48 protein-coding genes (2 of these 48 only partly in view) are annotated in these 57,343 nt (G+C 65.0%); 11 read left to right on the top strand and 37 right to left on the bottom strand.

From position 1 onward, the window contains the following. Both ACIOVF_RS26080 and ACIOVF_RS26075 read right to left on the bottom strand, forming a co-directional pair. Positions 1-1,157, bottom strand: partial view of a DUF1302 domain-containing protein gene (locus ACIOVF_RS26080; protein WP_401293619.1) — the 5' portion only. 799 nt of this gene lie to the left of the window's left edge; the window shows 1,157 of its 1,956 coding nt (coding positions 1-1,157); the start codon lies at positions 1,155-1,157; its stop codon lies beyond the left edge, outside the window. A gap of 74 nt (positions 1,158-1,231) precedes the next feature. Beyond that, positions 1,232-1,801: an RBBP9/YdeN family alpha/beta hydrolase gene (locus tag ACIOVF_RS26075; RefSeq protein ID WP_401293616.1), complete on the bottom strand. Its 570-nt coding sequence runs from the start codon at positions 1,799-1,801 to the stop codon at positions 1,232-1,234. A gap of 280 nt (positions 1,802-2,081) precedes the next feature. Here ACIOVF_RS26075 and ACIOVF_RS26070 point away from each other — a divergent pair, with 280 nt between their 5' ends. Continuing rightward, a complete protein-coding gene (locus tag ACIOVF_RS26070; RefSeq protein WP_258606694.1) occupies positions 2,082-3,098 on the top strand; it encodes an AraC family transcriptional regulator in 1,017 nt (338 codons plus the stop codon). 181 nt (positions 3,099-3,279) lie between these two features. Here the strand turns inward: ACIOVF_RS26070 and ACIOVF_RS26065 are convergent, their stop codons facing one another. The 7 genes from ACIOVF_RS26065 to ACIOVF_RS26035 all read right to left on the bottom strand — a co-directional run bounded on the left by ACIOVF_RS26065 (position 3,280) and on the right by ACIOVF_RS26035 (position 9,605). Further along, entirely contained in the window at positions 3,280-4,290 is a 1,011-nt protein-coding gene (locus tag ACIOVF_RS26065; RefSeq protein ID WP_401293613.1) for a YeiH family protein, read from the bottom strand. Continuing rightward, a complete protein-coding gene (locus ACIOVF_RS26060) occupies positions 4,287-4,613 on the bottom strand; it encodes a Rieske (2Fe-2S) protein (protein ID WP_401293610.1) in 327 nt (108 codons plus the stop codon). The genes ACIOVF_RS26065 and ACIOVF_RS26060 overlap by 4 nt, the downstream gene beginning before the upstream one ends. Then, positions 4,610-5,263 carry a DsbA family oxidoreductase gene (locus tag ACIOVF_RS26055; protein ID WP_258597737.1) on the bottom strand — a complete coding sequence of 218 codons (654 nt, stop codon included), beginning with the start codon at positions 5,261-5,263 and terminating at the stop codon, positions 4,610-4,612. Before ACIOVF_RS26055 ends, ACIOVF_RS26060 begins: the two co-directional genes overlap by 4 nt. Then, a complete protein-coding gene (locus ACIOVF_RS26050; protein ID WP_401293607.1) occupies positions 5,260-6,540 on the bottom strand; it encodes an MFS transporter in 1,281 nt (426 codons plus the stop codon). Before ACIOVF_RS26050 ends, ACIOVF_RS26055 begins: the two co-directional genes overlap by 4 nt. Before the next feature lie 124 nt (positions 6,541-6,664). Next, positions 6,665-7,717, bottom strand: coding sequence for a 3-keto-5-aminohexanoate cleavage protein (locus ACIOVF_RS26045; protein WP_045200889.1), 1,053 nt, complete (start codon positions 7,715-7,717; stop codon positions 6,665-6,667). Positions 7,718-7,762: 45 nt separating this feature from the next. Then, complete coding sequence (locus tag ACIOVF_RS26040; RefSeq protein WP_045200891.1) at positions 7,763-8,611, bottom strand: TauD/TfdA family dioxygenase; 849 nt, start codon at positions 8,609-8,611, stop codon at positions 7,763-7,765. 13 nt (positions 8,612-8,624) lie between these two features. Next, positions 8,625-9,605 (bottom strand): quinone oxidoreductase, encoded by a 981-nt coding sequence (locus tag ACIOVF_RS26035; RefSeq protein ID WP_045200893.1) that lies wholly within the window; start codon positions 9,603-9,605, stop codon positions 8,625-8,627. A gap of 188 nt (positions 9,606-9,793) precedes the next feature. On the opposite strand from ACIOVF_RS26035, the gene ACIOVF_RS26030 reads away from it, so the two are divergent. From ACIOVF_RS26030 to ACIOVF_RS26020, 3 genes are all read left to right on the top strand, one after another. Beyond that, positions 9,794-11,290, top strand: a complete 1,497-nt coding sequence (locus ACIOVF_RS26030) for a PLP-dependent aminotransferase family protein (protein ID WP_093382913.1) — start codon at positions 9,794-9,796, stop codon at positions 11,288-11,290. 104 nt (positions 11,291-11,394) lie between these two features. Beyond that, positions 11,395-12,459: a xylose isomerase gene (locus tag ACIOVF_RS26025; protein ID WP_401293603.1), complete on the top strand. Its 1,065-nt coding sequence runs from the start codon at positions 11,395-11,397 to the stop codon at positions 12,457-12,459. Between the two features lie 31 nt (positions 12,460-12,490). Next, a complete protein-coding gene (locus tag ACIOVF_RS26020) occupies positions 12,491-13,747 on the top strand; it encodes an MFS transporter (protein WP_258606700.1) in 1,257 nt (418 codons plus the stop codon). Positions 13,748-13,755: 8 nt separating this feature from the next. Here ACIOVF_RS26020 and ACIOVF_RS26015 read toward each other — a convergent pair whose 3' ends face one another. The 3 genes from ACIOVF_RS26015 to ACIOVF_RS26005 all read right to left on the bottom strand — a co-directional run bounded on the left by ACIOVF_RS26015 (position 13,756) and on the right by ACIOVF_RS26005 (position 17,488). Beyond that, the gene (locus ACIOVF_RS26015) at positions 13,756-15,657 is read right to left on the bottom strand and encodes a potassium transporter Kup (RefSeq protein ID WP_045200902.1); all 1,902 of its coding nucleotides are present in this window, start codon (positions 15,655-15,657) and stop codon (positions 13,756-13,758) included. Between the two features lie 182 nt (positions 15,658-15,839). After that, positions 15,840-16,721, bottom strand: coding sequence for a Dyp-type peroxidase (locus tag ACIOVF_RS26010; protein ID WP_401293599.1), 882 nt, complete (start codon positions 16,719-16,721; stop codon positions 15,840-15,842). A gap of 74 nt (positions 16,722-16,795) precedes the next feature. After that, positions 16,796-17,488 carry a hypothetical protein gene (locus ACIOVF_RS26005; RefSeq protein WP_401293596.1) on the bottom strand — a complete coding sequence of 231 codons (693 nt, stop codon included), beginning with the start codon at positions 17,486-17,488 and terminating at the stop codon, positions 16,796-16,798. A 156-nt stretch (positions 17,489-17,644) separates the two neighbouring features. Between ACIOVF_RS26005 and ACIOVF_RS26000 the strand changes: the two genes are divergently transcribed. Together ACIOVF_RS26000 and ACIOVF_RS25995 are read left to right on the top strand one after the other, a co-directional pair. Next, positions 17,645-18,553 (top strand): bile acid:sodium symporter family protein, encoded by a 909-nt coding sequence (locus ACIOVF_RS26000; RefSeq protein WP_401293594.1) that lies wholly within the window; start codon positions 17,645-17,647, stop codon positions 18,551-18,553. Between the two features lie 25 nt (positions 18,554-18,578). Then, the gene (locus tag ACIOVF_RS25995; protein WP_401293591.1) at positions 18,579-19,475 is read left to right on the top strand and encodes a TauD/TfdA dioxygenase family protein; all 897 of its coding nucleotides are present in this window, start codon (positions 18,579-18,581) and stop codon (positions 19,473-19,475) included. Positions 19,476-19,488: 13 nt separating this feature from the next. Here the strand turns inward: ACIOVF_RS25995 and ACIOVF_RS25990 are convergent, their stop codons facing one another. From ACIOVF_RS25990 to ACIOVF_RS25965, 6 genes are all read right to left on the bottom strand, one after another. After that, positions 19,489-20,289, bottom strand: a complete 801-nt coding sequence (locus ACIOVF_RS25990) for an AraC family ligand binding domain-containing protein (RefSeq protein WP_401293588.1) — start codon at positions 20,287-20,289, stop codon at positions 19,489-19,491. Next, positions 20,290-21,207, bottom strand: coding sequence for a pyridoxal-phosphate dependent enzyme (locus ACIOVF_RS25985; RefSeq protein ID WP_045200913.1), 918 nt, complete (start codon positions 21,205-21,207; stop codon positions 20,290-20,292). 79 nt (positions 21,208-21,286) lie between these two features. Further along, the gene (locus ACIOVF_RS25980) at positions 21,287-21,751 is read right to left on the bottom strand and encodes a sterol desaturase family protein (RefSeq protein WP_045200915.1); all 465 of its coding nucleotides are present in this window, start codon (positions 21,749-21,751) and stop codon (positions 21,287-21,289) included. A 54-nt stretch (positions 21,752-21,805) separates the two neighbouring features. Further along, positions 21,806-22,711 (bottom strand): HlyD family secretion protein, encoded by a 906-nt coding sequence (locus ACIOVF_RS25975; RefSeq protein ID WP_401293653.1) that lies wholly within the window; start codon positions 22,709-22,711, stop codon positions 21,806-21,808. Positions 22,712-22,750: 39 nt separating this feature from the next. After that, the gene (locus ACIOVF_RS25970; protein WP_401293584.1) at positions 22,751-22,951 is read right to left on the bottom strand and encodes a DUF1656 domain-containing protein; all 201 of its coding nucleotides are present in this window, start codon (positions 22,949-22,951) and stop codon (positions 22,751-22,753) included. Then, the gene (locus tag ACIOVF_RS25965; RefSeq protein WP_195884093.1) at positions 22,941-25,088 is read right to left on the bottom strand and encodes an FUSC family protein; all 2,148 of its coding nucleotides are present in this window, start codon (positions 25,086-25,088) and stop codon (positions 22,941-22,943) included. Before ACIOVF_RS25965 ends, ACIOVF_RS25970 begins: the two co-directional genes overlap by 11 nt. A gap of 459 nt (positions 25,089-25,547) precedes the next feature. Between ACIOVF_RS25965 and ACIOVF_RS25960 the strand changes: the two genes are divergently transcribed. Beyond that, positions 25,548-26,255, top strand: coding sequence for an MgtC/SapB family protein (locus ACIOVF_RS25960; protein ID WP_045200921.1), 708 nt, complete (start codon positions 25,548-25,550; stop codon positions 26,253-26,255). Here the strand turns inward: ACIOVF_RS25960 and ACIOVF_RS25955 are convergent. Further along, positions 26,252-26,464: a hypothetical protein gene (locus tag ACIOVF_RS25955; RefSeq protein ID WP_093382866.1), complete on the bottom strand. Its 213-nt coding sequence runs from the start codon at positions 26,462-26,464 to the stop codon at positions 26,252-26,254. The genes ACIOVF_RS25960 and ACIOVF_RS25955 overlap by 4 nt on opposite strands. Before the next feature lie 191 nt (positions 26,465-26,655). On the opposite strand from ACIOVF_RS25955, the gene ACIOVF_RS25950 reads away from it, so the two are divergent. After that, positions 26,656-27,567: a LysR substrate-binding domain-containing protein gene (locus ACIOVF_RS25950; RefSeq protein WP_045200925.1), complete on the top strand. Its 912-nt coding sequence runs from the start codon at positions 26,656-26,658 to the stop codon at positions 27,565-27,567. Positions 27,568-27,652: 85 nt separating this feature from the next. On the opposite strand, the gene ACIOVF_RS25945 is transcribed toward ACIOVF_RS25950, so the two are convergent. From ACIOVF_RS25945 to ACIOVF_RS25890, 12 genes are all read right to left on the bottom strand, one after another. Beyond that, the gene (locus ACIOVF_RS25945; RefSeq protein WP_401293580.1) at positions 27,653-28,693 is read right to left on the bottom strand and encodes an ABC transporter substrate-binding protein; all 1,041 of its coding nucleotides are present in this window, start codon (positions 28,691-28,693) and stop codon (positions 27,653-27,655) included. A gap of 54 nt (positions 28,694-28,747) precedes the next feature. Then, entirely contained in the window at positions 28,748-30,130 is a 1,383-nt protein-coding gene (locus tag ACIOVF_RS25940; RefSeq protein WP_093382857.1) for an aspartate aminotransferase family protein, read from the bottom strand. Further along, positions 30,127-31,566 (bottom strand): APC family permease, encoded by a 1,440-nt coding sequence (locus tag ACIOVF_RS25935; protein WP_195884096.1) that lies wholly within the window; start codon positions 31,564-31,566, stop codon positions 30,127-30,129. Before ACIOVF_RS25935 ends, ACIOVF_RS25940 begins: the two co-directional genes overlap by 4 nt. Positions 31,567-31,641: 75 nt before the next feature. After that, positions 31,642-33,135: an aldehyde dehydrogenase gene (locus tag ACIOVF_RS25930; protein WP_401293576.1), complete on the bottom strand. Its 1,494-nt coding sequence runs from the start codon at positions 33,133-33,135 to the stop codon at positions 31,642-31,644. Positions 33,136-33,151: 16 nt separating this feature from the next. Beyond that, complete coding sequence (gene argE / locus ACIOVF_RS25925; RefSeq protein ID WP_401293574.1) at positions 33,152-34,315, bottom strand: acetylornithine deacetylase; 1,164 nt, start codon at positions 34,313-34,315, stop codon at positions 33,152-33,154. Then, positions 34,308-34,982 (bottom strand): DUF1028 domain-containing protein, encoded by a 675-nt coding sequence (locus ACIOVF_RS25920; protein WP_401293571.1) that lies wholly within the window; start codon positions 34,980-34,982, stop codon positions 34,308-34,310. Before ACIOVF_RS25920 ends, argE begins: the two co-directional genes overlap by 8 nt. 10 nt (positions 34,983-34,992) lie before the next feature. Continuing rightward, positions 34,993-35,403 carry a RidA family protein gene (locus tag ACIOVF_RS25915; protein WP_003201555.1) on the bottom strand — a complete coding sequence of 137 codons (411 nt, stop codon included), beginning with the start codon at positions 35,401-35,403 and terminating at the stop codon, positions 34,993-34,995. Continuing rightward, a complete protein-coding gene (locus ACIOVF_RS25910) occupies positions 35,403-36,719 on the bottom strand; it encodes a flavin-containing monooxygenase (RefSeq protein ID WP_401293567.1) in 1,317 nt (438 codons plus the stop codon). The genes ACIOVF_RS25915 and ACIOVF_RS25910 overlap by 1 nt, the downstream gene beginning before the upstream one ends. Before the next feature lie 175 nt (positions 36,720-36,894). Continuing rightward, positions 36,895-38,082 carry an HlyD family efflux transporter periplasmic adaptor subunit gene (locus ACIOVF_RS25905; protein ID WP_195884100.1) on the bottom strand — a complete coding sequence of 396 codons (1,188 nt, stop codon included), beginning with the start codon at positions 38,080-38,082 and terminating at the stop codon, positions 36,895-36,897. Next, positions 38,072-40,243 (bottom strand): type I secretion system permease/ATPase, encoded by a 2,172-nt coding sequence (locus ACIOVF_RS25900; RefSeq protein WP_401293564.1) that lies wholly within the window; start codon positions 40,241-40,243, stop codon positions 38,072-38,074. Before ACIOVF_RS25900 ends, ACIOVF_RS25905 begins: the two co-directional genes overlap by 11 nt. Beyond that, positions 40,233-41,507, bottom strand: a complete 1,275-nt coding sequence (locus tag ACIOVF_RS25895; protein ID WP_258597767.1) for a TolC family protein — start codon at positions 41,505-41,507, stop codon at positions 40,233-40,235. Before ACIOVF_RS25895 ends, ACIOVF_RS25900 begins: the two co-directional genes overlap by 11 nt. Next, positions 41,507-50,416: an Ig-like domain-containing protein gene (locus ACIOVF_RS25890; protein ID WP_401293560.1), complete on the bottom strand. Its 8,910-nt coding sequence runs from the start codon at positions 50,414-50,416 to the stop codon at positions 41,507-41,509. The genes ACIOVF_RS25895 and ACIOVF_RS25890 overlap by 1 nt, the downstream gene beginning before the upstream one ends. Before the next feature lie 216 nt (positions 50,417-50,632). Between ACIOVF_RS25890 and ACIOVF_RS25885 the strand changes: the two genes are divergently transcribed. Next, entirely contained in the window at positions 50,633-51,154 is a 522-nt protein-coding gene (locus ACIOVF_RS25885) for a GNAT family N-acetyltransferase (RefSeq protein ID WP_093382802.1), read from the top strand. Here the strand turns inward: ACIOVF_RS25885 and ACIOVF_RS25880 are convergent. Beyond that, positions 51,139-52,110 carry a DNA-binding protein gene (locus ACIOVF_RS25880; protein WP_401293556.1) on the bottom strand — a complete coding sequence of 324 codons (972 nt, stop codon included), beginning with the start codon at positions 52,108-52,110 and terminating at the stop codon, positions 51,139-51,141. The genes ACIOVF_RS25885 and ACIOVF_RS25880 overlap by 16 nt on opposite strands. Before the next feature lie 178 nt (positions 52,111-52,288). Here ACIOVF_RS25880 and ACIOVF_RS25875 point away from each other — a divergent pair, with 178 nt between their 5' ends. Beyond that, positions 52,289-53,245, top strand: a complete 957-nt coding sequence (locus ACIOVF_RS25875) for a site-specific integrase (protein WP_045202008.1) — start codon at positions 52,289-52,291, stop codon at positions 53,243-53,245. On the opposite strand, the gene ACIOVF_RS25870 is transcribed toward ACIOVF_RS25875, so the two are convergent. Both ACIOVF_RS25870 and moaB read right to left on the bottom strand, forming a co-directional pair. Then, the gene (locus tag ACIOVF_RS25870; protein ID WP_401293553.1) at positions 53,236-53,709 is read right to left on the bottom strand and encodes a GNAT family N-acetyltransferase; all 474 of its coding nucleotides are present in this window, start codon (positions 53,707-53,709) and stop codon (positions 53,236-53,238) included. The genes ACIOVF_RS25875 and ACIOVF_RS25870 overlap by 10 nt on opposite strands. Positions 53,710-53,747: 38 nt before the next feature. After that, positions 53,748-54,287 carry a molybdenum cofactor biosynthesis protein B gene (moaB, locus tag ACIOVF_RS25865; RefSeq protein ID WP_093387543.1) on the bottom strand — a complete coding sequence of 180 codons (540 nt, stop codon included), beginning with the start codon at positions 54,285-54,287 and terminating at the stop codon, positions 53,748-53,750. Positions 54,288-54,499: 212 nt separating this feature from the next. On the opposite strand from moaB, the gene ACIOVF_RS25860 reads away from it, so the two are divergent. Further along, positions 54,500-55,399, top strand: coding sequence for a LysR family transcriptional regulator (locus ACIOVF_RS25860; protein WP_401293549.1), 900 nt, complete (start codon positions 54,500-54,502; stop codon positions 55,397-55,399). A 3-nt stretch (positions 55,400-55,402) separates the two neighbouring features. Here the strand turns inward: ACIOVF_RS25860 and ACIOVF_RS25855 are convergent, their stop codons facing one another. From ACIOVF_RS25855 to ACIOVF_RS25845, 3 genes are all read right to left on the bottom strand, one after another. Further along, positions 55,403-56,356 carry a Dyp-type peroxidase gene (locus tag ACIOVF_RS25855; protein WP_401293546.1) on the bottom strand — a complete coding sequence of 318 codons (954 nt, stop codon included), beginning with the start codon at positions 56,354-56,356 and terminating at the stop codon, positions 55,403-55,405. Positions 56,357-56,405: 49 nt separating this feature from the next. Next, positions 56,406-56,855: a hypothetical protein gene (locus tag ACIOVF_RS25850; protein ID WP_401293543.1), complete on the bottom strand. Its 450-nt coding sequence runs from the start codon at positions 56,853-56,855 to the stop codon at positions 56,406-56,408. 83 nt (positions 56,856-56,938) lie between these two features. Beyond that, positions 56,939-57,343: the 3' end of a putrescine utilization regulator PtrR gene (locus tag ACIOVF_RS25845; protein WP_093382780.1), read on the bottom strand. Its footprint extends 483 nt past the window's final position; 405 of the gene's 888 nt are visible here — the last part of the coding sequence; the start codon falls outside the window, past its right edge — the gene reads right to left on this strand; its stop codon occupies positions 56,939-56,941.

Below are 57,343 nucleotides of genomic sequence, written 5' to 3'. Positions count from 1 at the left end.
AACTGGTAGGTGGCGCTTTGCAGCGAGTTGTAGAGGTTGCCGACCGCGCCCTGGGCACTGCCCGGCGGGCTGCCGAACGGGCCGTTGGCGACGGTCAGGCCGCGGGCGTCGAGCCAGGCCTGGGGCAGGATCTCCGAAGTCTTGCGGTAATACACGCCCAGGGTGCCGCCCAGCCATTCGGGCGACCACTTGGCCATGACGCCCCAGTCGCCGCGTTTGTCCGGGGTCAGGTCGTGGCCGCGGCGGATGTTGGTCAGCGCGCCGCGCACCGGGATCAGCCCGGGCGTGCCGGTGTGGCCGAGCAGAAAGCTCTGTGCGCCCTCGCCCACCAGGTCCGAACCGCCGTAGTAGGTGCCGGCTTCCGGCAGCCGCGCGGCGTCCCAGTCGAGGAAGTACTGCGCGCCGATGGTCAGCTCGGGGTTGACCAGCAACGCCGCCGACAGCTGGTTGCGCGGCACGAACAGCTCCTTGGCTTCGGTGCCGGGTGAGGCGGCCAGCTTGGCCAGGTCCAGGCCAGACTGGCCGTAGCTCAGCGAATGCACCGGGTTGAGCAGGGTTTCGCCCCAGAACAAATTGTGCTGGCCGAGCTTGGCGCTGATCTGCGACGAATCGCCCACTTCGCGACGCATGAACACGAAGGCATCCAGTACCTCACCGGACGGGCCGCTGTAGTAGCGCTGGGCATAGTTGCTCAGGTGCGGGCTGCCCAGCGGCACGCCGGTGCCGGGCAAGCCGTTGAGGCTGGGGTTGATGCCCGACTGGCCGCCGTTGCCGTTGACGAACGGGTTGGCGTTGGAGCCGGTGTTGTCGTAGGCCTTGTCGTACCAGCTGGCGGCGCTGACGCGAAAGCCCATGTTGCCCTGGTAGATCACGTCCAGCTCGCTGAGCAGGTCGATACGGTTGGTGACCGTGGTCCTGGCCTTGCGGAAGTTGTAGTCGCCGTCGTTGTTGTTGGGGGTTGCCAGCAGGCGTTTGTCAGCGCTTTCGGTGCGTACGCCGTAGTTGTACTTGACCGTGTTATCCAGGCGCACGGCCCAGTCTTCACTGCCGGTATCGAGCTCGAACGCCTGGGCGCCAGGCAGCGCCAGCAAGCCGATGGCGCAGGCGAGCAGGCAGCGCTGTGGCTTCACAGCACGGTGAATGCGAGGGTTGGACATCGCGATGGCTCCACTTATTGTTATTGTTGTTATCGCCGCCCGTCGAATGCGGGCGTGGTTCAAGCGTCCGTGCGTTACTGCAGGTCCAGGGCCTGGACCAGTTGTTCGGCCCGTGGCCAGGGGCCAAAGCCTGCGGCCGGGTTGAGGTGGCCGACAGCGCCCAGTTCCAGCAACTGGCTGCCCCAGTTGCTGGCCATGGCCCTGACCGCGTCAAGACTGGCCAGGTGGTCGTCGCTGCTGGCGGCGACGATGCTCGGGAACGGCAACGGCGTCATCGGCAGCGGGCTCCAGCCATTGGCGCGCAGGGTTTGCGGGCTTGGGTAGTGCGCCGGCCAACTGGCCGCAAGGTCCGGTGGCGCCGCCAGCAGCGCGCCCTTGATCGGCCGCTGGTAACGCGCCGCCCAGTGGGCAACCATCAGCACCCCGGCGCTGTGCGCCACCAGCAACACCTCGCCTTCAATCTGTTCAAGCGCACGCTGGATGGCGTCGACCCGGGCGTTGCAGTCCAGGCCATCGACCTGCAGCGGCGCCAGCGTATGGACCTTGGCCAGGCGTTCGGCCAGCCGGGTCTGCCAATGCTCGGGCACATGCTCGCGCAGGCCGGGGACGATCAGGACAGTAGCGGTGGTATGCAGTTTTTCCACGTCGGCACCTAGGCTCAGGACAGTCCGCTCGAAGGTAATCCCGAGCGCTTGCACAGCCACAGTAATCAGCCCTCCCCGCTGGCGCTTTACATTGCGCGTCAGCGACTTTTCATTTGATGACAGGGTTTGTGGCGTATGTCCGAGTGGCCCGGGGGTGCAGGTCATCGGGCTTTTTTCAGCCGCCGAAAACGGCTTCTCATTTGGCGACACCCACGCTATAACGAATCGAACTACCCGCCATAGAAGCGGGGCGCCTGATGAATGCGTGGAAAACAATAAAATGACCGCCCTCGTACGTGCTGCAAGCCTGACCAACTACCTTGAGGTGTCCCGGCACCTGGGGCTCAACCCGCATGCCCTGCTGGCTCAGGTCGGCCTCAGCGCCAGCCTGCTCGACGACCCCAACCAGCGTATCGCGGTGTCCAGCGTGGTGACCCTGCTGGAGGAGTCGGCGCGGGTCAGTGGCTGCGAAACCTTCGGCCTGCGCATGGCCGAGCTGCGCCAGTTGTCGGATTTTGGCGAGATCAGCCTGCTGCTCAGCCACCAGCGCACCCTGCGCGACGCCCTGCAGGTGATCGTCCAGTACCGGCATTTGCTCAACGACGCCCTGGCCATTCATATCGAAGAAGCCGGCAAGACCGTGATCATTCGGGAAGAAGTGGTCACCGACCAGCCCCAGCGCGGGCGCCAGGCCACAGAGCTGGCGATTGGCGTGATGTTGCGCCTGTGCGCCGCCCTGCTTGGCGCCCACTGGCACCCGATCAGCGCCAACTTCACCCATGCGGCGCCGGCGGACCTGGCCATTCACCGGCGGATTTTTGGCTGCAAGCTGGTGTTTGGCAGCGAGTTCAACGGTATCGTCTGCCCGGCCGCCGACCTCGACACCGCCAACCCGCTGGCCAACCAGGCCATGGCGCGCCTGGCGCAGCGTTACCTGGACACCCTGCAGGCCAGTGGCAAGCTGTCGCTGGAACTGGAAATGCGCAAGACCATCTACCTGCTATTGCCCATGGGCCGGGCGACCATCGAGCAGGTGGCGCAAACCCAGGGCATGAACGTGCGCACCTTGCAGCGGCGCCTGGAGGAATGCGGGGTGACCTTCAGCGATTTGATCAACGGCGTGCGCCGCGACTTGGTGATCCGCTACCTGGAAAACCCCAGCTATACAATGGGGCGCATTGCCGACATGCTCGGCTACTCGATGCCCAGCTCCTTTACCCGCTGGTTCATCGCCCAGTTCGGCATGCCGCCGGCCAGTTGGCGGGCGCAGCATGAGCGCCGGCAAGAACAGCGCTGAATGGATTGCGACCGCTGCGCGCTCGATCGCGGGGCAAGGCGTACACAGATACATTGTGAGAGCTGGCTTGCCAGCGATGAGGCCAGTTCAACCGGCACATCAGGCGTTGCCTGGACTACCATCGCTGGCAAGCCAGCTCCCACAAGTTCGCGGAGCATGCACAACGGTTGGGGGCAACCGTCTACAACCCCCAGTGCATCAATGCCAATACCAGCAGCACCAGGAACACCGTCTCCCCGACCATCAACGCAATCGGCTTGAAGCCCACCGCCGCCAGCTCCTTTAACTGAGTCTTCATGCCCAGAGCGCTGATCGCCACCACCAGGCACCAGCGCGACAGGTCGTTGACCCCGCCCTGCACCGCCGCCGACACCCAGCCGGTGCTGCTGATGCACGCCAGCAGGACAAAACCCACCGCAAACCACGGCAGTAACGGTGGCCGCTGCCCACCGGCATCACCGCCGGCGCGGCGGGTGATCATCGCCGCGCAGACAATCACCGGCAGCAACATGGCCACGCGCATCAGCTTGACCACCGTGGCAATGTCGCCGGTCTCGGTGGACATGCTGTACCCCGCGCCCACCACCTGCGCCACATCATGAATGGTCGCGCCAAGAAACACCCCGGCCTGTTGCGGCGACAGCTGCAGCCAGCTAGCAATCATCGGGTAGAGGATCATCGCCAGGGTCGACAACGCCGACACGCCAATCACGGTAAACAGGGTGGCGCGCTCTTTTTGCGGGTGATGGGGCAAGGCCGCGGCCAGGGCCAGCGCCGCCGAGGCCCCGCAAATCGCCGTGGCACCACCGGTGAGCATGCCGAACAAGCGCTGAAAACCCAGGGCCCGCGCCGCCACCACCGAGACCAGGATGGTCACCACCACCAAAATCACCACCAGCGCTACCGGCTTCCAGCCAAGGCTCGCGATCTGGCCCAGGGTAATGCGCATGCCCAGCAGCGCCACGCCCAGGCGCAATACCGTGCGTGCGGTGAATTCGATCCCGGCTTTGCAACGGCCATCGCTGGCCAGAAAGTTCAGGGCCATGCCCAGCAACAAGGCAAACAACATCACCGGGGCATCGTAATGCTCACTGAGAAAACTCGCCGCCGCCGCGGCAATCAGGCTGACGATAAAGCCCGGCGCCAGTTCCCGGGCGCGGTGGTTGGCGGCGGCAATTGCGACCACGGTCATTGGCCCGCCTCCTTGTTCGCAAGCACGATGAACAGCTGCCCATCCCGTTGCTCGACCGGGTAGCTGGCAACCTTGAGCTGCGTCGAGTTGAGCAGATAACCGCTGGCCAGATCAAAGCGCAGGCCGTGGGCGCAGCACTGGATCACCCGTCCGTCCAGGCGCCCGCCGCACAACGAGGCGCCCTGGTGCGGGCAACTGTCGTCGATGGCGTAGAAGCTGTCGGCAACGTTGAACAGCGCCACGCTCCTGTCCGCCCATTCCAGCAACACCCGCCCGCCACGGGGCGGGACTTTGTCGGCCGGTACCGGATACACCCCGCTCATGCCGCCACCTCGTGTTCCAGGGCTTGGGCCATGGCCTGCAGCAACACCTCGACCGGCTGTGCCCCCGAGACCCGCAGGCGCTGGTTGAAGCGAAAGCACGGCACGCCGTCGGCAGCCTGGTCATTGGCGCCGATGAACGGGCTGGCATCGCCGCGCAGGCAATCGGCAACCCGCCCAGGCTCCAGGCCACAGGCGCTGGCGATATGCATCAAGGTCACCGGGTCACCCAAATCCTTGCCCTGCTGGAAGTAGCCGGCAAACAGCCTGGCCAGCAGCGCTTCGGCCTGCTGCGGCGAACCCAGCGCCCCCGCGCGCTGCAGCAGGCGATGGGCGTCGGCGGTGTTGGGCATGCGGCTGATGCGGCTGAAATCGATCTCCACCCCTGCGGCCTTGGCGGCGCTGCGCACCTGCGCCTGGCGCAGGCGTACCGCCTCATCGCTGCCCAGGCGCTTGCGGTAAAAGGCCTCGAACGGCTGGCCGGTCCTGGCCATCTGCGGCAGTAATTGCACGCCGCGCAAGAGCAGCTTGACCTCGACCTCCGGCCGCTCGCGGCGCAGTTGTTCCAGCGCCCGCTGCAGATGCGCCTGGCCAATCAGGCACCAGGGGCAGATAAAGTCGAAGAACACTTCGATCGACAAAACGTGCTTCACGGATTCAACTCCAGGCGGGCCATGTCACGGTGGTAATGACGCTTGGCAATAAAAAACACCGCCGCTGCCGCGATGCTGATCAGCGGCACCAGCTGGAAGGCGGCCTGCAGGCCGATCAGGTCGGAGACGCGGCCGGTAATCAACGGCCCGGTCGCAAGCCCGAGCAGGTTGTTGGCCAGGGTCAGGGTGGCGAAGGCAGTGCCGTGCACCGAGTAATGGGTCAGGTTGGCGACCATGGCACTGGACGGGCCGTTGGTGCCGGCGGCAACCATCATCCCCAGGCAGATCAGCACCAGTTGCGCGGTGCCCGAGGGCAGCGCGAAGGCCAGCGACAGCAACAGGCAACTGCCCAGGCAATAACCGATCGCCAGGCTGATCTTTCGGTCCGGGCGCTGCCGGCCGAGGCGATCGCAAAGCATGGCGCAGAGGATCATGCCGATGCCGCTGCACAGTACGATGATGGCCGCGACCACGCCGGCCTGGTCGGTGCCCATGGCGTAGTAGCGATTGAGGTAGCTGGGCATCCAGACAATCACCGTGCCGCCGACGAACAGCTGCAGGCCACTGCCCACGTAAGCGGCGATCACCGAGCGGCTGCCGTACAAGGTGTGCAGTGGCCGGGCGATCTTGCAGGCGGCGGCATTGACCCGCTGCGGAGCGATCTTCGCCTCCTTGACGATCAGCGGGTACAGCAATGCCAGCAACAGGCCGAACAGGGCCATCGCGGCGAACGCCCAGCGCCAGCCAAAGTGCTGGGCCATCAAGCCGCCCAGGGCCATGCCCAGCACCGAGCCGAACATGCCGCCGGCCATGAAGGCCCCGGCCAGGGTCGCGCGCATGTCACGGGGGAACACCGCGACCACCACGGCAATGCCGACGCTGCCATAGGCGGCCTCGCCGACACCGACCAGAAAACGCGCGGCAAACATCTGCGGGTAGTTGTCGGCCAGGGCGCAGCCGAGGGTGGCCAGGCTCCACAGCACGGCCATCAGCACCAGGCTGCGGATGCGCCCGAAGCGGTCGGCCAACAGTGACAAGGGGAAGGTCAGCAGCCCGACCATCAGCGCGACAATGCCGCTGAGCAGGCCCAACTGGCTGTCGCTCAGGGCCCATTCGGCCTTGAGCAACGGGAACACCGCATTGAGCACCTGCCGCGACATGTAGTCGGAAATCAGCAGGCCAAAGGTCAGGGCAAAGACAATCCAGGCATATCGCCGGGAAATGCCTCGTGAAGTGTCGGCGCCATCGTCTGTGGCGCTGGCGATATAGGCGGCCATGCTGCCTCCTTGGGGTTGTCTGGCATGAGTCTTACTTATTGTTTTTATTGAAAAGCTGAAAAGCCCGACGGTCAGCGCTGTGGATCGCCGGCCCGGCACGTAACCACGTGCCGGGCCTGGCCAATCAGGCGCGCTGCGGCACACCCTTCTGGCCCGGCTGGCGGTTAGGTGCCATGCCGTTGGCCTTGAGGGTCTGCTCGATGCTGCTGTACTGCTCACCGATGCGGTAAATGGCCCGCGCTTCCTTGCCGTTGGCGATCTCACGGCCCAGTTCATGGGCCACGCGTACGGTCTGCTGGATTTGCTGCACCGAACCGAAGCGCTTGCCGTGCTGGTCGATAATGGTGTCTTCGTTGCCGCAACGCGGGTGCAGCCCCATGGCCAGGGCCATGGTGTTGAACGGCAGCACGTTTTTCAGCAGCGATTCGGCAGTCAGCGTGCAGCCATTGGGCGCACGGTGAATGAAGTTGAAGAAGTTGAACGGGTTGGGGCCGTCGAAGCCGCCACCAATGCCGATCCAGGTCAGGTTCAGCGGGCCCATGTAGTCGCCCTTGCGCACGATGCGTTCGAGGGTTTCCAGGGCGTGCATGCCGGTCAACTGGAAGTGCGGCTGGATGTTGCTGGCCTGCAGGCGGCGCAGGTGTTCGCGCACCCAGGCCGGGCCGGCCGGCACGGTCATTTCGCTGTAAGCGGCGTGGATCGCCGGATGGGCCAGGGAGGTGCCCTCCAGGTACTCCGGGTACAGCAGCTCCATGATGTTCATCTGCGTGGTGTTGATCGCCACGGTGACCTGGTCGGGCTTGGGCGTAAGCTCGGCGAGCATGTGCCGGGTGTCATCGGACAACCACTTGGCCGCCTCGCCGTCGCTTTCCGGGGCGAACGAGATCGAGCCACCGACCTGGATGATCATCTCCGGTACCGCTTCGCGCACGCCGGCAATCAGTTCGTTGAACTTCGACAGGCGCTTGGAGCCCTTGCCGTCCAGCTCGCGCACGTGCAGGTGCAGCACGGTTGCGCCGGCCTCATAGCAGTCGACTGCCTTTTGCACCTGCTCGTCCATGGTCAGCGGGATGTCTTCGGGAAAGTCCTCGGGCATCCACTCCGGGCCATAGGGAGCCACGGTGATCACCACCTTTTCCATGTTTTCCGGGTGCAACGAATCGTCGAAGAATTGCATGCTGTAGTCCTCGGTCTTGTTATTGTCCTGGGGTGTTGCTGGCCTTCAGAAGGTGCGCTCGCCCTTGATGCCGGCGCGCTCCATCTTGCGGTGGCACGCTGGGTAGTCCATCACCGCGTAATGCTGGGTGCTGCGGTTGTCCCAGATCGCCACGCTGTTGGGTTTCCAGCGCCAGCGCACCTGGTACTCGGGCAGGTAGGCCTGGCTGATCAGGTAGCGCAGCAGGTCACTGGCACCGGGGTTGGCGTCCTGGCCGAAACGCACTCGCTGCGGGGTGTGGTAGTTGCTGAAGTGGGTGGTGAAGGCATTGACGAACAGCACCGGCTCGCCGGTGTCCGGGTGGGTGCGCACCACCGGGTGCTCGGCGTCGGGGAACTGCGCCTTGAGCGCCAGGCGTTTTTCCAGCGCCATCGCCGCGCCAAAACTGGCTTCGATGCTGTGCCGGGCGCGCAGGCCCTCGATCCGCGCCTTCACGTCATCCGGCAGGTTCTGGTAGGCCAGCGCCATGTTCGCCCACATGGTGTCGCCGCCCACCGGCGGGCACTCCACACAGCGCAGCACGCAACCCATGGGCGGCGCCTCGCGCCAGGTGGCGTCGGTGTGCCAGGCGTTCTCGTAGCGATCGGCCGGCTGGTCCGGGCGCTTGTAGATCTGCACCAGGCCCGGGTGTTCGGGGTCGCTGCCGGCCACCGGGTGGTCTTCCAGCTCGCCGAAGCGCTGGGCAAAGGCCACATGCTCGGCGCGGCTGAAGGTCTGATCGCGCAAGAACAGCACCCGGTGCTTGAGCAACTGCGCACGCAGCTGCTCGAACAGGTCGTCGTCATCAATTGCATCTGCCAGATTGACCCCGGTGATTTCGGCACCGATGGCGCAGGTCAGTTGTTCGATGTGCATGCTGTTGCCCTCTTCAGATGACGAAGATTGACGAGCCGGTGGTTTTGCGCGCTTCCAGGTCACGGTGAGCCTGAACCGCATCCTGCAAGGCGTAGTGCTGGTTGATCTCGATCTTGATCCGCCCGCTGCTGACATGCTCGAACAGCTCGCCGGCCAGGTCCGCCTTCTCCGCCGGGTCGGCGATGTAGTCGGCCAGGGCCGGGCGGGTCAGGTGCAGCGAGCCCTTGATCGCCAGGATCTGCGGGTCGAACGGCGGGATAGTGCCCGAGGCGGTGCCGACGCAGACCATCAGCCCGCGGCGCTTGAGCGAATCGAGCGAGGCCATGAAGGTGCTCTTGCCGACGCTGTCGAACACCACGTTGACGCCAACCCCGTCAGTCAGCTCGCGCACGCGCTTGGCGACGTCTTCATGGCTGTAGTTGATGGTGTGGCTGCAGCCATGGGCGCGGGCCACTTCGGCTTTGGCGTCGGTGGACACCGTGCCGATCACCGTCAGCCCGAGCAGGCGCGCCCACTGCGAGACAATCAGGCCGACACCGCCGGCGGCGGCGTGCAGCAGCACGCTGTCACCCGGCTTGAAGTCATACAGGCGGCGCATCAGGTAGGCCGAGGTCAGGCCGCGCATGGTCATTGCTGCGGCGGTTTCGAAGGCGATGGTTTCCGGTAGCTTGATCAAGGCTGCCGCCGGAATCAGCCGCTCGGTGCAATAGGCGCCCAGGGTGTTGAGAAAACCGGTGTAGGTCACCCGGTCGCCCACCGCCACCTGGGTCACGCCCTCGCCCACCGCCTGCACCACCCCCGAGGCCTCGACGCCCATGCCGCTTGGCAGCGGGATCGGGTAGGTGCCGTTGCGAAAGTAGGTGTCGGCGTAGTTCAGCCCCACCGCCACCTGGCGCAGGCGAACCTGGCCCGGGCCCGGCTCGCCGACCTCGGCGTCCTCGTAGCGCAGGACCTCGGGGCCACCGGTTTCATAGAAGCGTACGACTTTGGCCATGCATGTCACTCCAGTCATCCTGACGCCGTGCGTCAATTCTTGTTGACTGGACTCTATGCCCTACGCCAGGCAGGTGCTTCGCATCGGACGACAAGCTGTTTTCATTTGATGACAAGCGCCCTGGGCTGGCCGCCTGGCGGGCTTTCTCGTAGCATGTCCAGGCCCTTCCTAGTGTCTGCGAGAGCTCGATGAAGTCCCCCGCCGGTTTGCTGTTTGCAGGTATCGACCTCGATCGCGACAGCGCCACCCCGCTTTATCGCCAGCTGTACCTGCAGATCCGCAAGCAGATCCTCACCGGCCGTCTGCAAGGGGGCATTCGCCTACCGTCGACGCGCACCTTGAGCCAGGAATTGCAGGTTTCGCGCATCACCCTGCTCAATGCCTTCGACCAGCTGATTGCCGAGGGTTTCCTGGTCTCGCGCACCGGCGCTGGCACCTATGTCGGTGATGAGTGGCAGCGCAGTACCGATGCCGAGCCGTCAGCACCTGCGCCGCCCAAACTGTCGGACCTGACCCAGACGATGCTGTCGCTGCGCAGCGATCATTTTCGCGGGGTGTCCTACGCCCACTGCGGCGATCAGGCGCCGATCTCGTTCCTGCCCAGCCATGGCGCTTTCGAGGCCTTTCCCCAGGCATTGTGGAAGCGCCTGCTCAACCGCCACGGCCACAAGCCGAGCAAGGCCCTGCTCGGTTATGGCGAGTTGCAAGGCCTGCAGACGCTGCGCCAGGCCATTGCCGAGTACGTGTTCGACGCCCGCGGTATCGATTGCGACGCGCAGCAGGTGGTGATCGTCTCCGGCGCCCAGCAGGCCTTCAACCTGCTGGCGATGCTGCTGCTCAACCCCGACGAGCCGCTGTGGATGGAAGACCCGGGGCATATCGCCGCGCGCATCGCCTTTCAGGCCCACGGCTGCCGGGTGGTGCCGGTGCGCGTCGATGACCAGGGTATCGACGTGCAACAGGGTATTCGTGATTGCCCCGAAGCGCGCCTGGCCTTCACCACCCCGTCGCGCCAGCACCCGTTGGGCATGACCCTCAGCCACAACCGGCGCCTGGCGCTGATTGCCTGGGCGGCTGCCAGCGGCAGCTGGATCATTGAAGACGATTGCGACAGCGAGCTGCGCTACGCCGGTCGGCAGTTGCCGGCGCTGTATGCCATGGACCAGAGCGAACGGGTGATCTATGTCGGCACCTTCAGCAAGGTGCTGTTCCCCTCCTTGCGCCTGGGCTATGTGATTCTGCCCCAGGCCCTGGTCGAGCCGTTCTGCACCTTGCGCGCAGTGCTCGACCGCAGCCCGCCGACCCTGCTGCAGGCGGTGACCGCCGATTTCATGAGCGAAGGCCACTTCATTGGCCATATCCGCCGCATGCGGGCGCTGTACCAGGCCCGCCAGCAGTGCCTGCTCGAGGTGCTGCAGCGGCGCCTGGGCGGTTTTTTCCAGGTGGCCCCGGTCGAGGCCGGCATGCACCTGATCGCCTGGCTTGCGCCGCAGCTCGATGACCAGGCCCTGGCCCGGCAACTGGCCGAGCATGGCGTGCACACCTACGCCCTGAGCGACTACTGCCTGAACCGCTACTTGCCGCCGGCACTGTTGCTTGGCTTTGCCGGCACGCCACAGGACCAGGCCGAGGCCAAGGTCGAGGCGCTGGTCCAGGCGCTGCGGGCGATTGGCCACCGGGTCTGAAAGTGGCCTTATCAAATGATCCGTAATGGATCTATCGAGTGTTCCTTGCCGGCGCGATAAAGACGGCGCCGGTAGAACCGGTGCCCGCACCAGGAACGACTCGAATGAACACACTACAAGAACGCTTCGCTACGTTACTGAACCACAATGCGCAAGGTGCCCAGGCGCCGCTGCTGACCCGCGAGCTGGCCAGCCGCCTGCTTGAACGCCTCGACCAGGCGCGGCTGTTTGCCCACGCCTATCCGCTGCTGACCAACCTCACCCACGGCCGCGTCACGCCGTTTGACCTGCTCGACTTCGCCTATCGCCATGAACTGGCCGGGCTGAGCCTGCACATGCTCGATGGCGAGCACAACAGCCTGTCGCAGATGAACGCCGGGCAGTTGTGTGCCTTCGCCGAAAAAGCCCGCGCATTGCAACTGGACGTGCACCTGGAAATCAGCAGCACGCGCAAGGCCGACGTCGATGCGGTGGTGGCCGTGGCCAAGGTCATCGGCAGCCGCAATATTCGCGTGTACTCGCGTTATGAAGGCCTGCTCTCGCAGGTCATGGACCAGATCGGTGGCGACCTGCTGTACCTGGCCCGGCTGGCCGATGCCCACGACCTGCATTTTGATTTCGAGCAGCATGAAGAGCTCAAGAGCGACGAGATCGCCCAGTTGCTGCGCCAGGTCAATCATCCGCGGCTCAATGCCCTGTTCGATTTCGGCAACATGATCAATGCCTGCGAGCAACCGCTGCAGGCCCTGCACAACCTCGCCCCGCATATCCGCCAGAGCCACCTCAAGGGCGTGCGGGTGGTGGCCGAAGACCAGGGTTTTGGCCACTGCGGGGTACTGCAGGGCAGCGCCGAGGACGAGCTGCCCGGCGCGCGCATGCTGTTCGAGCTGCTGATGCTCGGTGAACAGCAGCCGCAAGTGATCGCCTTCATCCTCGAACAGGAAAACCACTACCTCGCCCCGGCCTTCCGCCAGCGCAACGAGCTGGCCGACCCGTTCATTGCCTACCGGGAAATGAGCGACACGCCGCTGCCCGCCGGCCTGACCCTCGAGCAGATGCTGGCCGGCGAACAGCGCTGGGCCAACAACCAGGTCAGCTACGTGAAAACCTTGCTGGCCGAGTTGCGCACCCTCGCCGAGTTGACCCTGGCCAGCCCTGCCAGCCTTTGAGCCCCTACCCCACTACGCCTGGAGAATAACAATGACTGCGCAAAACAAGGCCAAATGGTTCAAGTTCCTGATACTGATCCTCGGTGGCGGCACCGTCTACAAACTGGCCAACCTCAAGGATGCGTTCTACGTACCCATGCAGGAGTTCATGGGCCTCTCGCACACCCAGATCGGCTTGCTGCTCAGCGCCAACGCCATCATCGCCACTGGCCTGTTCGTGGTCGGCGGCATGCTCGCTGACCGTTTTGATACCCGCAAGCTGATCCCCCTGGGCCTGATCGGTACCGGCGCCCTGGGCCTGTACCTGGCCACCTTCCCGCCGTTCAGCAGCCTGATGCTGGTGTTCTGCCTGCTGGCGGTGTGCGCCGACTGCATCTACTGGCCGGCGCTGCTCAAGGCCATTCGCGGCCTGGGCAACGATCAGGAGCAAGGGCGCATGTTTGGCCTGCTCGAAGGCGGCCGCGGGGTGGTCGACACCCTGGTGGCGTTTAGTGCGCTGGGCGTGTTCGTTGCCCTGGGCAGCGGCGAACACGGCCTGAAAGCGGCGATCCTGTTCTACGCGCTGATCGACATCGCCGCCGGAGTGCTGACCTGGTTCTTGCTCAAAGGCAATCAGGCCCAGGCCCAGACCAGCGCCAAGAACCCGCTGGCCAACCTTATGGAGGCAATCAAGGTGCCGGCGATCTGGCTGGTCAGCTTCAACGTGTTCATGGTCTACATCGTCTACTGCGGCCTGACCTACTTCATCCCCTACCTGAAGGAAGTCTACGGCCTGCCGGTGGCACTGGTCGGCGCCTACGGCATCATCAACCAGTACATGCTGAAGATCCTCGGCGGGCCGGCCGGCGGTTTTATCGCCGACAAGCACTTCAAGAGCCCCAGCCGCTACCTGAAGTGGGCGTTCCTGGCGCTGCTGCCGATGATGGCGATCATCCTCCTGGTGCCCAAGAGCCCGGGCTTCATCTATGCCGGCATGGCCGCGACGCTGTCGTTCGCCTTCATCGTGTTTTCCATGCGCGGGGTGTTCTGGGCGCCGATGGGTGAAGTCGGGATCGCCCCGCACATCACCGGCTCTGCCTTTGGCATCGGCTGCCTGATCGGCTATGCGCCGGGGATGTTCGCCTACGTCGGCTACGGCGCGCTCCTTGACCACTTCCCCGGCCAGCAAGGCTACAACTATGTGTTCATCGCCATGATGCTGCTGGCGCTGATCGGCTTTGCCATCGCCAGCCGCCTGCAGCGCCTGGTGCGCAAGGCGGCGCCGCTGGCCGCAGCGGCCACCGCCTAGGCCCCGGGCTACATCTCGACCTGGGTGCCCAGCTCGATCACCCGGTTCAGCGGCAGGTTGAAGTACTTGAGGTTGCTGTTGGCGTTCTTCAGCAGGAACGCGAACAGCGCCTCGCGCCAACGCGCCATGCCGATGCGCCTGGTCGGGATCACCGTCTCGCGGCTGAGGAAGTAGGTGGTCACCATCGGGCTGAAATCCAGGTCCTTGAGGTGGCACAGTTGCAGCGCCGCCGGTACGTCGGGTTCTTCGATAAAACCGAAGTTGAGGTTGACCCGATAGAAGCCCTCGCCAAAGGCCTGTACTTCAAAACGCTGGGCCGCCGGCACCCGCGGCCGGTCCTGGGACACCACGGTGAGCAGCACCACCCGCTCGTGCAACACCTGGTTGTGCAGCAGATTATGCAGCAGCGCGTGGGGCACGGCGTCGGCGCGGGCGGTGAGGAACACCGCAGTGCCCTGCACCCGGTGCGGCGGTTGCGCAGCCAGGCTGCTGATGAACAGCGGCAGCGGCAAGGCCGATTCGTCGAGGCGCTCGACGATGATCTTGCGTCCGCGTTTCCAGGTGGTCATCAGAATGAACAAGGCGATACCGGCGATTACCGGGAAGGCGCCGCCCTGGAAGATCTTCGGCGCGTTGGCGGCAAAGTACAGGCTGTCGACCAGCAAGAAGCCCAACAGCAACGGCAGCGCCAGCCAGCGCGGAGCCTTCCACAGCAGCAGTACCACCGCCGAAGACAGCAAGGTGGTGATCAGCATGGTGCCAGTGACCGCCACGCCATAGGCTGCCGCCAGGGCGCCGGACGACTCGAAGCCGATCACCAGCAGCACCACGCCGACCATCAGCGCCCAGTTCACCGTGCCGATGTAGATCTGCCCCTGCTCCTGGCTTGAGGTGTGCTGGATGAACATGCGCGGCACGTAGCCCAGCTGAATCGCCTGGCGCGTCAGCGAGAAGGCGCCGGAAATCACCGCCTGGGAGGCAATGATGGTCGCCAGAGTGGCCAGGGCGATCATCGGCAGCAGCGCCCAGTCCGGGGCCAGCAGGTAGAACGGGTTGCGGACCGCCTCGGGGTTGCCGAGGATCAGCGCGCCCTGACCGAAATAGTTGAGTACCAGCCCCGGCAGCACCAGCAGGATCCAGGCGCGGGCAATCGGCTTGCGGCCGAAATGGCCCATGTCGGCATACAGCGCCTCGGCGCCGGTCAGGGCCAGCACCACCGCGCCAAGAATCGCCACGCCCATGCCCGGGTGGACGATAAAGAAGTTCACCGCCCAGGCCGGGTTCATCGCCAGCAGCACTTCCGGGCGCTGGACGATGCCATAGATGCCCAGCGCGCCAAGCACGCTGAACCACAGCACCATGACCGGGCCGAAAATGATCCCGATGCGTGCGGTGCCATGCTTCTGGATCAGAAACAGCGCCACCAGCACCACCACCGCCAAGGGCACGACCCAATGGTCGATGCCGTCAAAGGCCAGTTGCAGCCCCTCCACCGCCGACAGCACGGAAATCGCCGGAGTGATCATGCTGTCGCCGTAAAACAAGGCCGCGCCAAACAGCCCGAGCAGCACCAACACCCGGCTCAAGCGCGGGTACGGCGCCGCCGCCCGCCGCGCCAGGGCGGTCAGGGCCATGATCCCGCCTTCGCCCTGGTTGTCGGCACGCAGCACGAACAGCACGTACTTGATGGTCACCACCCAGATCAGCGACCAGAACACCAGCGAGAGGATGCCGAGCACACCGTCATGGTTGGCCTGCACGCCGTAATGGCCGGCGAAGACCTCCTTCAAGGTGTACAGCGGGCTGGTGCCGATATCGCCATAGACCACGCCGGCGGCGGCGATCAACAGGCTCAGTGACGAAGTTTTTACGGGGGAATGGGCGCTTGCGGAAGTTGCGGCTTGGCTCACGGTCAGACGTCTCGAAGAAATGCGCCGGCAGTATGGCTTTGTGCTTGACGCACCTTCGTAAAAAGTCCGTAAAATTTTCTTACACTTGTACGGGCCTCATCGCGGGTCAAGCCCGCTCCTACAGGTCTGCATCAATCCTGTGGGAGCGGCGGTGCGACGACTCGACTTGACCCGCGATTGATTCAGCGCCCGAGCACAGCGCTCAAATCCAACCCATGCTCGCCCAGCGGCGGGCACCAGTAATAGCCGCCGGTCAGCGGCCGGCTGAAGCGGTACAGGGCATCGACCACGCCATCTTCCAGGCCGCTCATGCGCCGCAGTTGCACTTCAAACGCATCAAACGAGTGACCGAAAGCCAGGAACGCCAGGCCGGCACCACGCTCATCCGCCCAGGGCATCGAGCGGCGGACGATAAAGGCTTCAGGGGCGAAGCTTTCCTGGGCGGTGCGCTTGACGTGGGCCGACTCCGGCGCGTCGTCGAGCTCTTCGTTGTCGGCCTTGCGCCGGCCGATGATGTCGTCCTGTTCGGCTTGCGGCAAAGCTTTGAAACAATTGAGGTCATGGCGCCACAGCTGGAACGCGGCAAAGCTCGAACCGTTCAAACCCGGCACGTCACTGGCAAGGATCGCCGCTTCAACGGCAGCGTCTTCCACCGGGTTCTCGGTGCCATCTTCGTAGCCGGTCAGGTCGTGGCCGCTCTTGTGGCGGAAGGCATCGGTGGCCTCGGCCAGTTTCAAGGCCGGGGCCAGCAGGTGCTCAAGCGCCTGGCTGTGCAGCCACAGCTCGCCACGGTCGTCACCGCGCAGCCACAGCCACAGGTCGTGCTGGGTGCAGGGGTTGTCGACCGCCGCGGTCAGCTGGGGAAACCCGCGCAGGCCGTCGATGCTGCCACCCAGGGCCTGCACCAGCGGCGCGCCGAAACCGGCCACCACACGGCTGCCATCAACCTGCTGCAGCAGCCCATCGAGCACGCCCGGCAATGCAGCGGGTGAGTGCAAGGTGAAGAACAGGTGGCGGGCCTGGGCGGGAACGGGGGCGGCGAGAATGCCTGGCTGAAACTGCATCGGGTATCGGGTCCTGGGGCAAAAGCGGCGATGCTACTGTCTGCCAGGCATAAACCGCAAGGTATGTAATGAGATCAACCCAGCCAGAAATAGATCAATGCAGGAACGCCTAGCACCGTTACCAGTAACAGGCCGCGACGCTTCCAGTGGGGCCATGGATCCCGCCAAACCCCCAGTGATTGCAGCTCAGCCTTAAATTTTTCAGCTTTTTTATGATCATTGCTCAGTTGAGGTGTCAGCAGCACAGCCCAGGAAAGCAACGTTGCCAGCATCGTGCCGTGGGTAATTCCCCAAGAGCCGGCCTTAAGCCATTCTCTGAGCAGTGTGCCCAAATCGCCCGACAAATCGGTGAGGATCATCGCTATTAACGCCAAGAAAATCAGAGCCAGGGTGACATTCAATGCCCATAGACGCGTGTTCATGCTCCTGACCCGCTCAGCGCTGGAAGGTAGATAGCTAAGCCCAGTCACGTGCAAGACGTCATTGCCTACAGAATGCGCGCTAGTAAAAAGCACGTCACCTTTCTCACATGTCCAGTATTGACCGATCAGGTGCTTGAAAAAAAACGGGAAGTTAAACGGATGGATTTCGAATTCATCAACTGCCGCACCCGTGAACACGATTGCGCTAACGGGTTTTCCTTCCCATGTGGTGAGTCCGCGATTAACGCCCACGGCATACAGGCGGTGCTGCGTATTGACCTCAAACAGCCTGTTGTTGAAAACGCTCAGTGGCTGGGACGAGTAATGGATAAGGGCGCGAGGCAAGAGACAACTCCTGTATTGTCCTGAATAATGGCAAACTGCCGCCATTCTAACGCAAATCCCAAGTGCACCGCCTGGGCTTGAGGTCGCGGTGCTGCCAACGCTGGACGCTATCCTCACCTACACTGCCGTTCATCCTTCTGGCGTGAGCTGACCGATATGACCGCTTCCCCACTACTCAGTGCCTTCCTGCCCATCGCCCTGGGTTTCATCATGCTCGGCCTGGGGCTGACCCTGACCCTGGCCGATTTTGCCCGGGTGGTGAAGTTCCCCCGGCCGGTGCTGATCGGCCTGGCCTGCCAGATCCTGCTGCTGCCGTTCATTTGCTTTCTGATCGCCAAGGGCTTTGGCCTGGCCCCTGCTTTGGCGGTAGGCCTGATGCTGCTGGCCGCATCCCCTGGCGGCACCACCGCCAACCTGTTCAGCCACCTGGCCCACGGTGACGTGGCCTTGAACGTGACCCTGACGGCGGTCAACTCGCTGATTGCGATCCTGACCATGCCGCTGTTGGTCAACCTGTCGCTGGCCTACTTCATGGCCGCCGACCAGGCCATCCCGCTGCAGTTTGCCAAGGTGCTGCAGGTGTTTGCCATTGTCCTGGTGCCGGTGGCCATCGGCATGCTGATCCGCCGCCTGGCGCCGGGCTTTGCCGCGCGCATGGAGCGGCCGATGAAGATCATCGCCGCGCTGTTTCTGGTATTCACGATTGTCCTGGCAATGGTCAAGGACTGGCAGACCGTCGTCGACTATGCCCCGGTGGTAGGCGGCGCGGCGCTGCTGTTCAACCTGCTGAGCCTGGGCGTCGGCTACTGGTTGCCACGGCTGCTGAAAATCCCCAAGCGCCAGGCGATTGCCATCGGCATGGAGATCGGCATCCACAACGGCACCCTGGCGATTGCCCTGGCGCTGGCCCCTAGCCTGCTGAACAACTCGACCATGGCCATACCGGCGGCGATCTACAGTTTGATCATGTTCTTCACGGCGGCAGGCTTTGGCTGGTGGGTGAGCCGTGGACATGACCCCGACCCGGTTGCAGCCGCGCTGCGCGATGAACTGCAATCCCGATGACAGCAGGCCCACACGAGTGTCCGTCATGAGCGAATTCATCTACTGCCATCCCGACCACAACCGCGCAGCCGATTACCGCCACTTGCGCGTCTTGCCCAGCACCGGCGCCCTCGGTGCCGACGTCGAGGGCCTCGACTTGAACCGCCTGGAGGACGCAGGCTGGGTCGAACTGCGCCAGGCGCTGCTGGCGCACAAGGTGCTGTTCATTCGCGAGCAGAACCTGCGCCTTGCCGACCTTGAACGGGTCACCCGACAGTTCGGCGAATTCGGCCGCGAGCCCTACGTGACCACCATGGCCGACCATCCGCACGTGGTGCACGTGGTCAAGGAGGCCGACGAGAAGGCACCCTTCGTGTTCGGTGGCGCCTGGCACAGCGACTGGACCTTCCAGCAGCGCCCGCCGGCCTACACCCTGCTCTACGGCCACGACATCCCGCCTTACGGTGGCGATACCTGCTACGCCAACCTGGCACTGGCCTATCAATGGCTGTCAGCGGGCATGCAGGCGCTGCTGGACACTCTCGATGCACTGCACAGCCCCGAGCGGGCCTACGGGGTCGGCGCCAACCACAACGCCCTGCTGGAAAACATGGCCATCCACTATGGCAGCGACACCTCGCAGGACATGCGCAGCCACCCGCTGGTGACCCGTCATCCGCAAACCGGCGAGAAGGTGCTGTTCATCAACCCTGCCTACACCCTTGGCATCCAGGGTTTGCGCAGCGAAGAAGCCAGGCCGCTGCTCGACTACCTGTTCAACCTGGCCAGCGCACCCGCTTTTACCTGCCGCATGCGCTGGCGTCAGGGAACCCTGGCGATCTGGGACAACCGCAGCACCTGGCACCTGCCGATCGCTGACTACCACGGCATGCGCCGCGAGATGTTCCGGACCACGGTTGCCGGTGATGTGCCCAGGCGCTGAGAATACGCCCGGGTTAGCGCTTAAGCACCTTCAGGCCCCGCGGTGGCGCGCCGTAGGTGCGGCGAAACAGGCGGCTGAAATGGGCCTGGTCGTAGAAGCCCAGGTCCAGGGCAATTTCACTCAAGGGCTGCCCGGCCAGCACCCGCGGCAAGGCCCGCTCCAGACGCAGGTGGGTCAACCATTGCTGGGGCGGCAAGCCGCAGTGATTGCGAAAGCGGCGCAATAGCTGCCACGGGCTCAAATCAACGAATGCAGCCATTTCTTCCAGGCTCGGCGGCTGATCCAGGCGCGACTCCAGCCATTCACGCAACTGCCGCCAACGCTGTGGATCAAAACCGTTGCTGTGCTCGTTCACGTTGAGGGTGGAACCCAGCCCGAGCAGCAGCGCCAGGGTTTCCCACAGGTGACTTGCAAACGCCAGCGGGTCGTGCGGCTGGTGCAAACCATTAAGCAGCTGCTGTAACTGCGGGTGGCGCAGTTGCAAGGCATTGAGGTTGGGCAGGCCCTGGCGGCCGTCGCTCAGGTCACGGCTGACCTCGGCCAGCCAGGCAGGATCAAGGGTCAGGATACGGATGCCGTAGCCCTGGTCATCGGCACTGGCGCCGTCGTGCACGTGCTCCGGGGCCATCAGCAGGATGTCCCCGGCCCCGGCCAGCTGGCGCGTGCCGCCAGCGGCGTAGCGCTGCTGGCCGGTGACGATCAGGCCGATGTGGTACTCCAGGTGAAAATGCCGGGGAAAGGCAAATTGCTGGTAACGGGCATCGATCAGGCGTACGCCTGGATGCCCGGGAGCCTGATGGACGACGCTATCCAACTAGCAGGCCGCGCGCCATTGGCGGATCTGGTCGAGGGTTGCGGTGACGCCGCCACACACGATCACCAGCACCTTCTGGTGCTGCTTGAGCTCGGCCGTGGGCGCGTACGCCAGGGCCAGGGCTGCACCGCAGGCGGGCTCGACCAGGATGCGCTGGTCGAGCAGGAACTGCTCGCAGGCGTCCAGCGCCGCCTGGTCACTGACCACATGGCTGACCACCGGCCGCTCCTGGCTCCACTCGAAGGCGCGCTGGCACACTTGCTTGGCCGCCAGCGAAGTGGCCACGGTGTTGACCCCGTCCAGCGCCACCAGCTGCTTTTGCGCCATGGCCGCGGCCAGTGACGCGGCGCCGCTGGTTTCTACGGCAAACACCGGCACCTGGCCCCAGCCGTTGCGCGCCAGGCCTTCACAGACCCCCGACAACAAACCACCGCCGCCGACCGCGACCACTACCGCATCGGGCTTGAAGCGGGTAGCGGCGACCTCGTCGATCATGCTCGCGTGGCCTTGCCATAGCAGCGGGTCGTCGAAGGGGTGGATATAGGCGTCATCCTCGCCCATCAGCGACAGCGCCAGGGCATTGGCCTCGTGCCAGGCCTTGCCATGCACGATCACCTCGGCCTGTTCCTGGCGAATCAGCTGCTTGGCCCGCTCGGTGGTGGTCTCCGGCACCACCACGGTCACCGCCAGGCCGAGAATGCGCCCGGCCACGGCCACGGCGATGCCGGCATTACCGCCCGAGGACGACACGAAGCGGCGCTTGCCCTGTTTGGCATAGGCTTCACAGGCAGCGCCGATGCCGCGCAGCTTGAACGAGCCGGAGGGCTGCAGCGCGTCGAGCTTCAGCCAGACCTCCAGGCCACTGGCCAGGCTCAACGGACGCGAGGCGATCAACGGGGTTTCGATGTGCAGGCTCATACGCTTCTCCATGTACAGAACACTACTACCTTACGCATGCGGCACCGGACAATCTTGTATGAAATTGCGCGCCTGCGGGTCAACCCCGGCGCCGCGCGCGCAATTGCTGCTTGATCTTGTGCATGGGCGGTGCATACAGGAACCCGAACGAGACATTGTTATCCCGCCCCTTCAGCGCATGGTGGAGAAGGTGCGCGCGGTACAAGCGCTTGAGGTAACGGTTGCGCGGCCGTGGCGCAAACGGCCAGTGGCGGTGGACGATGCCGTCATGGATGATCACGTAGATCACCCCGAACGCCGCCACGCCCGCCCCCACCCACTGCAACGGCGCATGCCCGGCGCGGCCGATGGCCACCAGGGCCAAGGCGATCAGGGCCAGGGCCAGCAGGTAGAGGTCGTTGGTTTCCAGCGCCCCCAGGTGCGGTTCATGGTGCGAGCGATGCAGGAACCAGCCCCAGCCGTGCATGATGTAGCGATGCGCCAGGTAGCCGATGCCCTCCATGGCCGTCAGGGTGCAGAGAAATACAGCGAGGTTGAGGATCATGCGTCGAGCTTCGCGTGGCTGGGCAGAAACGCCGCAAAGCCTACCACCTCGACCCTATTCGCGCACCGTCACCGTCGCCGTGGTACCGGCCCGCAGGTCGGCTTTGCCGGCAAAGCCTGGGTCGATGTCGATGCGCACCGGCACCCGCTGGGCCAGCTTCACCCAGGTGTAGCTGGGGTTGATGTTGGCCAGCAGGCGGTTGCCAGGGGCGTTTTCGCGGTCGGTGATGGCGTAGGCGATGCTCTGCACCGTGCCCTGGAAGCGTTCGCCGCTCATCAGGGCGATGTCGACCTTGCTGCCCGGGTGGATGCGCGGCAGCTTGGTTTCCTCGAAATAGCCGCTGATATGGAACGAGCCGCTGTCGACCAGGGCCAGTAAAGGTCCGCCGGCCGTGGCGTAGTCGCCCTGGCGGGTCAGCAGGTTGGTCACATAACCGCTGACCGGGGCAACAATCTGTGTGTGTTGCAGGTCAAGCTCGGCCTGGGTCAAGGCGGCAGTGGCCAGTTGCACGTTGGCGGTGGCCAGGCTCAGGTTGGCCTGGCCGCGCATCAGTTCGGCCTGGGCCACGGCCACGTCGGTGCTGGATTTCTCCCATTCTTCACCGGAGATGGCAAAGCCTTGCTTGAGGGTGCGGCGCCGTTGTTCTTCGCTCTGGCGCTGCTTGAGCAAGGCCTGGCTTGAGATGATCGCCGCCTGGGCCAGGCCTTCGCTGGCCCGCGCCACTTCGATGGCGCGGCGCGCATGTTCGACCGCCAGGGCATAGCGCTCGGGGTCGATTTGCAGCAGCAACTGGCCTTGGTCGACGTGCTGGTTATCCGCCACCTTGAGGCTGACGATGCGCCCGGCGACATCCGCCGACAGCGTCACCACGTCGGCGCGCACCCGCGCATCGCGGGTCCAGGGCGCGCGGGTGTAATGCTCCCAGGCAAACCAGCCGAGCAGCAGCGCCATTACCACCATAACCAGGGTCGAAACCTGGGCCACAAGTTTGTTCAAGGTTCAGTTCCCCATGTACAGGATGATCAAGGCGCACAGGCAGGCGTACAGCGCGCCTTCAAACAATGCCGGATGCCAGACCCGCTGCATCACCCCAAGCTTTTGCAGCAGCCAGAGCACGGCGATCAACAGCGGTATGGCCAGCAGCAGGGCCTGGGCGATCGGCGGCAGGTAGACGCCGCCAATCTCGAAATCAATGGGCAAGGGCCGGGGCTCCTTCGGCAGCGGGTTCAAGGTAGGGGCTGTAGTGACGCAAAAAGCCCGCGATCACCAGCAACGCCACACGAATGCGAAACAACGAGCGCAACTGCTCGGCCGGCGCCTGCAGTTGTTCGCCGTGCAGGTTGTCCAGGCGCTCGCCCAACGCCTGCAGGGTCTGCAGCAAGTCTGGCAGCACCAGCGCGGTGCGCCCCGCGATATAGCGGCCGGTGTTGCGCAATACCTGCTCAAGCTGCGCGCGCAGGGCCTCGGGCAGCAATGGGTTGGCCCTGCCCTGCTCCTGCAACTGGCGCAAGGCCACGCCCAGGGCCATGCACGCCAGGTTGACCTCGAACAGCCCCCGCGAGCGCTCATCACGGGTCGCTGGCAGCAGGCCGATAATCAGGGTCAGGCGGTCGAGCATGCGGCTCTCAAAAGCGAACTGGCGCGCGTCCGAGGCCGGGCCCTTGAGCAAGGCATACACCTGTTCGCGGGTTTCACGAAACAGCCGTTCGATGCGCAATTGCGGGTTGAACGGGAAAATCCACGCATACACCATCAGCGACAGCGCCGCGCCACACACATAGGCACCGGCGAATTCGAACCATTGCATCGCGGTGTTCTGCCAGGCGCCGATGTTCTGCGGGCCAAACAGCAAGAAGCTCGACAAGCCCAGGCCCATGCCGATGCCGGCGGTCATCGGCCCCGACAGCCCCACCGCCACTACATAGAGCAAGGGCAACAGCAGCAGCGCGAGCATTTCGAAATCGACCACCTGCGGGATCAGCCAGAACTGGTACAGCGCCGACACCAGCAGCGCCAGGCCCAGGCCGCGGGCGTAGTTCTGCGCCGCCATCAGCGGGCGCGGAAAGGTCGCCATCAACGAGCAGAGGATGCCCACCAGAATCATGCCGGCGCGGGCGCCGTCCCAGGCGGTTTCGATCCAGATCAGCCCGGCCGCGACCAGGGCAATAAAGGCGCGGCTGGCGTTCATCGCCGCCAGGCGCCAGTCCAGGTGCAAGGGATTGCTGCGGCCCTGGCGGTACAGGCAATCGCCGGCACGGCCTTCCTGGATGGCATCGCTGAGTTCGAGCATTTCGCCGAGCTGTTCGAGCAGGCGCGCCTGCTCCCAGCGCAAGGCCCAGGCCAATGAGCGAAGCGGCGTTGGCAGGTCGCTTTGCAGCTGCTCGGCCTGTAGCGCGGCCTGGTCGAAACGCCGCTGCAAGGCGCTGAAATGCTCGCGTGCCTCGGCTGGCAAGGCCCGGCCCTGCCGCGCCAGCTGGTCGAGAAAAGCCAGCTCGTCGGCCAGCAAGCGGCTGATGAACTCCGGGTAACTGCCCTGCCAGCGCTCGGCGATCATCAGCTTCTGGTTACGCAGCACCGTCAGCCGCGAGCTGAGCAGCACCAACTGGTTGCCGAGCAGTTGCACCAGGCCGTTGGCCCCGCGCAAATGCGGGGCGTCGAAATACAGGTGGCGGCGCAGTCCTTCCAGGGCGCTGATCTCGCCAAGGATCTGCATCTGCCGCTTGCTGAACTCGGCCGCGCTCTCTTCACCGCGAATCGCCGCCGCAGCGTGGCTGGCCATCAGTTTGATGAGGTTGTCGACCTTGGCAAAATAGCCCGTGGCCACTGCCTGCGGCCGTGCACTGAGCAGGCTCACCGCACACACGCAGGCCACCGCCAGCAGGGTTTCGGTGACCCGGGTAATGGCCAGCATCAGGGTGTTGTCCTGCTCGGGGATCGCCAGCATCGCCACCACCACGGCGGTAAAGCCGCTGAGCACGAAGGCATGCGAGCTGGTGTAGCGCAGCAAGGTGCCGCCGGCGGTACACAGGGCCAGCCACAGGGCCAGGGTGATAATGAACGGCAATGGCGCCTGCGCGAATACCGCCATGATCAACACCGCCACCGCCGCGCCGAGGGTGGTGCCGAGCACCTGGGCGAAGCTGCGTTGCAAGGTCATGCCGCCCAGCGGCTGGCTGACGATGAACACCGCCATCACCGACCACTTCGGTTGGTCGAGGTCGAAGATGAACGCCAGGTACAGGGTCAACAGGCAGGCAACGATGGTCCGCAAGGCAAAGCGCAGGGTATCCGCACCGGGATGCAGCACCAGCCGCCAGTAATTGATCAAAGGTTGCACACAGGTCTCTCGAAAGTCCTTTCAGGGAACAGTAGCTTTTGAAGCGCACCTGGGAAAGACAACACGATGACCCACAGCGTTGCATATCTGCAACGATCCGCTGCCAATGCAACAATTGTCATGTTTTTACCCTTGACCCTGCGCTGCCCGAGGGTTAGTTTCTCGCCCGCATTTTTGCATGCCTACACAGGAGTCCTGCATTGGACAGTAGCCCTAGTCGATTGCGACAGGTCCACACGGCGCGCTAGTTCAGCAGGTTCCCCCTGTCACTGGCACGCCGAACATGGCGGTCAGTGGCGATTCGCATCCCTTGTGGATGACAAATCCTCATTCTCCTTCCCGCACACCTTGCACCTTCACCGGTGTTCAAGGCCCGTGGCCCTGCGCATTCTCTTTGTTCACGTACATCGCCCACTGGCGATGACAACGCGGCGTATTGCCGTGGATTCGAGGTTTGCTATGGATTGGAAAGTATTTCTGCTGCGCGTCACCGTCGCGCTGGTACTCGGGGCGCTGATTGGCGCCGAACGTCAACTGCGTCAGCGCCTGACCGGCCTGCGCACCAATGCCCTGGTCAGCACCGGCGCCTGCCTGTTCGTGCTGATGACCCAGGCAGTGCCGGGCATGGCCGCCACCGACGCTTCACGGGTTGCCGCCTATGTGGTCTCGGGCATCGGCTTTCTGGGCGGTGGTGTGATCATGCGCGACGGCCTCAACGTACGCGGGCTGAACACCGCTGCGACGCTCTGGTGCACCGCCGCCATTGGCGTGCTGTGCAGCCTGGGGCTGTTGCTGGAGGCGGCGCTGGGCAGCTGCGTGGTGCTCTGCGCCAATATCCTGCTGCGCGACATCGCCCAGCGTCTGAATCATCAGGACGTGCTGCCGGCCAACGAGGCCGAGCAGCGCTTCGAGGTGCGCATCACCTGCCGCGCCGAGGATGAAATCCAGGTGCGCAGCCTGATGCTGCACAGCTTCGGCAACGGCGGCCTGCGCCTGCAGTCGCTGCACAGTGAAGACCTGGCCAACCCGGCCAAGTTGGAAGTACGCGCCGAGCTGATGGGCAGCCCCGATGCGCCCACCCAGCTGGAACGCCTGGTCAGCCGGGTGAGCCTGGAGAAAGGCGTCAGCTCGGTGCGCTGGCAAGTGCACGAGCTGAGCGCCGATTAGCGGCGTTCGTCCGACAGCGGGGTCGGCTGGTCGGGTTCGGGCAGGCGATCGTCCAGGGGCTGGTCGTCGGGCACCCGCTCGACGTCCTCGGGCTGGTCGCGCCGCTGCGGGTCAGAGACATTCGGGTCGCTGAGCGGATCGTGCTCGCGTTGCGGGTTGTTCAGCGGATCTTTCCACAGGGGTTCATCGTCGGGACGTGGCTGGCTCATGGCAGTTACCTCGCAAGAGCGGCGCAACAAATGCGCGCCGTACAGGTTCGAGGCTGTGCGCGGGTCCGCAGTGCCACCCAGGCGATCAACGGCAGGCCCGGGTAAATATGCTCAATGGCCAGCAAAATCCGCTGCAGCACCGGGCCGTCCTGGGGGTATCGTGTAGCAAAATAATCAGCCAGAGGTGCACTGTGGCGTCCTATACCTTGCGTCAACTGAAGTATTTCGTCACCACCGTTGAATGCGGCAGCGTCGCCGAGGCGTCGCGCAAGCTGTACATCGCCCAGCCGTCGATTTCCACGGCGGTCAAGGGCCTGGAAGACAGCTTCGGCGTGCAGCTGTTCATCCGCCATCACGCCCAGGGCGTGTCGCTGACCCCGGGTGGCGCACGCTTCTACCGCAAGGCCCAGGAACTGCTGCGCATGGCCCGCGAGTTCGAGCAGAACGCCCTGGCCGACAACGACGTGGTCTGTGGCCAGATCGACATCGGCTGCTTCGAGACCGTCGCCCCGCTCTACCTGCCGCGCTTGATCGCAGGCTTTCGCCAGCGTTTTCCGGGGGTGGAGATCCGCCTGCAGGACGGCGAGCAGCAGGAACTGGTGCAAGGCCTGACCGGCGGGCGCTTCGACCTGGCGATCTTCTACGAACATGACCTGGACAGCACCATTGAAACCGAAGCCCTGACCGCGCCCCAGCGCCCCTATGCGCTAGTGCCGGCGGGCCATCGCTTTGCCGGGCAGAAGCAGGTCTCGATCAGGGACCTGGCGCTGGAGCCGATGATCCTCCTCGACGTGCAGCCCAGCCGCACTTACTTCGTGAGTATTTTCGAAGAACTGCAGCTGAGCCCGAACATCGTCTTCAGCTCGCCGTCGATCGAGATGGTCCGCGGCATGGTCGGCCAGGGCTTTGGCTTTGCCCTGCTGGTGACCAAGCCCCATGGCCACAGCACCTATGATGGCCAGGAAGTGGTCTGTGTGGAGATTGCCGAGGATGTCACAGGCTCCGCGCTGGTGGCCGGCTGGCTCAAGCGTGCGCAGCTGACCAAGCCTGCGCAGTTGTTTGTCGATTACTGCAAGGAGCAGTTTGCTGCCTGGCTGGCTTAGGGTTCTACAGCATCGCGGGTCAAGTCGAGGCGTCGCACCGCCGCTCCCACATTATCTGTGGGAGCGGGCTTGACCCGCGATGAATTCAGCGCGCCGCCCAGGCGTTGAAGCGCTGCTCCAGCTCCTCGCCATGGTCCACCCAGAACCCGGCATCCACCGCCCGCGCCCCGGCCAGGTTGGCCTCGGCGGTCGGCAACTGTTGCTGGACATTCGCCGGCAGCAGCTTCAGCGCCTCGCGGTGCACCGGCCCGTAGGGTATCTCCTCGGAAAACACCTTCTGGGTTTGTGGCTGGCTGGCAAAGGCAATGAAGTCCTCGGCCAGGGCCTTGTTCGGCGTGCCCTTGACCACCGCCCAGTATTCCGGGTCGTACAGGCTTTGCGGCCAGACGATACTGAGCTTCATGCCCTCTTTCTGCGCCGAGGCGATCCGGCCGTTGTAGGCCGCGCTCATGACCACGTCACCGGCAATCAGCCACTGCGCCGGTTGCGCGCCGGCTTCCCACCACTGGATATTGCCCTTGATCTGGTCCAGTTTGGCAAAGGCGCGGCTCACCCCTTGCGGCGTACCGAGCACTTCATACAGCTGCTCGGGCTTGACCCCGTCGGCGAGCAAGGCGATCTCCAGGGTGTACTTGGCACCCTTGCGCAAGCCGCGCTTGCCGGGGAAGTCGGCAACGTTCCAGAAGTCGGCCCAGGAACTCGGCGCCTTGGCCAGCTTGCCGTTGTCATAGGCCATGACCATCGACCAGACGTAGGTGGCCACCCCGCATTCGCTCAGGGTACCCGGGACGAACTGCGCCGGGTCGCCGAAGCGCGCCGGATCGAGACGCTCGAACAGGCCTTCGTCACAGCCGCGCAACAGCTCCGGGCTCTCGACCTCGACCACGTCCCAGCTGGTATGGCCGACATCGACCATGGCCTTGATTTTCGACAGCTCACCGTTGTACTCACCGGCAACCACGCGTCCTGCGCCGCTGGCGTTGAAAGGTTGGAAGTAGGCCTTGTCCTGGGCCTGCTTGGTGGCGCCGCCAAAGGAGATGACGGTGAGGTTCTGCGGCGTAGCCGACACCGCGCTGCACAGCACAACCAGGGCAAAGGGAACACAGCAACGCAAGGATCTGGACATGAAGCGGTTCCTCTAATAGGCCGGCACGCCCGCGCGCGCCGGCCACTTTTGGGTTTACAGGCGACCGAATTCGCGGGCGGTACGGTCTACAGCGGTACGGGTCTTGTCGACCAGTTCATCGATGTCGGCGTGGCTGGCCACCAGGGCCGGGGCCATGATCATCCGGCCTAGGGTCGAGCGAATGATCAGGCCCTCTTCAAAGCCGAGGGTGCGGCAACGCCAGGCCATGTCGTTTTCGTTGGCAAAGCGCTTGCGGCTGGCCTTGTCTTCGGCGAACTGCAAGGCCGCAACCAGGCCTGCGCCCTGCACCTCGCCAATCAGCGGGTGGTTGCCGAACACTTCGCGCAGGCAACGCTGCAGGTAGGGGCCGGTCTCGTGCTTGACGCGGCTGACGATGCCTTCGTCGCGCAGCGCCTTGAGGTTGGCAATTGCTACCGCTGCCGCCACCGGGTGACCGGAATAGGTCAGGCCGTGGGCGAATACCCCGCCCTGCTCCACCAGCACCTCGGCCATGCGCTTGGACAGAATCAGGCCGCCCATGGGGATGTAGCCGCTGGTCAGGCCCTTGGCGATCGACAGGGTGTCGGGCTCGAAACCAAAATGCTGGTGGGCGAACCACTCGCCGGTGCGGCCAAAGCCGCCGATGACTTCATCGGCGCACAGCAGCACGTCGTACTGCCGGCAGATGCGCTGAATTTCTGGCCAGTAGCTTTCTGGCGGGAAGATCATGCCGCCAGCGCCCTGGAAGGGTTCGGCAACAAACGCAGCGACGTTGTCGGCGCCAAGTTCGAGGATCTTCTCTTCCAGTTGGCGCGCCGCGCGCAGGCCGAACTCGGCCGGGGTCAGGTCGCCTTCGTGGGCAAACCAGTACGGCTCGTCAATGTGCGCAACATCGGGGATCACCCCGCCCATGTCATGCATGAACTTCATCCCGCCCAGCGCTGTGGCGCCCAGGGTCGAGCCGTGGTAGCCGTTCCAGCGGCCGATCATGATCTTCTTCTGCGCCTTGCCGAGGATCTGCCAGTAGCGGCGCACGGTACGGATCAGCACCTCGTTGGCCTCGGAGCCGGAGTTGGTGTAGATCGCGTGGCTGTAGTGCGCCGGCAGCAGGCTGAACAGCAGCTCCGAGAGCTCGACCACCGCCGGGTGGGTGGTGTGGAAGAACATGTTGTAGTACGGCAGTTGCTCCAGCTGCTGGCTGGCGGCTGCGGCCAGGTCCTTGCGGCCATAGCCGAGGTTGGTACACCACAGCCCCGACATGCCGTCCAGGTAGCGCTTGCCGTCGTTGTCCCACAATGCCAGGCCTTCGCCACGGACGATCACCCGCGGGCCTTCGGCGTTCAGTGCTTTCTGGTCGAGAAAGGCATGAATGTGGTGCGCGGCATCCGCTGCCTGGTAATCGCCGGTGCTACGGGCAGGTTTGACGTGAGCGGTCATTGCGAATCTCCTTGCGGGTCTTTATCGGTTTGAGTGCCCAGCACGCTTGCCAGCGGCTCGGGCTTGAACAGTGGCTTGCCCATCACGCCCTTGATCCACAGCACGGCGATGATCGAGACGATCAGCAGCACCAGGCCTGCGTAGGCAAAAATCGAAAAGGTCATGTCCGGGCTGGGCGAGACGTTCCAGATCGCAAACAGCATGCCGGCGATGCCGAACAGCTGCGGCAGCGGGTAGAACGGCGTGCGGAACGGCCGCGCCACCTGCGGGTAGCGCCGGCGCAGGGCAATGACGTTGACGTGGGTGATGATGTAGGCCAGCAGCCAGGCCAGGGCGGCCGACAACAGCAGCTGGTTGATGGCATCGGCATGGTCGTGCATCAGCAGCAATGGCAGGCCGGTGACTGCGGCAATGAACAGCACCGCCACCCAGGGCGCGCCGGTGCGCTTGCCCTGGCGCTTGAACACGCCGAAGGCCTGGCCGTTGCGGGCCATGCCATAGAGCATGCGCGGGATCGCCGCCAGCGAACTGTTGAGGGTGCTGCAGGTGGCGGTGATCGCGGCGGTAACCAAAAACACTTTGCCGGCCTCCCCGAACACCGTGGTGGCGAACAGGTAATGCGGCAGGCCGTTGCTGGCCAGCTCCGCCTGCGGCACGGTGAGCAAGGCGCCCAGGCCGTACAGGCAGATGATCACGAAGATGATGGTCAGGCCGAGCATCATCGAGCCCGGGATGTTGCGCTCCGGGCGGCGGGTTTCTTCTACCAGCGGGCAGACGAACTCGGCGCCGACAAAGCCCCACACCGCCATCGCGGTCAGGGCGATCACCCCCAGGCCCAACGGGTTCCAGTGGGCGCTGTCGAACAGCGCCGGGTTGGGCGCGACGATGTCGCTGTTCATCGCGCTCAGGCCCATCACCAGCAGCACCACGGTCATCACCACCGCCAGCACGGTTTGCAGGCGGGCGAAGATATCGATGTTGAACAGGTTGAGCACAGTGAACAGCGCCAGTACACCCAGGGCCACGGTAAGCGGTGGCATCGAGTGTGGGTAGACCTTGTCGATGATGAACTCCATCAGCAACAGCTCGGCCGACAGCGCGAACATCGCCACCACGATATAGCCGGAAAAGGTCGCAAGGATCGCCGGGAACTGGCCGATGGCGACTTCGGTGTAGCTGCTCAGGCTGCCGGCGCGGGGGATCATCAGCGCCAGTTCCGAGAACGAACAGGCGTAACTCAGGGCCAGCAGGTAAGCCAGGCCCAGCGGCACGATAAAGCCCAGGCCGGCGATGCCGACGCCTTGCAGCATCAGCACCATGACGCCCTGGGACACCACCAGGCCGATGGCCACCGCCAACAGCGCGGTAAGGCCGAGTTTCTTGCGACTTGCAGGCGGCGCCAGGGCGCCGGTTTGCACGCTTGCATTGCTGTTCATCGGGTGCTCCGAATTGTTGTTATTAGGTATTGCCTGTGCTGGCCTCATCGCTGGCAAGCCAGCTCCCACAGGCCTTTAGCCACGCAGCTGGATCCAGGTGGTTTTAAGCTGCGTGTACTTGTCGAACGAATGCAGCGACAGGTCGCGGCCAAAGCCCGACTGCTTGCCGCCGCCAAAGGGCACGCAGACGTCCAGGGCATCGACGGTATTGACCGACACCGTGCCGGCATTCAGCCGCCGGGCGACGCGGTGGGCGCGGTTGAGGTCGTCGGTCCACAGCGACGCCGCCAGGCCATAGATGTGATCGTTGGCCATGGCCACCGCCTGGTCTTCGTCATCGAACACGCTGACCGCCAGCACCGGGCCGAACACTTCTTCGCGGGCCAGGGTCATGTCGGCGGTGACGCCGGTGAAAATCGTCGGCTCGATGAAGTTGCTCGAACCGTCGAAACTCAGCTGTCGACCACCACACACCAGTTGCGCGCCTTCAGCCTGGGCCTGCTCGATGTAGTGCATGATTCGCTGCGCCTGGCGGCTGTCGACGATGGCCCCGGCGCGGCTTGCCGGGTTCAGCGGGTTGCCCGGCAGCCACTGGCGCGCCTTGACGATCAGCCGCTCGATGAACGCTTCGGCGATCGAGCGTTGCAGCAGCAGGCGCGAGTTGGCCGAGCAGACTTCGCCCTGGTTGAAGAAGATGCCGAACGCGGCTTTCTCGGCCGCCAGGTCCAGGTCCTGGCAATCGGCGAACACCAGGTTCGGGCTCTTGCCGCCGCATTCCAGCCACACCTGCTTGAGGTTCGACTGCGCGGCGTATTGCATGAAGTACTTGCCGACTTCGGTGGAGCCAGTAAACACCAGGGCATCGACGTCCATGTGCAGGCCCAGGGCGCGACCGGCCTCCTCGCCCAGCCCCGGCACCACGTTGAGTACGCCCTTGGGCAGGCCCGCTTCAATCGCAAGTTCTGCCAGGCGCAGCGCCGAAAACGGCGATTGCTCGGCGGGCTTGAGCACCACGCTGTTACCGGCGGCCAACGCCGGGGCGAGTTTCCAGGCGGCCATGTCCAGCGGGAAATTCCACGGCACCACCGCCCCGATCACCCCCAGTGGCACGCGGGTGATGGTCGCCAGGGCATTGCTGGCGGTCGGCGCCACCTGGTCGTAGAGCTTGTCGAGGCTTTCGCCGTACCAGGCAAAGACATGGGCCGCGCCCGGCACGTCGATGTTCCAGGCATCCATCACCGGCTTGCCCATGCTCAGCGAGTCGAGCAAGGCCAGTTCGGCGCGGTGCTCGAGCATCAACTGCGCCAGGCGCAACAGCACGGCCTTACGCTCGCCGGGCGCCATCTTTGCCCAGGGACCTTGTTCGAAGGCCTGGCGGGCGCTGCGCACGGCCAGGTCAACCTCGGCCTGGCCGCAAGCGGCGACCTGGGCCAGCAATGTGCCGGTGGCCGGGTTGATCACCTCGAATCGTGCGCCGCTTTCGGCCTGACAGGCCTCGCCTTGAATAAATGCGCTGTCGATCAGGCGCTGCTGTTGCGCCAGGCTGGTCCACTGGTTGAAATCGTTCACTGCAGACTCCTTGTTGTTATCCGTTGTTGGAGAGGTATTCGGCCAGGCGATCCATCAGGCGGTCACAGGCCGCCATCTGCTCGACGCTGACAAATTCATCCGGCTTGTGACCCTGCTCCATGCTGCCCGGCCCGCACACCACCGCCGGGATTCCGGCCTCATCGAACAGGCCGCCTTCGGTGCCAAAGGCCACGGTGCTGAAGGCATCGCTGCCACACAGCTGCGCGACCAGTTGCGCTGCGCCGCTCTCAGGTGCGGTGGCCAGGCCCGGGTAGGCCGAGAGTGCTTCGAAGCGGATCGCCGTGTCAGCCTTGATCGCCTGCATGGCCGGCAGCAGGGTGTGCTGCGCGTAGGTGTGCAGCTCGTCCACCACCGCCTGCGGTTCGAACGCCGGCAAGGCACGCACCTCAAAGTCGAAGCGGCAATCGGCCGGGACGATGTTCAGCGCCGTACCGCCCTGGATCACCCCGACCTGCACGGTGGAAAACGCCGGGTCAAAGCGTTGGTCGTGATGCTGCGGCGCGGCCAGGCGCTGGCCGATCTCGCCCAGGCGAGCGATCAGCCGCGCCGCCTGCTCGATGGCGTTGACGCCATAAGGCGCATAGGCCGAATGGCACGGCGCGCCGTGTACATGGCAACGCATGGCCAGCTTGCCCTTGTGGCCAAGCACTGGTTTGAGCTGGGTCGGCTCGCCAATCAGGCACAAGGCCGGTTGCGCGATGCGCTGGGGCAGTACCTCGAGCAGGCTGCGTACGCCCAGGCAGCCGACCTCCTCGTCATACGAGAACGCCAGGTGCACCGGCCGGCGCAGCGGGCTTTTAAGAAACACCGGCACCGCTGCCAGTACCGAAGCCAGGTAGCCTTTCATGTCGGCGGCGCCGCGGCCGTACAGCTTGCCGTCACGCTCGGTGAGGCTGAACGGCTCGACTGTCCACGCCTGGCCGTCCACCGGCACCACATCGGTATGGCCCGACAGCACCACACCGCCCGCCACTGCCGGGCCAATGCTGGCCAGCAGGTTGGCCTTGGTCCGCTGCGGGTTGTAGATCAGCTCGCAGCTCACGCCCAGGCCGTGCAGATAGTCGCGGACGAACTCGATCAAGGCCAGGTTCGAATCGCGGCTGACCGTGGCAAAGCCGATCAGGCTGGCCAACAATGCACGGCTGCGCAGCTCACTCATCGCCCGGCACTCCGTAGCTTGGCGCCAGGGTCGGGTTGAGGGCGCGGGTCAGGTAGTCCTGCAACTGCGGCTCATAGGCGTTCCAGAGCTTGCCCAATTCGCCGATGGGGTTGTCCTCAGCCCAGTCGACGCGCAGGTCAACGATCGGCCAGACCAGCTCGCCGACCACCGACAGCGCCGCCGAATGCACCGCCCCGGCTTCGCCGCCGGCGTCCTGGCCGGCCTCAAGGGCGGTCAGCAAACGCGCGGCCAGGCAGCCTTCGCTGCGCTCGAAGGCCTCGACCATGCGCTCGATCACCGCGCTGTTGGCCAGCAGGTTGCCGGCGGCCACGCATTGTTCGCCGGCCACGGCATGGTTGATGCCCAGCGCATGATTGCCGCTGAACACCGCGGTGCGGCCCTGGGCATCGACCACTGCCACCTGGCGGTACTGGCTGTAGCCGTTGCGGGTCAAGGCGCGGTCCAGGGCCTGGTGCGGCGCCAGGCCTTCGTCCAGGCCATCGAGGATCTGCGGGCCGAGGGCCGGCAAGGTGATGTTCTGGCTCGACACCGCACCGACGCCTGAGCGCAGCCACGGGCAGCGAGCACCAACGGCGATGCTTGAAGAGCTGATGGCAATGCCCAGCTGGCCGGTTTCGGCGCAGCGGCCAACGATGGAGAAGGTCATGGCACGCTCCTTATTCGGGGATGACCGCGATCACGTCGATTTCCATCAGCCACTGCGGCTGGCCGAGGGCGCTGACCACCAGGCCGGTGGAGATCGGGAACACGCCCTTGAGCCATTTACCGACTTCCTGGTACACCGGCTCGCGGTAGCGCGGGTCGATCAGGTAGGTGGTGGTCTTGACGATATGGCTGAGGTCGCTGCCGGCCTCCTCCAGCAGTTGCTTGACGTTGCGCATGGCCTGCTCGGCTTGCGCCCGCGGGTCACCCAGGCCGACCAGTTGGCCATTGAAGTCGGTACCCACCTGGCCGCGCACATACACGGTGTTGCCGGCACGCACGGCCTGGCACAGGTCGTTGTCCAGGGTCTGGTTGGGGTAGGTGTCTTTGGTGTTGAACATGCGAATACGGGTATGAGTAGGCATCAACGGGCTCCCATGAGGCTGGCTGGTTGGCTGGACGCTTGCTGTTCGGCCTGGCGTTGCGAAGCGTCGCGGTAATTGAGGTAGGTGCGCTGTTTGGCGATGTGATCGGCGATGTGCTTGGCGTCGTGCCACACCCCCCAGATAAACGCCGAGCCGCGCCGCGACAGCCAAGGCAGGCCGACGAAGTACACCCCCGGCTCGCTGGACACGCCGCGCTGGTGCCGGGGCTTGCCGTTGTCCTTGAAGGCGTCGACCTGCAGCCAGCTGTAGTCCACCGAATAGCCGGTGGCCCAGATGATGGTGCCGACCTCGGCCTTGGCCAGGTCGAGTTCCAGCAACGGCTGGGTCAGGCATTGCGGATCAGGGAGAATTTCCCGCGCTTGCGGCTCTTGCGGCAGGTCCAGGCCATTGCGGGCAATGTAGGCGTCGGCGGCATCGAGCAGCGCCAGGTAGTTCTCGTCGCCGCGGGCGATGTTATCGGCCAGGTTGGCTTCAAAGCTGACCACGCCGTTATCAAAGCCCTTGGTCAGGCCGACCAGGGTCATGCCTTGTTGGGCCAGGCGGCGAAAATCCACGGTGTGGCCGCCGCGGGCACCGCTGACGGCGATAGTCACGTGCTCCTTGCCCGGCTGCATGGTCTCGGCATCCCACTCGCCGAGCACCCCCAGCCACCAGCAGAAGTCACGGTTGCGGTAGGCCCGTGGCGGCCGGTCGTGGGCGCCGACCGAGAGGTACACCTGCTTGCCGGCGCGCTGCAGTTCATCGGCGATCTGCACCCCCGATGAGCCGGCGCCAACCACCAGCACCGCGCCTTCAGGCAACTGCTGCGGGTTGCGGTAGGCGGCCGAGTGCATCTGCAATACGTTCGACTGCTTCGGCGCAATCGGCGGGATCACCGGGCGCTGGAACGGGCCGGTGGCAACTACCACCTGCTGGGCCTCGATCAGGCCATCGCTGGTGTGCACGGTGAACCCCGGACGATCGCTGTTGCGCAGCACCTGGGTAACTTCGACGCCAGTGCGGATCGGTGCGTTGAATTTGCGCGCGTAGGCTTCGAAGTAATCGGCCACCTGGTCTTTACCAGCGAAGGCGTCCGGGTCGAGGCCGTCGAACTCCAGGCCCGGGAAGCGGTCGTGCCAGGCCGGCCCATTGGCCACCAGCGAATCCCAGCGACCGGTGCGCCAGGCTTCGGCGATACGGTTGCGCTCCAGCACCAGGTGCGGCACGCCCAGGCGGCTCAGGTGTTCACTCATGGCCACGCCGGCTTGCCCGGCGCCCACTACGAGCGTATCGATCTTGGTTTTATTGATTGTCATGTCTGCGCCCTACTGAGTTGTCCCACGCGGGTGGCCGTGGGAGGGTGTAGGTCGCATTCTGGGAGAGCGCGAAGAAAGGCGAAATTATGATTTTTGTGGTTGTTGGAGAGTAAAAAACTAAGGGCTGCGTTGCAGCCCTTCGCCGGCAAGGCCGGCTCCCACAGGAACCAGCTAGCTAGTAAAGGCGCGCTTTGACCAGCGGCCTGATCAGATAATTGAGCACTGTGCGCTTGCCGCTGAGGATATCCACCTCGGCAACCATGCCGGGAATGATCGGCAGCACCTCATCGCCCTTCTTCAGCTGGCTGCCGTCGGTTTTGATCAGCACCTGGTAGTACGACTCTTTGCCGCGCGGGGTGTCTTCCTCGATGGTGTCGGCGCTGATCTGCTCCAGGGTGCCCTTGAGGTCGCCATAGATGGAGAAGTCGTAGGCGGTGATCTTGACCTTGGCCGGCATGCCCGGCACCAGGAAGGCCACGTCCCGCGGCTTGATTCGCGCCTCGACCAGCAGGCGCTCCTCTACCGGGATCACCTCCATGATCGCCTCGCCCGGCTGGATCACCCCGCCGCGGGTGTTGATCAGCACAGTGTTGACCCGCCCGCGCACCGGCGACAGGATCTCGGTGCGGCGCAACTGGTCCTGGCGCTGCTGGATGATCGGCTCCAGGGCGCTGAGGTCGGCCTTGCGCTGCGAGCGTTCGGTGTAGGCGTCCTGGAAGTAGGTGTTCTTCAGCTCGGTGAGCTTGCCGTTGAGGGTGGCGATGTCCTGGCTGAGTTTCAGTGCCTCCATCTGGCTGACCGCGCGCTTGGCCACCAGCGGGCGCACAAGGTCGAGCTGGCTCTGGGCCAGGCGGATCTGCGCCTGGATCGAGCGGGTGTTTTCCAGCAACTTGCCGCGCCGCGACTTGAACAGCTCGCGCTCGGAGCGCGCCAACGGGCTGTCGGGGTCGACCCCGGGGCCGAACTCGATGCGTTCCTTGCCCAGCACCTCGGCATCCAGGCGGGCAATCGCCGCGCGCAGGCCGTCGGCCTGGTTGGTCGACTCCTGGACGTTGGTCAGAAAGCGCGTTTCATCCAGGCGCACCAGCGGCTGGCCAACCTCCACCAGCTCGCCCTCCTTGACCAGCAGGCGGTCGAGGATGCCGCCTTCCAGGCTCTGGATCTTCTGGATGCGGCTGTACGGCACCACCCGACCATCGCCACGGGTGACCTCGTCGAGCTCGGCCCAGGCCGCCCAGGCGATAGCGATGAGGATGCAGGCCAGCAACAGCCACAACAGCGGCCGGTACACCGGGTGGGTCACCGCCAGCAGCGGGTCGGCCAGCTCGCGGCGCAGTTTCGCCGCCTTGCGCTCAGAGTCCATGTGCACCTCCTGCGGCCTGTGGGGCCTGTACCTGACTGCCCTGCACCACCTGGTCCAGCGGGCCATCCATGATCACCCGGCCCTGGCGCAGCACCACCGCGCGCTCGACCAGGGCAAGCATGCTTTTTTTGTGCGTGGTGATGATCAGGGTACGTTTGCCCAGCCATTGCTGCAGGTAGTCGATCACCTGTTTTTCGCTGCTCTGGTCGAAGGCTGCAGTGGGTTCGTCGAGCAGCAGTATTGGCGGGTCTTGCAGCAGTACCCGGGCCAGGCCCACGGCCTGGCGCTGGCCGCCAGACAAACTGGCGTTGCCCTGCAGCGGCATGTCCAGGCCCAGCGAATGGCTGCGCACGAAAGCGCCGAGGCCGACGCCGTCGAGGGTTTCCAGCAGTTCGTCATCGCTCAGGGCGGCGCTTTCGAGGTTGAGGTTGTCGCGCAGGCTGCCCTGGAACAACGCCACCTCCTGGGGCAGGTAGCCAATACCGCGCTGGCGGTCGGCCGGGTCGATCTGGCTGAGGGCGACGTCATCGAGCAGCAGGCGCCCGGCCTGGGCATCGAGCAAGCCGCTGAGCAGGCGCAGCAGGGTCGACTTGCCGGCGCCGTTGCCGCCCAGCAGCGCTACCCGCTCGCCGGCCTGGATGGTCAGTGCCTGAATGTCCACCACCGGCGGGCTGTCACCGTGGCTCAGGCGCACGCCTTCAAGGCGAAAGTGCCCGTGCAGGTGCGGCTTGTGCACGAAGCGCTTGCCCTGGGGCCGCTCCTGCTCGGCGGCCATCAACTGGTCGAGGCCTTCCATGGCCACCTTGGTGTGCTGCCAGCGCCCGAGAATGCCAGCCGCCTGGGACAGCGGCGCGATGGCTCGCGAGGCGAGGATCGAACAGGCCACCAGGGCACCGACGGTCATCGCCCCTTCGCTGATGCGGTAGACACCGAACACCACCACGCCGACATAGCACAATTGCTGGACGATGCTCGAGGCGTAGCTCAGGCTCGAGGCCAGGGCGTGGGTTTTCATTGCCGTGCTTGAAAGCTCGCCGGTCAGGGTTTCCCACTGCTGCAGGCAACGGCCTTCGGCGCGGGTGGCCTTGACCGTTTCCAGGTGCTCGAAGGCTTCTAGCAGCACGCCGTTTTTCATCGCCCCTTCGCGCAGGTTCTGCCGCGACAGATTACCCAGCAGGCGCTGGGTCAGCAGCCCCGGCAGTACCATCAGCACACAGGCGACGATCGGAACCCAGACCACCTGGCCGCCGATCAGGGCAATGATCAACAAAAAGATCAGTACGAACGGCAAGTCGCTGATCAGCGCGGCGCTGGATGAGGTGAAGAACTCGCGCACCGACTCGAACTCGCGCACCTGGGTGCTGAAGGCGCCCATGGACGCTGGCTTGGCGGCGATCCGCGTGCTCAGCACCCGCGAGAACAACAAGCTGGAGAGCTGCAGGTCGAGGCGCTTGCCCAGCACGTTGAGCAAATGCCCGCGCATGATCCGCAGCACGCCGTCGAGGACAATCGCCAGGGCCACGCCGCTGGCCAGAATCCACAGGGTGTCGAAGGCGGCGTTGGGCACCACGCGGTCATACACCTGCATGGCGAACAGCGCCGAGGCAATCGCCAGGACGTTGGCCACCAGGGCGGCGGCGGCCACTTCGGCGTAAGAACGCCAGAGCTTTTTCAGCGGGCCGAAAAACCAGTGCTCGGGCACCGCCCTGGCGTAATCCCCTACCCGCTCGTCGGCGCGAAACCGGCACTTGGCGAACACCGCCGTGCCGCTGTACAGCGCCGCCAGTTCAGCCAGGGGCAAACGCTCGCCGCCGCCATCGCTCTGCGGTACCAGCACCTGAGCGTGCTCAGCGTCGAGCTTGACCAGCACCAGGCTGCGCCCGTCGTTAAGCAGCAGCAGCGCGGGCAGCAGGTAGTTGTCCATCTGCGCCAGCGGCAGTTGATCGACCCGCGCGGTGATATCGGCGCGGCGCAACGCCCGGGCGACCATGCGCAGCGGCAGGCGGCCGTGCTCCAACGGCAAGCCGTCGACCAGCTCGGCATCGCCCAGCGGCCGCCCCAATTGCCGGCACAGCAACAGCAAGCCCTCGCGCAGCGGATCGTTGAGAGGGTCGTGGTTGAGCACCACGACGTTGTCGGCAATCCTGTTGTCAGCTTCCATTCAAGCGATTCTCCACCAGTGGGCCCAACAAGCCGACCTGTGCGGCCGCCCGGTACTCGATGCGTTTGCGTTCGATGTGCAGGTTGATCAGTTGCCGCTCGGCCTCGAAGCGTTCACGCTGGACGTTGAGCAGGTCGATCACATCGCGCCGGCCCACCTCGAACTGCTCGCGGTACAGCTCGCTGACCTGCGCCGACTCGGTGACCTGCTGCTGCAGCGACTTCTCCCGCCAACCCAGGGTTTCGCTGTTGTCGAACAAGGTCTGCAATTGGCGGCGGATGTCGCGCTGCATGGCATCGGCGGTAAAGCGCGCCGACTCCAGGCGTTGCTGCGCGGCGGTCGGGCGGCGGAAGTTGGACAGGCCCTGGAAGGTGTCCATGCGCAAGCGCAGGGCCACCACCGAGTCGCTTTCCGGATGCCCGCCGACTTCCCGGCGCAAGGCTGTGGCTTCGATATTCAGTTGCGGCAGCAACGACGCCTTGGCCTCGCGAACCTGGGCTTCGGCAACGTTGGCGTCTTCCAGCGCCTTGCGTTGCAAGGGCGCGTCGTGGATCACCCGGGTCAGGTCGCTTGAGGCCAGGTAGCGCTTGAGCGACAGCGGCTCGGGGTCGCTGAGGGCATCGGGTTCCTGGCCAACCAGGAGGGCGTACTGGTTGCGGGCATCCTGCAGGTTGCCCTTCTCCAGCGCCAGTTGCTCCTGGGCCCGTGCCAGTTCAAGGTTGGCGCGGTCCAGCTCGCTGCGGTCGGCATAGCCATCGCCGCCACGGTCCTCGGTCATCTGGCGGATGCCGCCGAGGCGCTGCAGGTGCTCGCGCACCGCCTCGACCCGGCGTTCGGCCGCCAGTACATCCAGGTAGGTCTCGACGATATCCAGCGCGGCATCGTCGCGGGCCACCAGCAGTGCCTCTGACAGTTTGCGCTGGGTGGCGCTGGCGCTGTCGACCTTGCTGTTGACCCGGCCCCAGTCATAGAGCATCTGCGAGGCGGTCAGGTCGTAGACCACATCGCCAAAATCGAACTCCTGCGGCCCGCCAGACACCGACACCGACGGGTAGTAGCCGCCTTTGGCAATCTCCACTTCAGTTCCGGCGCGATCGGCTTCGGCCATCGCCGAGCGCACCTCGGGGTGAATCGCCAGCCCTGCCCGGACCGCCTGGTCCAGTGGCATGGCTGGCGCAACCATCGGCAGGCCCAGCGCCAGCAGCCACAGAGCCACTTGCGCTTGCCGCCGTCCCTTGCGCGCGTACTGCATGCGCGCTGCCATCACACGACAACCTGAACCGTATTGTCCTCGACCAGCAAGATGTTGGCGCCAAAGGTGTAGACGTCGTAGTTGACGCCGTTGATCGCCTGGCTGGTCCCGGTGTTCACCGCCCCGACCACGTTCAGGGTGTCGTTGCTTTCACCGGTGATCTGCAGGGTGTTGTTGGCATCGGTAATGGCGTTGACCTCCGCTGCGGTCAGGGTCAGCACGCTGCCCGAATCGCCCTTGCCCAGGTCGATACGCTCGATATTGCTCAGCGTGCCGACCCCCACCGAGTTGTAGTCCAGGTCGATGCCGTTGGCGAACAACAGGGTATCGAAGCCCGCCCCGCCGTCGATGCTGACAAAGTTGGTGGCGGTGATCTGGATGGTGTCGTTGCCGTCACCCGCCACCACATGATCGCCGGTGCCGACGTTGAAGATCAGGTCGCTGCCGGCCCCGCCATTGATATGCTCGGAGCTGCCGTTGGCCCCCGCCATCACGTCGTCGCCGGCGGTGCCATTGACGTCGATCTGGCCAATGTTCAGCGACAGGCCGTTGGGCACCAGGGTGATGCCATAGGCAGCGCTGTCGTTGCCCTGACCATCGGTTGAGACAACGTTGAAGGAGATCTGCGAGCCAAGGTTGAGGATGTCGGTAATGTTCAGCCCCAACTGAGTGAGGACGCTCTGGCTCAGCAGGTTCAAGGCAAAGTGCCCAGTGCCATCGGCGTTGATTGGCAGCAATTCGACGTTCAGCACCGGGGTGATGACGCGAATCACCAGGCTGGAACCAGCCTCGGTGGTACCGCTGAAGCCAAACCTGGGGTTCAGCGGGTTGAGGCTGACATCGACCCCGAAGCCGCCGATGGTCACCGGCTGCTCGATGCTAGCGCCAATGCCGATGCTGGCGACGTTGCTCGGGTTACCGGCCGGATCGCGGCCGACCACCGAGACCTGGGCACTGAGCAGTTGGTCCCAGCTGAAGTCGATGTCCAGGTCAGTGAGCAGGTTCAGCGACGCCAGCCCGCTGTTGTCGGCGGTTACCGTTGCCGTTGCTATCACCCCGCCGACGTTCAGGGTCACCGTCAGTTCGGTGCCAGGTTCGGCAGAGATGGTCAGCAGGTTGCCGACCAGCGACAGCACCGGGGTGGCCGGTGGCACGGTGTCGATGGTGAACGGCGCCGGCGTCGAGGCGGCGCCGCCGTTGATGTCGGCGGTGACGGTTGAGGCGCCCTGCGGGAACGGCCCCTGCCCGCCTGGCGGGGTCAGGGTCAAGATTACGCTGCCAGCGCTGATATCACCGGCGGTCAGGGTATGGCTGACCTCGGCCTCGTAGCCGTTCTGGCCGGCGAACTTGACGGTGACCACCTGGCCGGCCTGCATGGTCGGCCGCACCGTGACGTTGACCTGGATGCCATCGCTGATTTCGGCAGCGTTGATCCAGGTATCGGCGGCTTCCGGCACGCTGATGGTTGGCGGCGCCAGGTCCGGGGCAATGACGCTGCCCGGGCCGCTGACGTTGCCGGCCGCATCCACCGCCACCGCCGACAGCAGCTCGCCGGTAATCAGTGGTGGTGCGAACGGCAGGCTGAAGTTGCCGCTGCCATCGACGTTGACCGTGATCGGGTTGGCGCTGTCGCCGTTGACCACGATGCGCACCTGGCTGTTGGCCTCGGCGGTACCGGTGAGCAACGCGCCGTCGGCACTGATGCTCAGCACCGGCGCGCCCGGTGCCACGCTGTCGACCGTGGTGGTTGCCGGCCCGCTGTCATTGCCGGCGGCGTCCTCGGCCACGGCATTGACCACGGTGCCGTTGGCCAGCGGGCTGGCTGGAGTGAAGCTCCAGTTGCCGCTGCCATCGGCGGTGGTCTGGCCAATCGGGTTGCCGCTGCCATCGGTGAGCGTGACCTTGGCGCCGATTTCGGCAGTACCGCTGATGACCGCGCCGTTGCTAGGGTTGATCACCGGTGCGGCAGGCGCCACGGCATCCACTGTGGTGCTAGCCGGGCCGCTGTTGTTGCCGGCGGCGTCCTGGGCCACGGCATTGACCACCGTGCCGTTGGCAAGTGGCGCGCCGGGGGTGAAGCTCCAGTTGCCGCTGCCATCAGCAGTGGTTTGACCGATCGGGTTGCCGCTGCCGTCAGTAAGGATGACCTTGGCACCGATCTCGGCGGTACCGCTGATGATCGCGCCATTGCTCGGGTTGATCACCGGTGCGCCAGGCGCCACCGCGTCAATGGTAGTGCTGACCGGCCCGCTGCTGTTGCCAGCGGCATCCTGGGCCAGCGCATTGATCACGGTGCCGTTGGCAAGTGGCACGCCTGGGGTGAAGCTCCAGTTGCCGCTGCCATCAGCAGTGGTTTGACCGATCGGGTTGCCGCTGCCGTCGGTGAGAATGACCTTGGCGCCGGCTTCGGCGGTACCGACAATGATCGCGCCGTTGCTCGGCTCGATTACCGGTGCGGCCGGCGCCACGGCGTCAACCGTGGTACTGACCGGGCCGCTATTGTTGCCGGCAGCATCCTGGGCCACGGCATTGATTACCGTCCCATTGGCCAATGGCGAGCCCGGAACAAAGCTCCAGTTGCCGCTGCCATCAGCGGTGGTTTGACCAATCGGATTGCCGCTGCCATCGGTAAGAATGACCTTGGCGCCGATTTCCGCGGTGCCGGTGATCACCGCACCATTGCTCGGGTTGATCACAGGTGTTGCAGGCGCCACGGCATCCACCGTGGTACTGCCCGGGCCACTGCTGTTGCCGGCAGCGTCCTGGGCCACGGCATTGACCACGGTGCCATTGGGCAACGGGCTGTCCACGGTGAAGCTCCAGTTGCCACTGCCATCGGCAGTGGTTTGACCAATCGGGTTGCCGCTGCCGTCGGTAAGGATGACCTTGGCACCCGCCTCGGCGGTGCCGCTGATCGCTGTACCATTGCTCGGATTGACCACCGGCGCGCCGGGCGCCACGGCATCAACCACCGTACTGGCCGGGCCGCTGTTGTTGCCGGCGGCGTCCTGCGCCACGGCGTTGACCACCGTGCCATTGGCCAACGGCGGCAGCGGTGTGTAGCTCCAGTTGCCGCTGCCATCGGCGCTGGTCTGACCGATCGGGTTGCCGCTGCCATCGGTGAGGATCACCGTGGCATTGGCTTCGGCAGTACCGACAACAACTGCCCCGTTGCTGGCATTGATCACCGGTGTTGCCGGTGCCACGGCATCCACCGTGGTGCTGGCCGGGCCGCTGCTGTTGCCTGCGGCGTCCTCGGCCACGGCGTTGACCACGGTGCCATCGGGCAGCGGCGTGCCTGGCACGAAGCTCCAGTTACCGCTGCCATCGGCGGTGGTTTCACCAATCGGGTTGCCACTGCCATCGGTCAGAACGACCTTGGCGCCGATTTCGGCGCTGCCGCTGATGACCACGCCGTTACTGACGTTGACCACCGGCACCGCAGGCGCCACGGCATCCACCGTGGTACTGCCCGGGCCACTGCTGTTGCCGGCAGCATCCTGGGCCACGGCGTTGATCACCGTGCCGTTGGGCAACGGGCTGGCCGGGGTGAAGCTCCAGTTGCCACTGCCATCGGCTGTAACCTGGCCAATCGGGTTGCCGCCGCCGTCAGTCAGGATGACCGTGGCACCCGCCTCGGCGGTCCCGCTGATGACTGCACCATTGCTCGGGTTGACGACCGGTGCGCCGGGGGCCACGGCGTCGACCGTGGTGCTGCCTTGCAGGCTGGTGTTGCCGGCAGCGTCCTGGGCTACGGCATTGACCACCGTGCCGTTGGCAAGTGGCGAGCCCGGGGTGTAGCTCCAGTTGCCGCTGCCATCGGCCGTCACCTGACCAATCGGGTTGCCGCTGCCGTCGGTGAGGATAACCTTGGCACCGGCTTCAGCAGTGCCGACGATGACCGCGCCGTTACTCGGGTCGATCACCGGCGCAGCCGGGGCCACCGCGTCAATGGTAGTGCTGACCGGGCTGCTGGTGTTGCCGGCCGCGTCCTGGGCCACGGCATTGATTACCGTGCCATTGGGCAAGGGGCTGCCTGGGGTGAACGTCCAGTTGCCGCTGCCGTCGGCCGTGACCTGGCCAATCGGGTTGCCGCTGCCATCGGTAAGGATGACCTTGGCACCCATCTCGGCGGTACCGCTGATGACCGCGCCATTGCTCGGGTTGATCACCGGCGCGGCAGGCGCCACGGCATCCACCGTGGTGCTGCCCGGGCCACTGCTGTTGCCAGCAGCATCCTGGGCCACGGCGTTGATCACCGTGCCGTTGGGCAACGGGCTGGCCGGGGTGAAGCTCCAGTTGCCACTGCCATCGGCGCTGGTCTGGCCAATCGGGTTGCCGCCGCCATCGGTGAGCAGGATGGTCGCGCCGGCTTCGGCAGTACCGCTGATCTCGGCGCCGTTGCTCGGCTCGACCAGCGGCGCCGCGGGCGCAACGCCATCAATCGTGGCAACCGCCGCCGCACTGTCGACCCCGCTGGGGTTGCGCGCCACGACATTGATCACGGTGCCGTCCGGCAGCGGCACACCGGGGGTGAAGCTCCAGTTGCCGCTGCCGTCGGCCGTCACCTGGCCGATCGGGTTGCCGTTGCCGTCGGTGATGATGAGGGTGTTGCCGGCATCGGCGCTGCCGCTGATGACCGAACCGTTGCTGGGGTCGATCTGCGGGATCGACGGCAACGAGGTATCCACGATAGTGCTAGCGGGCGCGCCGGTGTTGCCGGCCGCGTCGGTGGCGGTGACATTGACCACGGTGCCGTTGGGCAGTTGCGCACCGGGGGTGAACGTCCAGTTGCCGCTGCCATCGGTGGTGGTCTGGCCGATCGGGTTGCCGCTGGCGTCGGTCAGGGTAACGGTGCTGTTGGCCTCGGCGGTGCCGTTGAGGGTATTACCGTTGCTTGGGTTGACCACCGGCGCTGGCGGCGGCACGGCATCCACCGTGGTGGTGCCCGGGCCGCTGGTATTGCCGGCCGGGTCCTGGGCCACGGCATTGATCACCACGCCGTTGACCAATGGCGCAGCAGGCGTGAACGTCCAGTTGCCGCTACCGTCGGCGGTGGTCTGGCCGATCGGATTGCCACCACCATCGGTGATGATGATCCTGGCCCCCGCTTCGGCAGTGCCGCTGATGGTGTTGCCATTGCTCGGATTGATGACCGGTGCGCCCGGGGCAACGCTGTCCACGGTGGTGGCGGCCTGCAGGCCCGTGTTGCCAGTCGGATCGGTGGCGGTGGCAATCACCACGGTACCGTTGGCCAGCGGGCTGCCCGGGGTGAAGCCCCAGTTGCCGCTGCCATCGGCGGTCACCTGGCCAATCGGGTTGCCGCTGCCATCCTTGAGGACAACCGTGGCACCGGCTTCGGCGGTGCCGCTGATGGTGGCGCCATTGCTCGGGTTGATGACCGGGGCCGCAGGCGCCGAGCTGTCGACGGTGACGCTGGCCGGTGCGCTGAGGTTGCCGGCAGCATCCTGGGCGACAACGTTGACCACGGTGCCATCGGCCAGCGCCGAACCCGGGGTGTAGGTCCAGTTGCCGCTGCCGTCGGCAAAGACTTCGGCGATCGGGTTGCCGCTGCCATCGGTGAGAATGACTTTGCTATTGGCTTCGGCGGTGCCGCTCAGGCTGTTGCCGTTGCTCAGGTTGACCGTCGGGGCCGGCGGCGCGACGGCATCCACTACGGCAGAAGCCGGTGCGCCGGTGTTACCGGCCGGGTCGGTGGCCACCGCATTGACCACGGTGCCGTTGGGCAGCGGGCTGCCCGGGGTAAAGCTCCAGTTGCCGCTGCCGTCGGCGGTCACCTGGCCAATCGGGTTGCCGCTGCCATCGGTCAGGGTGACGGTGGCGCCGGCTTCGGCGGTACCACTGATGACGCTGCCATTGCTCGGGTTGAGTAGCGGCGCGCCCGGAGCGACGCTGTCTACCGTGGTGGCCGCTGGAGCACCGGTGTTGCCGGTCGGGTCGGTGGCCGTGGCCACCACCACCGTGCCGTTGGGCAACGGGCTGCCCGGGGTGAAGCTCCAGTTGCCGCTGCCGTCGGCCGTCACCTGGCCGATCGGGTTGCCGCTGCCATCCTTGAGCAGCACCGTGGCGCCGGCTTCGGCGGTGCCGCTGATGACGCTGCCGTTGCTCGGGTTGATGACCGGGGCAGCAGGCGCGGAACTGTCGACGGTGACGCTTGCCGGCGGGCTACTGTTGCCTGCCGCATCCTGGGCGAGCACATTGATCACCGTGCCATCGGCAATCGGCGTGCCCGGGGTGTAACTCCAGTTACCGCTGCCATCGGCGGTCACCTCGGCAATCGGGTTGCCGTTGCCATCGCTGATGATCACCTTGCTGTTGGCTTCGGCGGTGCCACTGAGGCTGCTGCCATTGCTCGGATTGATGGTCGGCGCCAGTGGCGCGACGGCATCGACAGTGACGCTGGCCAGGCCGCTGCTGTTGCCGGCGGCGTCCTGGGCCACGGCATTGATCACGCTGCCATCGGGCAACGCGGCGCCCGGAGTAAAGCTCCAGTTGCCGCTGCCGTCAGCAGTGGTTTCACCAATGGGGTTACCACTGCCGTCGCTGAGAATGACCTTGGCACCGGCTTCGGCAGTACCGCTGATGACCGCGCCATTGCTCGGATTGACCTGCGGTGCGGCCGGTGCCTGGGCATCGACGACAGTACCGCCGGGGGCGCTGGTGTTGCCGCTGGCGTCGGTGGCGGTGACGTTGACCACGGTGCCGTCGGGTAACGGGCTACCCGGGGTGAAACTCCAGTTGCCGCTGCCATCGGCGCTGGTTTGACCAATCGGGTTACCACTGCCGTCGGTCAGGATGACGGTCGAACCGGGTTCGGCAGTACCGCTGATGACACCGCCATTGCTCGGGTTGACCACTGGCGCCGCGGGCGCTACAGCGTCGACGCTGACCGTTGCCGGCACGCTGGTGTTGCCCGCCGCATCCTGGCTGACCACACTGACCACGGTGCCATCGGCAATTGGCGTGCTGGGGGTGTAGCTCCAGTTGCCACTGCCATCGGCGCTGGTCTGGCCGATGGGATTGCCGTTACCGTCGCGGATGATCACCGTGCTGCCTGGCTCGGCGCTGCCGCTAAGCTCGCTGCCATTGCTCGGGTTGACCGTCGGTGCGCCAGGCGCTACGCCATCGACGGTGACGCTGGCCGGGCCACTGATGTTGCCGGCGGCATCCTGGGCCACGGCATTGACCACGGTGCCATCGGGCAACGGCGTGGCCGGGGTAAAACTCCAGTTGCCGTTGGCATCGGCAGTGGCCTGGCCGATCGGGTTGCCGCTGCCGTCGGTCAGGGTGATGGTCGCCCCGGCTTCGGCGCTACCGCTGATCTCGCTACCGTTGCTCGGGTTGATCTGCGGCGCTGCCGGCGCCACGCCGTCGACGGTGATCGACGCCGGCGGGCTGCTGTGGCCGCTGGCATCCTGGGCCACCACAGTGACCACGGTGCCATCGGCCAGCGCCGTGCCTGGCGTAAAGCTCCAGTTGCCATTGCCGTCGGCGACCGTCTGGCCGATCGGGTTGCCATTGCCATCGGTGATCACCAGGGTTACGCCGGGCTCGGCAGTACCCGACAGCTCGCTGCCATTGCTGGCATTGACCTGGGGTGCATCCGGGTAATCGGGGGCCTGGACGCTGACGCCCGGGCTGCTGTTGCCGGCAGGGTCAGTGACCACCACGGTGACGGTCTGGCCATCGGTCAGCGGTGGATCAAGCGGCACCTGGAAGCTGCCATCGCTGCCGATCACCGCCGTGACATCCGGCTGGCCATCGCCATTGGTGTCGACACCAACGCTGGCACCGGGCTCGCCATTGCCGCTGACGCTGCTACCGTCGGGCGCCACTTCGACATCCGTGGGCGCCGCCGGGGCGGTGGTGTCCGGTGCGCTGGCCTGGGCTGGCGGGCTGCTGTTGCCGGACGGGTCGGTGATCACCACGGTCACCGTCTGGCCATTGGTCAGCGGTGGGTTAAGCGGCACCTGGAAGCTGCCGTCAGGGCCGATAATCACCGTGATGTCGGGATGGCCGTCGCCATCGGTGTCGATGCCCGCCGTGGCTCCCGGCTCGCCCTTGCCACTGACCAGGGTACCATCGGGGGAGACTTGCAGATCGCTTGCCGGCGCCGGTGCGGTGGTGTCCGGTGCGGTGATCTGGGTCGGCGGGCTGCTGTTGCCGGACGGGTCGGTGACCACCACGGTCACCGTTTCACCGTTGGTCAGTGGCGGGTTCAACGGTACCTGGAAGCTGCCATCGGCGCCGACCACCACGGTTGCATCAGGCTTGCCGTCGCCGTTAGTGTCGATGCCGACGGTAGCGCCCGGCTCGGCCTTGCCGCTCACCGAACTGCCGTCGGTGGCCACCTGCAACCCCGACGCTGCACCCGGCGCGGTGGTATCCACCGGTGGGGTTTCACTGCCGCCGCCACCACCACCGCCGCCACCGCCACTGTTCGACACCGCAACGCCCGCACCAATCACCGCCGCGCCCGCCAGCAGCATCCCCCCTACCCCTAGGCCGCCTGCGGTCGCACCGGCACCGGCGCCCCCGGCAGCGGTCAGCGAGTCAAAGCCTGCAGCGCTTTCCTGGGCGACATAGGTGGCCGCCAGGATGCCCTCTGCGGCAACCGGCGGCAGGCTAACCGCCACCAGCTTGCCTTCATGGACCAGGAACAGCTCACTGGGTGGCTGGCCTTCGGCGTAGAAATTGGCAATACGGACGCTCTCGCCGTTCTTGAGCTGCACCACCAGGTCGGCATCGCTTTTCGAATAGCTGGCAACCGCCTCGGGATCGATGTCGAGGGCGATTTCGCTGCTTTCGGTCAGTTTCAGGATGCCGTTGGTAGGGATTTCAGTGACAGCGGCGGACGAGACATTTTGATTGAGGGGGGAAACCTGCGCCTGGATCGACATGCTAGACAGTCCTTTTGCCCATAGATGACCGAAGGGGTCACACTGCTGCCTGAAGAAATAGCAGTTCTGGGAAAAAAAACGATTCTGGCTTTAGGCTTAATACCTAAGCGCACTTAAACGTTTTTGGCGTTAGTCCAAAAGGCTTGCAGCGCCCTTGCAGTTGCGAAAAAAACGGCGATTGACGACACTGCAAAGCCACCTTCAATAGCCTTCGCCATGTCAGTTACCCTGCGCCTTGCCCGCGTCGAAGACGCGCAACTGCTACCCGCCGTCGAACGTTCTGCCGCCCGGGTTTTTGCCGATCAGCCAGGTCTTGAGTGGATTGCCACGGGGCCGGTGATGAGCAGCGACGAGCACCGCCAGTTCATCGACCAGGGCCATGAGTGGGTGCTGGCCGACGCCGACGACGTGCCGCAGGGGTTCCTCTGCGCGCAACCCGCAGGCCGCGACCTGTTCATTCATGAACTCTCGGTTGCGCAATCTGCGCAAGGTCAGGGCCATGGCCGCCGGTTGATCGGCGCCGCCGCTGACTGGGCCCGCGAACACGGCTTCGAAGCCCTGAGCCTGACCACCTTTGCCTGCGTTCCCTGGAACGCGCCCTTCTATGCCCGCCTGGGCTTCGAGACACTCGCTGAACAGCAACTGAGCCAGGCTTTGCGCCAACAGTTGAACCGCGAACAACTGCAGGGACTGATCGGCCGCTGCGCCATGCGCATGAAACTTCAGCCGTTGTCCTGAACCTGTTCGCGGGCACGCTCGGCCTGGCGCAACTGTGCTTCCTGCTTGCCGATCAGCTGCAGCTGGCGGCGCAATTCCGACACCCGTTCGGCCAGGCTCAAGGCCAGGTCCTGGTTCTGTTTCTCCAGCTCATCGCGTGAACCGCTGAGCTGCGCAAGCTTGACCTCCAGGCCGTGAATTTTCGCCTGCTGGCGATCGCCCTGGGTCTTGAGGCCGCGCTGGGCTTCTTTGAGGGTGCGAACCTGCACCAGCAGGCCTTCGTTGTCGCGGTTAAGGCGGGTCAGTTCGTCTTGCTTGACGATCAGGCTCTGCTGCAACTGGCGCACTTCCACCTGCAGCAACTGTACCTGCGCCTCGTGCCGGCGTTGATCCTGGTCGCGCTGTTCGCGGCTGGCGTTGCGGTAATGCTCAAGGGCATCGCGGGCGTGCTGGTGCTTGTCTTCCAGCGAGCGGACCTGCTCGTCCTTATCGGCCAGGCGCAGGTTCAGTTCGCCCACCGCCTGGTTGAGGGTGGCGTTGCGGGTCTGCTCGCTTTGCAAGCTGGTGCGGGCGGTGGCCAGGGCCTCTGACTCGCTGGCCAGCGCCGCTGCCTGGATCTCATGTTGCTGTTGCAATGCGGCCAGCGCCTGCTGGCTGATCTGCACCTGCGCCAGCAGGGTCTGGCGCTCTTGTTCAAAGGCACTACGGGCAAGGTCGATACGCGCCTCAGCCTCCTCCTGCAGCTGCGCGGCCAGTTGCTCGACCACTGCCGCCAGCGCATCGCTGAGGTTTGCCGTGCTGGCGGGTGCCGCCGGTTGCAGGCTTTCCAGCTCTTTGAGGTAACGATGAATGGTGGTTTTCGAGCCGGTGTTACCCAGCTCGATACGTACGGCATCGATACTCGGATGCTCGCCCCGGGCCAGCAGCGCCTGCCGCGCCTTGTGCACTAACGCCTTGTTGATACCGCCACGGGCCATGTCAGCTCCTACTATTTCGTACTGTGATACGTACCATGTATTTACATACTATCCTATTGATCTTCTTCACGCTCAAACAATCAAGTTCTGAGATAAAATAATCACGGCTTATCGCATGTGAAACGCTAGAATGGCGGGTAAATGTGCCCAGAGCGGTACGCCTGGCGGGAACGAGGCAATGAACACGATCGAGCGCTACCTGCAGGCCGCAGTGCGCGATAACACCCGGCGCAGTTACCAGGCTGCGGTCGAGCACTTCGAAGTGAGCTGGGGAGGCTTTCTGCCGGCCACCGCCGACAGCATCGCCCGCTACCTGGCCGAGCATGCGCACAGCCACTCGATCAGCACCCTCAAGCAGCGCCTGGCAGCGCTAGGGCAATGGCATGTCAGCCAGGGCTTTCCCGACCCGACCAAGGCACCGATGGTGCGCCAGTTGCTCAAGGGCATCCGCACCCTGCACCCGGCCGAACCGAAACAGGCGGCACCGCTGTTGATCCAGCACCTGCAAACTGCCGTTGGCGTACTTGAGCAAGAAGCCGCCCAGGCCCGCGCCGGGCACGATTTGCCGGCACTGTTGCGCGCCAGCCGCGACAAGGCCTTGCTGTTGATCGGGTTCTGGCGCGGATTTCGCGGCGATGAACTGGCGCGCCTGCAGGTCGAGCATATCCAGGCCCAGGCGGGTATCGGCCTGTCGATCTACCTGCCGCGCAGCAAGGGCGACCGCCAGGCGCTGGGCGTGCGCCATCGGGCGCCGGCACTCAAAGTGTTGTGCCCGGTCCAGGCTTACCTGCAATGGCTTGAAGTGGCAGGCATTGCCCGCGGCCCGGTGTTTCGCAAACTCGACCGCTGGGGCAACCTCGGCGAACAGCCGCTCAACAGCAACAGCCTGATCGGCCTGTTGCGGCGCATCCTCGAACGCGCAGGCGTACCGGCCGCGTTATATACCGGGCACTCGCTGCGCCGCGGCTTTGCCACCTGGGCCACCAGCAATGGCTGGGAGCTCAAGGCGTTGATGAGCCATGTCGGCTGGAAAGACGCCAAGTCGGCGCTGCGCTATATCGATGCGTCGGTGTCGTTTGGCGAGCTGGCGCTGCTCGACGGCAGCGCCCCGGGGCAACTGACGGATCAGTCCTGAAGCGGGCGCTGCATCTTGACGATCTCGATCACCGCGCGACTGTTGCCGCGGCTGAAGGTGCCGTTGCCGATCGGCACAAAGCCGTTGGTTTGATAAAAGCCCTGAGCGTTGCGCGTGGCTTCCAGGTAAACGCTGCTGGCCTTCGTCGCGCGGATACGCTCGATCGCCAGGTTCAGCAGCCGCCCACCAATGCCCCGCCCGGCACCCGCACCGCAGACAAACAGCTTGCTGAGTTCAAAGCCGTCGATCTCGACAAAGCCGAGAATGCTCCCGGCTTGCGCGACCCACAGGTTGCCCTGCTCGATGGCCGGCAGATAAGTCGCCGGTGAGCGGCCATCGAGCCACATGTGAATCTGCTCGACGCTGTAATGCTCACCACACTGGGACTCGACCGAGTCCTTGTGCACGTTGAAAATGGCCTGTGCATCGGCGGCCCTGGCCTGGCGAAGTACAATCGCGCTCATCTACCCGCTCCCTGCTTTTATGTGGACTGCCTGGCGTATCAGTTACGCGTCTTGCACAGTGTGCCAGGCTTGAGGTGGGCAACGAAGTTGCACGGGCGATGGCGAGCATCCAGTTGCTCGGCGAGGATACCCTCCCAAGCAGTGCGGCAGGCGCCGGTAGAGCCCGGCAGGCAGCAAACCAGGGTGCCATTGGCAAGGCCGGCCAGGGCACGGGTCTGCACGGTGGAAGTGCCGATATCGAGGATCGACAAGGCGCGGAACAACTCGCCAAAGCCATCGATGTGCTTGTCGAACAGGCAGGCCACAGCTTCCGGGGTGCTGTCGCGCCCGGTAAAGCCGGTGCCGCCGGTGATCAGCACCACCTGCACGTCGTCCTCGGCAATCCAGCCGGCGACCTGGGCGCGAATCTTGTACAGGTCATCCTTGAGCAGCACCCGCTCGACCAGGCGGTGGCCCATCTCCACCGCGCGGCTGGCCAGCAGCTCGCCGGAGGTGTCGGTGTCGAAGCTGCGGGTGTCGCTGACAGTCAGCACGGCGATGTTCAGCGGCACGAACACCGCATCCAGTTTGATACTCATGCACAGCCCCTTGGCAGCAGTCAGGAAGTTGCGGCCAACGCTAGAGGCAAACACCATTAGCGTCCAATCGATAGATCCGACCGGCTTATCGAGGTGGTCTATCGTCTATTGATCAAGCGCCTCTATCAGCCGGTCACTAATGCCCATTGGACGGCCCGGGGGCATTGCTTTACCGTTTTGCCACCCGCCCTACTGACTTGCCAGGCTGCGCCATGGATATCAAACAACTGAAGTTTCTTCTCGCCCTGGACCAGACCCGCCACTTCGGCCAGGCCGCCGCGCTGTGCCATATCACCCAGCCGACCCTGTCGATGCGCCTGCGTAACCTTGAGGACGAACTGAACCTGGTGCTGGTAACCCGTGGCCAGCGTTTCGAAGGCTTTACCGAGGCCGGTGAGCGCATCCTGGCCTGGGCTCGCACCCTGCTGGCCGCCTATGACGGCCTGCAGGCTGAAGCCGCCAGTTGCCGCGGGCAGATCGTCGGCAGCCTGCGCCTGGGCATGGTGCCGCTGTCGAGCTTCAACCCCATGCAGTTTCTCCAGCCCCTGGCCCAGCGCTATCCAGAGCTGCAGTTCCAGCTGTCGTCCTTGAGCTCCGAACAGATCACCGATGGCCTGAGCCGTAACCAGCTGGACCTGGGTATCTGCTACCTTGACCAGATCAACAGCGCCTATTTCGAAGTGATCGAACTGGGCACCACGCGCATGGGCCTGCTGTATGACGTGCGCCATTTTCAGTTCGAGCAGGCTGAACTGCCCTGGGAAGCGGTCAGCGCCGTGCCGCTGGGGCTGTTGAGCAAGGGCATGCACTATCGCCAGTCGGTCGACCTGAGCTTTCGCAGCCGCGGCCTGCAGCCCCATGCGGTGCTCGAAAGCGACTCCAGCTACCAGTTGATCCAGGCCGTTTGCGCCGGGATGTGCTGCGCGATCATGCCGCTCGATTACGGCCTCGAAGGCCTCAGCGAGCACCTGCGTATCGTGCCGATCAGTGCTGCCAGCGTGCATGCACCGATCGGCTTGCTGCTGCGGCGTACCGAGCCGCGTTCGGCCATCGCCGAGAAGTGTTTTACCGAAGTTCGATCACTGCTCGACAGTGAATTGAAACCGGCATGAGCACTAGCCCGGGGTGCGCTCGGCCAGGTCTTCGAGCAGCTCGGCCGACGGCACGAAGAACAGGCCGCCGGTGACCGCGTTGCTGAAGTCCAGCAAGCGGTCGTAATTGCCTGCCGGGCGACCGACGAACATGTTCTCGAGCATCTGCTCGATCGGCGCCGGCGAGCGCGCATAACCAATGAAGTAAGTGCCGAACTCACCGGCGCCGGGGCGGCCGAACGGCATGTTGTCGCGCAGGATCTTCAGCTCTTCGCCGTTCGCGTCGGTGATGGTGGTCAGTGCGCTGTGGGAGTTGCTGGGTTTGGCTTCGTCACCCAGCTCGATGTCCGACAGCTTGGTGCGGCCGATCACCCGCTCCTGCGCCTCGACCGGCAGCGCGTTCCAGGCGCTCATGTTGTGCAGGTACTTTTGCACCAGCACGTAGCTGCCGCCGCTGAAGCCCGGGTCTTCGTCGCCGACCAGGGTGAATTTTGGCACCTGGCGGCCGACCGGGTTCTCGGTACCATCGACGAAGCCGATGATGCTGCGCATGTCGAAGTACCGAAAACCCTGCACTTCGTCCACCACCTTGACTGCATCGCCCAGGGCCGTGATCAGTTGGGTGGCCAGTTCGAAGCACAGGTCCATCTGCTCGGCGCGGATGTGCAGCAGAATATCGCCAGGGGTTGCCGGCGCGCGGCGCCCTTCGATGCCAAACTCGCGGAACGGGTGCAAGGCCTGTGGCCGTGGCCCGCCGAACAGCTGATCCCAGGCATTGGAGGCAAAGCCGCAGACGCACGACAGGTTGCCGGCCGGCACGCGCTTGCCGACCGAACGCGTCAGGCCGGCGATATCGGCGCACCACTCACGCACGGTTTGCAGTGCCTCACTGCCTGGGGCCAGGGTGGCGACCATGAAAATCGCGCTGCTGGTGATCGGACTGCCCACCGCCTGGGGTTCGGGAATATCGTTGTTCATGGCTGCCTGCACACGGGTCAAAGCCTGCAGCCTAGCAGATCGGCAGCGGCTATGGCGTGACCTGGTAACCCTTGTTCTGCAGGCAGCTGGTATAGGCCGAAGCGCTGGTCGCCTCATTGCTGCGCCGGTCCTGCCGACGCTCCTGGCGCTGGCGGGCACCACCGACAACCGCGCCGGCAGCGGCGGTTTCACCGGCACGGTTCTGCCGGTATTGCTGTTTGACGTCATCATCGACACGGTCGTAGACCTCATCATGCTGGCGTCCCCGTACCTCGGCGCCCGCGGCGCCGGCGGCCGCACCCACGGCAGCTCCGCGCACCCGGCCACCGACATGGGCATCGCTGCTGGCGGAACTCGCGGCGACGTTATGGCAAGCGTTGATATCGACCTGCACCTGCTGGGCGCTCTGGCCCTTGAGCGGCACCACGGTTTCGGCCCAGCCCTGCGCACATACAGTCGATAACGCCAAGCACAGGCCAATGGAGGACAACCTGTTCATGATGGACTCCGGGATCGGACAGTAGCAACAGTGTAGCTGGCCAGTAGACGCTGGCTTGCCAGCGATGAGGCCAGCACATCAGGTCACACCGGTTCCTCGACCTTGAGTACCTCGCCGCGCTCTTCCAGCAGTTGCACGAAGGTCCTCAAGCTGCGCGATACCGTGCCGCGCCGCCACACCAGCCAGGTGCGCAGGTAGCGAAAGCGCTGGGACAGCGGCCAGACACTGACCGTGCTGCAGCCGGGCATGCTTTCGAGCATGCTGCGCGGCATCAGCGCCAGGCCGGCGCCGGCGCTGACGCAGGCAAGCATGCCGTGGTACGACTCCATCTCAATGATCTTGCCCGGCACCGCCTGGTCCTGGGCAAACCAGTTCTCGAAGTGATGACGGTATGAGCAGTTGGCGCGAAAGGCGTAGATGGTCATGCCGTTGACCTCGCCAGCGCGGGTGATCGGCGTGTGGTTGAGCGGTGCGATCAGCACCATCTC

The sequence above is a fragment of the Pseudomonas sp. NPDC087612 genome, from assembly GCF_044743505.1.
Lineage (GTDB): Bacteria > Pseudomonadota > Gammaproteobacteria > Pseudomonadales > Pseudomonadaceae > Aquipseudomonas.
The sequence above is the reverse complement of the archived record's forward strand: the minus strand, read 5'-3'. Positions and strand labels throughout refer to the sequence as shown.

What these genes read in the sequence shown, in the direction of transcription:
- ACIOVF_RS26070 (WP_258606694.1), top strand. Translation starts at nt 2,082, where the DNA reads ATGACCGCCCTCGTACGTGCTGCAAGCCTGACCAACTACCTTGAGGTG.
- ACIOVF_RS26065 (WP_401293613.1), bottom strand. Translation starts at nt 4,290, where the DNA reads ATGACCGTGGTCGCAATTGCCGCCGCCAACCACCGCGCCCGGGAACTG.
- ACIOVF_RS26060 (WP_401293610.1), bottom strand. Translation starts at nt 4,613, where the DNA reads ATGAGCGGGGTGTATCCGGTACCGGCCGACAAAGTCCCGCCCCGTGGC.
- ACIOVF_RS26050 (WP_401293607.1), bottom strand. Translation starts at nt 6,540, where the DNA reads ATGGCCGCCTATATCGCCAGCGCCACAGACGATGGCGCCGACACTTCA.
- ACIOVF_RS26045 (WP_045200889.1), bottom strand. Translation starts at nt 7,717, where the DNA reads ATGCAATTCTTCGACGATTCGTTGCACCCGGAAAACATGGAAAAGGTG.
- ACIOVF_RS26040 (WP_045200891.1), bottom strand. Translation starts at nt 8,611, where the DNA reads ATGCACATCGAACAACTGACCTGCGCCATCGGTGCCGAAATCACCGGG.
- ACIOVF_RS26035 (WP_045200893.1), bottom strand. Translation starts at nt 9,605, where the DNA reads ATGGCCAAAGTCGTACGCTTCTATGAAACCGGTGGCCCCGAGGTCCTG.
- ACIOVF_RS26030 (WP_093382913.1), top strand. Translation starts at nt 9,794, where the DNA reads ATGAAGTCCCCCGCCGGTTTGCTGTTTGCAGGTATCGACCTCGATCGC.
- ACIOVF_RS26025 (WP_401293603.1), top strand. Translation starts at nt 11,395, where the DNA reads ATGAACACACTACAAGAACGCTTCGCTACGTTACTGAACCACAATGCG.
- ACIOVF_RS26020 (WP_258606700.1), top strand. Translation starts at nt 12,491, where the DNA reads ATGACTGCGCAAAACAAGGCCAAATGGTTCAAGTTCCTGATACTGATC.
- ACIOVF_RS26010 (WP_401293599.1), bottom strand. Translation starts at nt 16,721, where the DNA reads ATGCAGTTTCAGCCAGGCATTCTCGCCGCCCCCGTTCCCGCCCAGGCC.
- ACIOVF_RS26000 (WP_401293594.1), top strand. Translation starts at nt 17,645, where the DNA reads ATGACCGCTTCCCCACTACTCAGTGCCTTCCTGCCCATCGCCCTGGGT.
- ACIOVF_RS25995 (WP_401293591.1), top strand. Translation starts at nt 18,579, where the DNA reads ATGAGCGAATTCATCTACTGCCATCCCGACCACAACCGCGCAGCCGAT.
- ACIOVF_RS25985 (WP_045200913.1), bottom strand. Translation starts at nt 21,207, where the DNA reads ATGAGCCTGCACATCGAAACCCCGTTGATCGCCTCGCGTCCGTTGAGC.
- ACIOVF_RS25980 (WP_045200915.1), bottom strand. Translation starts at nt 21,751, where the DNA reads ATGATCCTCAACCTCGCTGTATTTCTCTGCACCCTGACGGCCATGGAG.
- ACIOVF_RS25975 (WP_401293653.1), bottom strand. Translation starts at nt 22,711, where the DNA reads ATGGTGGTAATGGCGCTGCTGCTCGGCTGGTTTGCCTGGGAGCATTAC.
- ACIOVF_RS25960 (WP_045200921.1), top strand. Translation starts at nt 25,548, where the DNA reads ATGGATTGGAAAGTATTTCTGCTGCGCGTCACCGTCGCGCTGGTACTC.
- ACIOVF_RS25955 (WP_093382866.1), bottom strand. Translation starts at nt 26,464, where the DNA reads ATGAGCCAGCCACGTCCCGACGATGAACCCCTGTGGAAAGATCCGCTG.
- ACIOVF_RS25945 (WP_401293580.1), bottom strand. Translation starts at nt 28,693, where the DNA reads ATGTCCAGATCCTTGCGTTGCTGTGTTCCCTTTGCCCTGGTTGTGCTG.
- ACIOVF_RS25940 (WP_093382857.1), bottom strand. Translation starts at nt 30,130, where the DNA reads ATGACCGCTCACGTCAAACCTGCCCGTAGCACCGGCGATTACCAGGCA.
- ACIOVF_RS25935 (WP_195884096.1), bottom strand. Translation starts at nt 31,566, where the DNA reads ATGAACAGCAATGCAAGCGTGCAAACCGGCGCCCTGGCGCCGCCTGCA.
- argE (WP_401293574.1), bottom strand. Translation starts at nt 34,315, where the DNA reads ATGAGTGAGCTGCGCAGCCGTGCATTGTTGGCCAGCCTGATCGGCTTT.
- ACIOVF_RS25920 (WP_401293571.1), bottom strand. Translation starts at nt 34,982, where the DNA reads ATGACCTTCTCCATCGTTGGCCGCTGCGCCGAAACCGGCCAGCTGGGC.
- ACIOVF_RS25915 (WP_003201555.1), bottom strand. Translation starts at nt 35,403, where the DNA reads ATGCCTACTCATACCCGTATTCGCATGTTCAACACCAAAGACACCTAC.
- ACIOVF_RS25910 (WP_401293567.1), bottom strand. Translation starts at nt 36,719, where the DNA reads ATGACAATCAATAAAACCAAGATCGATACGCTCGTAGTGGGCGCCGGG.
- ACIOVF_RS25905 (WP_195884100.1), bottom strand. Translation starts at nt 38,082, where the DNA reads ATGGACTCTGAGCGCAAGGCGGCGAAACTGCGCCGCGAGCTGGCCGAC.
- ACIOVF_RS25900 (WP_401293564.1), bottom strand. Translation starts at nt 40,243, where the DNA reads ATGGAAGCTGACAACAGGATTGCCGACAACGTCGTGGTGCTCAACCAC.
- ACIOVF_RS25895 (WP_258597767.1), bottom strand. Translation starts at nt 41,507, where the DNA reads ATGGCAGCGCGCATGCAGTACGCGCGCAAGGGACGGCGGCAAGCGCAA.
- ACIOVF_RS25890 (WP_401293560.1), bottom strand. Translation starts at nt 50,416, where the DNA reads ATGTCGATCCAGGCGCAGGTTTCCCCCCTCAATCAAAATGTCTCGTCC.
- ACIOVF_RS25885 (WP_093382802.1), top strand. Translation starts at nt 50,633, where the DNA reads ATGTCAGTTACCCTGCGCCTTGCCCGCGTCGAAGACGCGCAACTGCTA.
- ACIOVF_RS25880 (WP_401293556.1), bottom strand. Translation starts at nt 52,110, where the DNA reads ATGGCCCGTGGCGGTATCAACAAGGCGTTAGTGCACAAGGCGCGGCAG.
- ACIOVF_RS25875 (WP_045202008.1), top strand. Translation starts at nt 52,289, where the DNA reads ATGAACACGATCGAGCGCTACCTGCAGGCCGCAGTGCGCGATAACACC.
- ACIOVF_RS25870 (WP_401293553.1), bottom strand. Translation starts at nt 53,709, where the DNA reads ATGAGCGCGATTGTACTTCGCCAGGCCAGGGCCGCCGATGCACAGGCC.
- moaB (WP_093387543.1), bottom strand. Translation starts at nt 54,287, where the DNA reads ATGAGTATCAAACTGGATGCGGTGTTCGTGCCGCTGAACATCGCCGTG.
- ACIOVF_RS25860 (WP_401293549.1), top strand. Translation starts at nt 54,500, where the DNA reads ATGGATATCAAACAACTGAAGTTTCTTCTCGCCCTGGACCAGACCCGC.
- ACIOVF_RS25855 (WP_401293546.1), bottom strand. Translation starts at nt 56,356, where the DNA reads ATGAACAACGATATTCCCGAACCCCAGGCGGTGGGCAGTCCGATCACC.
- ACIOVF_RS25850 (WP_401293543.1), bottom strand. Translation starts at nt 56,855, where the DNA reads ATGAACAGGTTGTCCTCCATTGGCCTGTGCTTGGCGTTATCGACTGTA.